Source organism: Lacisediminihabitans sp. (assembly GCF_043726815.1).
Lineage (GTDB): Bacteria > Actinomycetota > Actinomycetes > Actinomycetales > Microbacteriaceae > Lacisediminihabitans.
Genome location: NZ_JAYSJZ010000066.1, coordinates 1 through 54,260, shown reverse-complemented (window position 1 = coordinate 54,260; position 54,260 = coordinate 1). Strand labels below are relative to the sequence as shown.

55 protein-coding genes and 1 pseudogene are annotated in these 54,260 nt (G+C 69.1%); 42 read left to right on the top strand and 14 right to left on the bottom strand.

Features of this window, described 5'->3' with window-relative positions:
• From ACHZD8_RS09705 to ACHZD8_RS09685, 5 genes are all read left to right on the top strand, one after another.
• Nucleotides 1-463, top strand: a 463-nt coding sequence (locus tag ACHZD8_RS09705) for a S1 RNA-binding domain-containing protein (protein ID WP_394770122.1), incomplete at its 5' end; no start/stop codon positions are given.
• A gap of 112 nt (nt 464-575) precedes the next feature.
• Nucleotides 576-1,754 (top strand): hypothetical protein, encoded by a 1,179-nt coding sequence (locus tag ACHZD8_RS09700; protein ID WP_394770120.1) that lies wholly within the window; start codon nt 576-578, stop codon nt 1,752-1,754.
• A gap of 164 nt (nt 1,755-1,918) precedes the next feature.
• Entirely contained in the window at nt 1,919-3,043 is a 1,125-nt protein-coding gene (gene pdhA / locus ACHZD8_RS09695) for a pyruvate dehydrogenase (acetyl-transferring) E1 component subunit alpha (RefSeq protein WP_394770118.1), read from the top strand.
• Nucleotides 3,040-4,071, top strand: a complete 1,032-nt coding sequence (locus ACHZD8_RS09690) for an alpha-ketoacid dehydrogenase subunit beta (RefSeq protein ID WP_394770117.1) — start codon at nt 3,040-3,042, stop codon at nt 4,069-4,071. The genes pdhA and ACHZD8_RS09690 overlap by 4 nt, the downstream gene beginning before the upstream one ends.
• Nucleotides 4,068-5,327 (top strand): dihydrolipoamide acetyltransferase family protein, encoded by a 1,260-nt coding sequence (locus tag ACHZD8_RS09685; protein WP_394770116.1) that lies wholly within the window; start codon nt 4,068-4,070, stop codon nt 5,325-5,327. Before ACHZD8_RS09690 ends, ACHZD8_RS09685 begins: the two co-directional genes overlap by 4 nt.
• A gap of 3 nt (nt 5,328-5,330) precedes the next feature.
• Here the strand turns inward: ACHZD8_RS09685 and ACHZD8_RS09680 are convergent, their stop codons facing one another.
• Nucleotides 5,331-5,840 (bottom strand): DinB family protein, encoded by a 510-nt coding sequence (locus tag ACHZD8_RS09680; RefSeq protein ID WP_394770114.1) that lies wholly within the window; start codon nt 5,838-5,840, stop codon nt 5,331-5,333.
• 46 nt (nt 5,841-5,886) lie between these two features.
• Complete coding sequence (locus ACHZD8_RS09675; RefSeq protein ID WP_394770113.1) at nt 5,887-6,483, bottom strand: TetR/AcrR family transcriptional regulator; 597 nt, start codon at nt 6,481-6,483, stop codon at nt 5,887-5,889.
• Nucleotides 6,484-6,600: 117 nt separating this feature from the next.
• Here ACHZD8_RS09675 and ACHZD8_RS09670 point away from each other — a divergent pair, with 117 nt between their 5' ends.
• From ACHZD8_RS09670 to ACHZD8_RS09650, 5 genes are all read left to right on the top strand, one after another.
• Nucleotides 6,601-8,208: a carboxyl transferase domain-containing protein gene (locus ACHZD8_RS09670; protein WP_394770112.1), complete on the top strand. Its 1,608-nt coding sequence runs from the start codon at nt 6,601-6,603 to the stop codon at nt 8,206-8,208.
• Between the two features lie 5 nt (nt 8,209-8,213).
• Nucleotides 8,214-10,238, top strand: a complete 2,025-nt coding sequence (locus ACHZD8_RS09665) for an acetyl/propionyl/methylcrotonyl-CoA carboxylase subunit alpha (protein WP_394770110.1) — start codon at nt 8,214-8,216, stop codon at nt 10,236-10,238.
• On the top strand, nt 10,235-10,720 hold the full coding sequence (locus ACHZD8_RS09660) for a MaoC family dehydratase (RefSeq protein WP_394770108.1): 486 nt from the start codon (nt 10,235-10,237) through the stop codon (nt 10,718-10,720). The genes ACHZD8_RS09665 and ACHZD8_RS09660 overlap by 4 nt, the downstream gene beginning before the upstream one ends.
• A complete protein-coding gene (locus ACHZD8_RS09655) occupies nt 10,717-11,523 on the top strand; it encodes an HpcH/HpaI aldolase/citrate lyase family protein (RefSeq protein WP_394770106.1) in 807 nt (268 codons plus the stop codon). Before ACHZD8_RS09660 ends, ACHZD8_RS09655 begins: the two co-directional genes overlap by 4 nt.
• A 399-nt stretch (nt 11,524-11,922) precedes the next feature.
• Nucleotides 11,923-12,912 carry an aldo/keto reductase gene (locus tag ACHZD8_RS09650; protein ID WP_394770104.1) on the top strand — a complete coding sequence of 330 codons (990 nt, stop codon included), beginning with the start codon at nt 11,923-11,925 and terminating at the stop codon, nt 12,910-12,912.
• Nucleotides 12,913-12,931: 19 nt separating this feature from the next.
• Here the strand turns inward: ACHZD8_RS09650 and ACHZD8_RS09645 are convergent, their stop codons facing one another.
• Complete coding sequence (locus tag ACHZD8_RS09645) at nt 12,932-13,276, bottom strand: hypothetical protein (protein ID WP_394770103.1); 345 nt, start codon at nt 13,274-13,276, stop codon at nt 12,932-12,934.
• A gap of 95 nt (nt 13,277-13,371) precedes the next feature.
• A complete protein-coding gene (locus tag ACHZD8_RS09640) occupies nt 13,372-13,995 on the bottom strand; it encodes a TetR/AcrR family transcriptional regulator (protein WP_394770101.1) in 624 nt (207 codons plus the stop codon).
• A 313-nt stretch (nt 13,996-14,308) separates the two neighbouring features.
• Here ACHZD8_RS09640 and ACHZD8_RS09635 point away from each other — a divergent pair, with 313 nt between their 5' ends.
• On the top strand, nt 14,309-15,664 hold the full coding sequence (locus tag ACHZD8_RS09635) for a M16 family metallopeptidase (protein WP_394770100.1): 1,356 nt from the start codon (nt 14,309-14,311) through the stop codon (nt 15,662-15,664).
• Nucleotides 15,665-15,693: 29 nt separating this feature from the next.
• Nucleotides 15,694-16,296, top strand: coding sequence for a histidine phosphatase family protein (locus ACHZD8_RS09630; RefSeq protein WP_394770098.1), 603 nt, complete (start codon nt 15,694-15,696; stop codon nt 16,294-16,296).
• A 521-nt stretch (nt 16,297-16,817) separates the two neighbouring features.
• Here ACHZD8_RS09630 and ACHZD8_RS09625 read toward each other — a convergent pair.
• Nucleotides 16,818-17,306, bottom strand: coding sequence for a GNAT family N-acetyltransferase (locus ACHZD8_RS09625; RefSeq protein WP_394770097.1), 489 nt, complete (start codon nt 17,304-17,306; stop codon nt 16,818-16,820).
• Nucleotides 17,307-17,385: 79 nt separating this feature from the next.
• Between ACHZD8_RS09625 and dapB the strand changes: the two genes are divergently transcribed.
• Together dapB and ACHZD8_RS09615 are read left to right on the top strand one after the other, a co-directional pair.
• Nucleotides 17,386-18,201: a 4-hydroxy-tetrahydrodipicolinate reductase gene (gene dapB / locus ACHZD8_RS09620; RefSeq protein ID WP_394770096.1), complete on the top strand. Its 816-nt coding sequence runs from the start codon at nt 17,386-17,388 to the stop codon at nt 18,199-18,201.
• Nucleotides 18,198-18,641 carry a hypothetical protein gene (locus ACHZD8_RS09615; RefSeq protein WP_394770094.1) on the top strand — a complete coding sequence of 148 codons (444 nt, stop codon included), beginning with the start codon at nt 18,198-18,200 and terminating at the stop codon, nt 18,639-18,641. The genes dapB and ACHZD8_RS09615 overlap by 4 nt, the downstream gene beginning before the upstream one ends.
• On the opposite strand, the gene ACHZD8_RS09610 is transcribed toward ACHZD8_RS09615, so the two are convergent.
• Genes ACHZD8_RS09610 through ACHZD8_RS09595 form a run of 4 tightly spaced genes read right to left on the bottom strand, consistent with a single transcriptional unit; the run spans nt 18,616 to nt 21,092 of the window.
• Nucleotides 18,616-19,602: a TIGR01777 family oxidoreductase gene (locus ACHZD8_RS09610; RefSeq protein WP_394770093.1), complete on the bottom strand. Its 987-nt coding sequence runs from the start codon at nt 19,600-19,602 to the stop codon at nt 18,616-18,618. The genes ACHZD8_RS09615 and ACHZD8_RS09610 overlap by 26 nt on opposite strands.
• Nucleotides 19,602-20,027 carry an OsmC family peroxiredoxin gene (locus ACHZD8_RS09605; protein WP_394770092.1) on the bottom strand — a complete coding sequence of 142 codons (426 nt, stop codon included), beginning with the start codon at nt 20,025-20,027 and terminating at the stop codon, nt 19,602-19,604. Before ACHZD8_RS09605 ends, ACHZD8_RS09610 begins: the two co-directional genes overlap by 1 nt.
• A gap of 39 nt (nt 20,028-20,066) precedes the next feature.
• On the bottom strand, nt 20,067-20,618 hold the full coding sequence (locus ACHZD8_RS09600) for a DUF4395 domain-containing protein (protein ID WP_394770090.1): 552 nt from the start codon (nt 20,616-20,618) through the stop codon (nt 20,067-20,069).
• Between the two features lie 39 nt (nt 20,619-20,657).
• The gene (locus ACHZD8_RS09595) at nt 20,658-21,092 is read right to left on the bottom strand and encodes a TlpA family protein disulfide reductase (protein ID WP_394770089.1); all 435 of its coding nucleotides are present in this window, start codon (nt 21,090-21,092) and stop codon (nt 20,658-20,660) included.
• Between the two features lie 127 nt (nt 21,093-21,219).
• Here ACHZD8_RS09595 and thyX point away from each other — a divergent pair, with 127 nt between their 5' ends.
• On the top strand, nt 21,220-21,957 hold the full coding sequence (gene thyX / locus ACHZD8_RS09590) for an FAD-dependent thymidylate synthase (protein ID WP_394770088.1): 738 nt from the start codon (nt 21,220-21,222) through the stop codon (nt 21,955-21,957).
• Nucleotides 21,958-21,977: 20 nt separating this feature from the next.
• On the opposite strand, the gene ACHZD8_RS09585 is transcribed toward thyX, so the two are convergent.
• Entirely contained in the window at nt 21,978-23,675 is a 1,698-nt protein-coding gene (locus tag ACHZD8_RS09585; RefSeq protein ID WP_394770087.1) for a SulP family inorganic anion transporter, read from the bottom strand.
• Nucleotides 23,672-24,094, bottom strand: a complete 423-nt coding sequence (locus tag ACHZD8_RS09580; RefSeq protein ID WP_394770085.1) for an ArsR/SmtB family transcription factor — start codon at nt 24,092-24,094, stop codon at nt 23,672-23,674. The genes ACHZD8_RS09585 and ACHZD8_RS09580 overlap by 4 nt, the downstream gene beginning before the upstream one ends.
• A 667-nt stretch (nt 24,095-24,761) precedes the next feature.
• On the opposite strand from ACHZD8_RS09580, the gene ACHZD8_RS09575 reads away from it, so the two are divergent.
• From ACHZD8_RS09575 to dapF, 16 genes are all read left to right on the top strand, one after another.
• Entirely contained in the window at nt 24,762-25,220 is a 459-nt protein-coding gene (locus ACHZD8_RS09575; RefSeq protein ID WP_394770083.1) for a type IV toxin-antitoxin system AbiEi family antitoxin domain-containing protein, read from the top strand.
• Nucleotides 25,221-25,223: 3 nt separating this feature from the next.
• Nucleotides 25,224-26,201, top strand: coding sequence for a 4-hydroxy-tetrahydrodipicolinate synthase (gene dapA / locus ACHZD8_RS09570; protein WP_394770081.1), 978 nt, complete (start codon nt 25,224-25,226; stop codon nt 26,199-26,201).
• Between the two features lie 71 nt (nt 26,202-26,272).
• On the top strand, nt 26,273-27,949 hold the full coding sequence (locus ACHZD8_RS09565; protein WP_394770080.1) for a ribonuclease J: 1,677 nt from the start codon (nt 26,273-26,275) through the stop codon (nt 27,947-27,949).
• Nucleotides 27,950-28,047: 98 nt separating this feature from the next.
• Entirely contained in the window at nt 28,048-29,043 is a 996-nt protein-coding gene (locus ACHZD8_RS09560; protein ID WP_394770079.1) for a hypothetical protein, read from the top strand.
• Nucleotides 29,040-29,765: an ABC transporter ATP-binding protein gene (locus tag ACHZD8_RS09555; RefSeq protein ID WP_394770077.1), complete on the top strand. Its 726-nt coding sequence runs from the start codon at nt 29,040-29,042 to the stop codon at nt 29,763-29,765. The genes ACHZD8_RS09560 and ACHZD8_RS09555 overlap by 4 nt, the downstream gene beginning before the upstream one ends.
• The gene (locus tag ACHZD8_RS09550) at nt 29,762-30,997 is read left to right on the top strand and encodes an ABC transporter permease (RefSeq protein ID WP_394770076.1); all 1,236 of its coding nucleotides are present in this window, start codon (nt 29,762-29,764) and stop codon (nt 30,995-30,997) included. The genes ACHZD8_RS09555 and ACHZD8_RS09550 overlap by 4 nt, the downstream gene beginning before the upstream one ends.
• 52 nt (nt 30,998-31,049) lie before the next feature.
• Nucleotides 31,050-33,800, top strand: coding sequence for a DNA translocase FtsK (locus ACHZD8_RS09545; protein WP_394770074.1), 2,751 nt, complete (start codon nt 31,050-31,052; stop codon nt 33,798-33,800).
• 51 nt (nt 33,801-33,851) lie between these two features.
• The gene (pgsA, locus tag ACHZD8_RS09540; RefSeq protein WP_394770124.1) at nt 33,852-34,448 is read left to right on the top strand and encodes a CDP-diacylglycerol--glycerol-3-phosphate 3-phosphatidyltransferase; all 597 of its coding nucleotides are present in this window, start codon (nt 33,852-33,854) and stop codon (nt 34,446-34,448) included.
• Between the two features lie 2 nt (nt 34,449-34,450).
• Nucleotides 34,451-34,975 (top strand): CinA family protein, encoded by a 525-nt coding sequence (locus ACHZD8_RS09535; RefSeq protein WP_394770073.1) that lies wholly within the window; start codon nt 34,451-34,453, stop codon nt 34,973-34,975.
• Between the two features lie 161 nt (nt 34,976-35,136).
• Nucleotides 35,137-35,445, top strand: a complete 309-nt coding sequence (locus tag ACHZD8_RS09530) for a helix-turn-helix domain-containing protein (protein ID WP_147783118.1) — start codon at nt 35,137-35,139, stop codon at nt 35,443-35,445.
• Between the two features lie 140 nt (nt 35,446-35,585).
• Complete coding sequence (locus tag ACHZD8_RS09525) at nt 35,586-35,810, top strand: DUF3046 domain-containing protein (protein ID WP_394770072.1); 225 nt, start codon at nt 35,586-35,588, stop codon at nt 35,808-35,810.
• A 296-nt stretch (nt 35,811-36,106) separates the two neighbouring features.
• Nucleotides 36,107-37,267, top strand: a complete 1,161-nt coding sequence (gene recA, locus ACHZD8_RS09520; RefSeq protein WP_394770071.1) for a recombinase RecA — start codon at nt 36,107-36,109, stop codon at nt 37,265-37,267.
• A 3-nt stretch (nt 37,268-37,270) separates the two neighbouring features.
• Entirely contained in the window at nt 37,271-38,032 is a 762-nt protein-coding gene (locus tag ACHZD8_RS09515) for a regulatory protein RecX (protein WP_394770070.1), read from the top strand.
• Between the two features lie 67 nt (nt 38,033-38,099).
• Nucleotides 38,100-39,650, top strand: a complete 1,551-nt coding sequence (gene miaB, locus ACHZD8_RS09510; RefSeq protein WP_394770068.1) for a tRNA (N6-isopentenyl adenosine(37)-C2)-methylthiotransferase MiaB — start codon at nt 38,100-38,102, stop codon at nt 39,648-39,650.
• Nucleotides 39,637-40,566, top strand: coding sequence for a tRNA (adenosine(37)-N6)-dimethylallyltransferase MiaA (gene miaA, locus ACHZD8_RS09505; protein WP_394770066.1), 930 nt, complete (start codon nt 39,637-39,639; stop codon nt 40,564-40,566). Before miaB ends, miaA begins: the two co-directional genes overlap by 14 nt.
• A complete protein-coding gene (gene dapF, locus ACHZD8_RS09500; protein WP_394770065.1) occupies nt 40,559-41,434 on the top strand; it encodes a diaminopimelate epimerase in 876 nt (291 codons plus the stop codon). Before miaA ends, dapF begins: the two co-directional genes overlap by 8 nt.
• Nucleotides 41,435-41,450: 16 nt before the next feature.
• Here the strand turns inward: dapF and ACHZD8_RS09495 are convergent, their stop codons facing one another.
• Nucleotides 41,451-42,059, bottom strand: coding sequence for a class I SAM-dependent methyltransferase (locus ACHZD8_RS09495; RefSeq protein WP_394770063.1), 609 nt, complete (start codon nt 42,057-42,059; stop codon nt 41,451-41,453).
• 42 nt (nt 42,060-42,101) lie between these two features.
• Here ACHZD8_RS09495 and hflX point away from each other — a divergent pair, with 42 nt between their 5' ends.
• From hflX to ACHZD8_RS09475, 4 genes are all read left to right on the top strand, one after another.
• Nucleotides 42,102-43,655, top strand: coding sequence for a GTPase HflX (gene hflX, locus ACHZD8_RS09490; RefSeq protein ID WP_394770061.1), 1,554 nt, complete (start codon nt 42,102-42,104; stop codon nt 43,653-43,655).
• 188 nt (nt 43,656-43,843) lie between these two features.
• Nucleotides 43,844-44,827 carry a methylenetetrahydrofolate reductase gene (locus ACHZD8_RS09485; protein ID WP_394770059.1) on the top strand — a complete coding sequence of 328 codons (984 nt, stop codon included), beginning with the start codon at nt 43,844-43,846 and terminating at the stop codon, nt 44,825-44,827.
• Complete coding sequence (gene metE / locus ACHZD8_RS09480; RefSeq protein WP_394770057.1) at nt 44,824-47,139, top strand: 5-methyltetrahydropteroyltriglutamate--homocysteine S-methyltransferase; 2,316 nt, start codon at nt 44,824-44,826, stop codon at nt 47,137-47,139. The genes ACHZD8_RS09485 and metE overlap by 4 nt, the downstream gene beginning before the upstream one ends.
• 66 nt (nt 47,140-47,205) lie before the next feature.
• A complete protein-coding gene (locus ACHZD8_RS09475; RefSeq protein ID WP_394770056.1) occupies nt 47,206-48,000 on the top strand; it encodes a DUF4184 family protein in 795 nt (264 codons plus the stop codon).
• Here the strand turns inward: ACHZD8_RS09475 and lexA are convergent.
• Complete coding sequence (lexA, locus tag ACHZD8_RS09470) at nt 47,993-48,685, bottom strand: transcriptional repressor LexA (RefSeq protein ID WP_394770054.1); 693 nt, start codon at nt 48,683-48,685, stop codon at nt 47,993-47,995. The two genes, ACHZD8_RS09475 and lexA, sit on opposite strands and share 8 nt — an antisense overlap.
• A gap of 314 nt (nt 48,686-48,999) precedes the next feature.
• On the opposite strand from lexA, the gene ACHZD8_RS09465 reads away from it, so the two are divergent.
• From ACHZD8_RS09465 to ACHZD8_RS09440, 6 genes are all read left to right on the top strand, one after another.
• Entirely contained in the window at nt 49,000-49,374 is a 375-nt protein-coding gene (locus tag ACHZD8_RS09465) for a LysM peptidoglycan-binding domain-containing protein (RefSeq protein WP_394770052.1), read from the top strand.
• Nucleotides 49,375-49,465: 91 nt separating this feature from the next.
• Nucleotides 49,466-50,569, top strand: a complete 1,104-nt coding sequence (locus ACHZD8_RS09460; RefSeq protein WP_394770051.1) for a histidinol-phosphate transaminase — start codon at nt 49,466-49,468, stop codon at nt 50,567-50,569.
• Nucleotides 50,566-51,171 (top strand): imidazoleglycerol-phosphate dehydratase HisB, encoded by a 606-nt coding sequence (gene hisB, locus ACHZD8_RS09455; protein ID WP_394770050.1) that lies wholly within the window; start codon nt 50,566-50,568, stop codon nt 51,169-51,171. Before ACHZD8_RS09460 ends, hisB begins: the two co-directional genes overlap by 4 nt.
• 2 nt (nt 51,172-51,173) lie before the next feature.
• Entirely contained in the window at nt 51,174-51,815 is a 642-nt protein-coding gene (gene hisH, locus ACHZD8_RS09450; RefSeq protein WP_394770048.1) for an imidazole glycerol phosphate synthase subunit HisH, read from the top strand.
• Nucleotides 51,816-51,864: 49 nt separating this feature from the next.
• Nucleotides 51,865-52,614 (top strand): bifunctional 1-(5-phosphoribosyl)-5-((5-phosphoribosylamino)methylideneamino)imidazole-4-carboxamide isomerase/phosphoribosylanthranilate isomerase PriA, encoded by a 750-nt coding sequence (gene priA / locus ACHZD8_RS09445; RefSeq protein ID WP_394770047.1) that lies wholly within the window; start codon nt 51,865-51,867, stop codon nt 52,612-52,614.
• Nucleotides 52,614-53,381: an SseB family protein gene (locus tag ACHZD8_RS09440; protein WP_394770046.1), complete on the top strand. Its 768-nt coding sequence runs from the start codon at nt 52,614-52,616 to the stop codon at nt 53,379-53,381. The genes priA and ACHZD8_RS09440 overlap by 1 nt, the downstream gene beginning before the upstream one ends.
• Before the next feature lie 148 nt (nt 53,382-53,529).
• On the opposite strand, the gene ACHZD8_RS09435 is transcribed toward ACHZD8_RS09440, so the two are convergent.
• Nucleotides 53,530-53,886, bottom strand: coding sequence for a DUF1844 domain-containing protein (locus ACHZD8_RS09435; protein ID WP_394770044.1), 357 nt, complete (start codon nt 53,884-53,886; stop codon nt 53,530-53,532).
• Between the two features lie 274 nt (nt 53,887-54,160).
• Here ACHZD8_RS09435 and ACHZD8_RS09430 point away from each other — a divergent pair.
• A pseudogene (locus tag ACHZD8_RS09430) lies at nt 54,161-54,260 on the top strand (translation initiation factor IF-3); the annotation flags it as partial.

Below are 54,260 nucleotides of genomic sequence, written 5' to 3'. Positions count from 1 at the left end.
CGACAAGATCGGCGAGCTGATCGGCCCGAAGGGCAAGACGATCAACCAGATCCAGGACGACACCGGAGCCGACATCTCGATCGAGGATGACGGAACCGTGTACATCGGCGCCGTCGATGGTCCGTCCGCCGAGGCGGCTCGCGCGGCGGTCAACGCCATCGCGAACCCGCTGAACCCCGAGGTCGGCGAGCGGTTCCTCGGAACTGTCGTCAAGATCGCGACCTTCGGCGCGTTCGTCTCGCTCACCCCCGGCAAGGACGGCCTGCTGCACATCAGCGAGGTTCGCAAGCTCGCCGGTGGCAAGCGCGTCGAGAACGTCGAAGACGTGCTCGCCGTCGGCCAGAAGATCCAGGTGGAGATCACCAAGATCGACGACCGCGGAAAGCTGTCGCTCTCGCCGGTCGAGGCGGACGACGCCGAGATCGCCTCCTCCACCGAGGACGAGCCGGTTCCCGCGATCTAGTCGCACCCCACGTCGAAGCCCGTCCCGCCCACCGGCGGGGCGGGCTTTTTCGATGCACGGCGCCTCCAAAGATTTTCTCGAATTCGCCGTCGTGGGGTCTAGCGTTGGCCGCATGACCAGACGCTGGCTCGGTGCGACCTCCGCTCTCGTCGCGGCCGCCATCGCCGTGGCGGGCGCGCTGCTGACCGCGGCCCCGGCCGAGGCCGCCGGCTCGCTCACGGTCTCCGTGACGATCGCCGTGGGCTCCACTCAAACGGCAGTCTCGGCCGACCCGACCAACCCCACCAAGGTCGCGGTCGGGTCCCCGACCGAGGTCGTGACGGTGGCCAACGGCACGGCGGACACCTTCACCCTGACCGGCATCACCTCCCTCGCGCTCACCGCCTGTGACCGCACGGTGGTCGCCCCCGGGGCGAGCGCGGTGTGCACCGGGCCCGTCACGGTGGCCGCCGGCCTCGCGTCCCTGGCCTACGAGGCGACCGGATCTTTCGCCGCGGACCCCGCCGCCGTCGGCGTGCAGGCCTCCGTTCCCACCTCCCTCTTCGGGGTCGTCTACGACCTTCGGACCGTGTTCTCCGGGGATTTCCCGCCCCCTGCGGGAGGCTCGGCGCCCGCCTCCGATGCGCGCTTCCTCAGCCTGCCGCTCGGCTACTTCCTGGTCATGCACGTCGGCTTCGTCAACGCCTCGAACGTGCCCATCAGCGGGCTGACCCGCACGGGCGTCGCGACCGGCTGTGCACCCCTCCCGGCCACCCTCGCCGCCGGGGCGACCATCCCCGACTGCACGTTCACGGCGACGACCCCGGTGACCTGGCAGGACCCCTTGAGCTTCACGGTCGGGGCGACGGCGACCGGGGTGCTCGGCGACACGCTGACGAGCTCGGCGACCCTCCTGTACGGCCCGGGCGAGGACGAGTGCAACACGACAGTGCAGACTGCCGCCCAGGGCGAACGGGTCACGGTCACCTGCTTCGGATTCCTGCCGGGCATCAACGTGGCGGCGATCCTTCACAGCCCGGCCGTGCCGCTCGGGCTGAAGAACACCGGACCAACGGGGGACTTCAGGTTCATCTTCGTGGTGCCGGCGGCTCTCGAGCCGGGGTCCCACCGCGTCGAACTGTCGCTCAACGGGACGACGCTGACGATGACCGACCCGTTCACGGTGACCGCGGCTCTCGCCCCCACCGGCGCCGACGGCGGGCCGATGCTCATCAGTGCGACCGGCGCGGTACTCGTGGGCGGCAGTCTCGTGCTGCTCGCCTTCCTGCGACGTCGCCGACAGATCCGGTGAATCACGGCCCGTGGCGGTCATTGTGATTCCCAGCATTCAGCCGTAGCCTCGAAGCACTCCCGGCAATGTCGCCGGAGCGCAGGCGCCGGTCACAAGCCGATGCCTGTTGGAGAGGGATACACCAGTGGCTCACCCGCCGCGGCGCATCCAGATCGTGAGGCCCTATGTTGCGTCCATCCGCATCCAGTGACATCCGCAGTGACATCCGCAACACCGAGTTGCTCGTGCAATTGTTGAACCCCGACGGCGACCGAGTCCCCGATCCGGAATTCGACCAGTGGGTTGCCGACGTCACCGGTGAACAACTCCGCTCCCTCTACGAAGACATGCTCGTCGTGCGCCGAATCGACACCGAGGCGACGGCACTGCAGCGCCAGGGCGAGTTGGGACTATGGCCCCCACTGCTCGGGCAGGAGGCCGCGCAGATCGGCTCGGCCCGCGCACTGCGCGCCGACGACTTCGTCTTCTCCAGCTACCGCGAGAATGCCGTGGCCTACTGCCGCGGGGTGCAGGTCGGGCAGCTGCTCGCCGTCTGGCGGGGCACCGCGCTCAGCGGGTGGAACCCGTTCGACGTGGGGATGGCGACCCCGGCCGTGATCATCGGCGCGCAGACGCTGCACGCCACCGGCTACGCGCTGGGCTGCCTGCAGGACGGGGTCGACTCGGTCGCCGTCGCCTACTTCGGCGACGGGGCGACGAGCGAGGGCGACGTGAGCGAGGCGATGGTCTTCGCCGCCAGCTTCCAGGCCCCGGTGGTGTTCTTCTGCCAGAACAACCAGTGGGCGATCTCCGAGCCGGTCGCGCTCCAGGCGCACCGATCGATCGCGGACCGCGCACCCGGCTTCGGCATCCCGAGCCTGCGCGTGGACGGCAATGACGTGCTGGCGGTGATGGCCGCGACGAGGATCGCGCTCGACCGCGCCCGGAGCGGCGGCGGGCCCACCTTCATCGAGGCCGTGACCTATCGCATGGGGCCGCACACGACATCCGACGACCCCACCCGCTATCGGGATGCGGCCGAGCTCGAGCGGTGGGCGGCGAAGGATCCGATCAGCCGGCTTCGCGCGTACCTCGAGCACGAGGGCCTGCTCACCGAGGAGTTCGAGGCGTCGGTGCAGGCGAAGACGGATGAGGTGGCCCGCGAGCTGCGCGCCGCCTGCCTCGCCCTCGACCCACCGCCCGCCCTCAGCGTGTTCGACAACGTGTACACCTCGGCCCATTCGGGGCTCGAGCGGCAGAAGAGCCAGTACGCGGCCTACCTCGAGATGTTCGAGGGGGTGGCCGAGTGAGCACCACCACGACCGCCACCACCGAGCTCACCCTCGGCAAGGCGCTCAACGCCGGCCTGCGCCGCGCCGTCGCCGAGGACGATCGAGTGATGCTGCTCGGCGAGGACATCGGCAAGCTCGGGGGAGTGTTTCGGGTCACCGACGGGATGCTCGACGACTTCGGCCCGCGCCGCATCGTGGACACACCCCTGGCGGAGTCCGGCATAATCGGCACGGCGATCGGACTCGCCTTCCGCGGGTTCCGTCCGGTCTGCGAGATCCAGTTCGACGGGTTCATCTATCCGGGCTTCGACCAGATCGTGGCCCAGGTCGCCAAGCTGCACTACCGCACGGGGGGAGCGGTGAAGATGCCGATCACCATCCGCGTGCCGTTCGGCGGAGGCATCGGCGCCGTCGAGCACCACTCCGAGTCGCCGGAGGCGTACTTCGCCCACACTGCCGGGCTGCGGGTGGTGAGCTGCTCAAATCCGCAGGACGCCTACGACCTCATCCGCCTCGCGATCGCGAGCGACGACCCGGTGCTCTTCTTCGAGCCGAAACGGCGCTACTGGGCCAAGGGACCGGTCGACCAGGCGCTCGCCAACCCGCTGCCGCTCTGGAGCGCGCGAGTGGTGCGCGAGGGCACGGATGTCACCCTGGTGGCCTACGGGCCGCTCGTGATGACCGCCATCGACGCGGCGATCGCGGCCTCGGACGACGGGGTCTCGATCGAGGTCATCGACCTGCGTTCGCTCTCCCCGATCGACCACGCGACGATCGAGGCCTCGGTGCGCAAGACCGGTCGGCTCGTCGTCACGCACGAGGCCGCACAGTCCGGGGGACTCGGGGCGGAAATCACCGCGAGCGTCACCGAGCGCTGCTTCGACTTCCTTGAGGCGGCGCCCGCGCGGGTCACCGGATTCGACGTGCCGTACCCGGCCGCGTCGCTCGAAGACCACTTCCTGCCCGACCTCGACCGCATCCTCGACGCCGTCGACCGCGTGCTCGGCAGACGCAACTCCCTCAGCGGATGGAGCGCCGCAAAATGAGCGAACTCAAGGACTTCCGCCTCCCCGACCTCGGGGAGGGGCTCACCGAATCCGAGGTCGTCGCCTGGCGCGTGGCCGTCGGCGACACGGTGGAACTCAACCAGATCATCGCCGAGGTGGAGACCGCGAAGGCGCTCGTGGAACTGCCGTCGCCCTTCGCCGGGGTGATCGGCGCGCTGTATGCCGAGCCCGGGCAGGTGGTGCAGGTGGGCGCGCCGCTCGTGGGCTTCGAGGTCGAGGAGTCGGCGGAGCTGCCCGATCGACAGACCGAGGCCCCGGATGCCGCGGCTCCCGTTCTGCGGGAGGCGGTGCTCGTCGGCTACGGGCCGAAGATCGACGGGGGGAACCGTCCCCACCGCAGGGCACGCTCGGCCCGCTGGCTCGAGCGGGAGGAGCCCCACGACTCCCGGTTCGTGCGACCGGCTCCGCCCCTGCGCAAGCTCGCGAGTGACCTCGGGGTGGACCTCGACGCCGTCACCGGGTCGGGCGCTGGTGGCCTGATCACCCGGGAGGACGTGCGCAGTCACGCCGCCGCGGTTGCGCCGACGGCGGCCGCGCGCGAGACCCGCACCCCGATTCAGGGCGTGCGCAAGCTCACCGCCCAGGCCATGGTCGCCAGCGCCTTCACGGCCCCGCACGCGACCGAGTTCCTCACCATCGACGTCACGCCGTCGATGGAGCTCCTCGAGCGCCTCAAGGCGTCGAGTGTCTTCCGGGGCGAGCGGCTCACCATGCTCACGGTCGTGGCGAAGGCCGTCTGCCTGGCCGCGGCCCGCACCCCGGTGGTCAACTCGCACTGGGACGAGAGGGCCGGCGAGATCGTGCAGTTCGGCTACCTCAACCTGGGCATCGCCGCGGCGACACCGCGCGGCCTGATGGTTCCGAACATCAAGGATGCGCAGGCCCTCGACCTCCTGTCGCTCGCCCGGGCGCTCACCGCGCTCGTCGAGCGGGCCAGGGAGGGCAAGAGCACGCCGGCCGAGCTCGGTGGAGGCACGATCTCGATCACCAACATCGGCGTCTTCGGCATCGACGCCGGCACACCGATCCTCAACCCGGGGGAGGCGGCGATCCTCGCGATGGGGGCCGTGCGCCGCGCGCCGTGGGAGTACCAGGACGCCGTGGCGCTGCGGCACGTGATGACCCTCAGCCTGTCGTTCGACCATCGACTCGTCGACGGGTCGGAGGCCTCGCGATTCCTCGCCGACGTGGGCACCATCCTGTCCGACCCCGGGATGCTGCTGACGATGGTGTGACCGCTACTCGCCCACCACGCCGTCGATCGACTCCCGCAGCAGATCCGCGTGCCCGTTGTGGCGGGACGTCTCCTCGATGAGATGCACGAGGATCCAGCGGAGGCTGTACAGCTCGCCGCTGCAGGACCGCTCGACCGACAGGTCGTCGAGCCCCGCGGCGGCGGACACCGCACGGGAGCGGGCGCAGGCGGCCTCGTAGAGGGTGCGGAGGTAGCCCGGCTCGTCGTCGGGGGCGGAGTGGAACTCCCAGTCCCGGTCGTCGTCCCAGGGCGCGCTCGCCCACGGCTCGGCCGGCGGGTTGCCCAGGAACGACTCCTGCATCCAGTTGTCCTCCACGTAGGCGAGGTGCTTGAGCAGGCCCGCGAGCGTCAGCTCGGAACTCGGCAGGCGCCGCCCCAACTGCTCCCGGTCGAGGCCCTCCGTCTTGAGCAGCAGCGTGGCGCGCTGGAAGTCGAGAAACTGTTCGAGGGTGGCGCGTTCGTCCGCGATGGTGACGGGATCGGTGCGAGTCATGGCTACAGCCTCGCAGACGCGGGAATCCGCTGCTCGCCGGGGTCGATCAACCGAGCAGCGACCAGGCCATGGTTACGAGCTCGTCGTGCATGGTCGCACGGGGCAGTGACCGGCTGCCCGAGTGCGGAGTCGAGTTGAGCAGGCCGAAGGTGGCGTGGGCCCGCATCCGCAGCACCGCGGTGTCCTCCCGCGGGCTCAGCCGGGCGAGCACCCCCACCCACAGCTCGACATAGCGGCGCTGGAGGGTGCGCACGGCGTGGCTGTCCTCGTCGGCCAGGCTCTCCAGGTCGCGATCCTGCACCCGGATCACCTCGGGATTCGACAGCGCGAAGTCGGTGTGGAAGCGGATGAGCGCGCGGAGCGCGGCCGTGTCGTCTTCCGCGGCATCGACGACCGCGAGTCCGCCGGCCAGCAGGTCTTCGCTCGCGCCCACGAGCAGGGCGGCGAGCACGGACTGCTTTCCACTGAAGTGACGGTAGACCGCCGGGCCGCTGATCCCCACGGCCGAGCCGAGGTCTTCGATCGAGACGCCGTTGAAGCCGCGGGCCGCGAAGAGCCTGGCCGCCGCGGCGAGCAGCGCATCGCGTCGATCCGCCTTCGCCCGGCTGCGCTCGGTCGCCTGCTCTGCCGGAGCGTCGGCCATGAGTACCCTCTTCCGCGTGTCCCGCACAACTATAGACATTCCCAGTTAATGAACGCTAACCTGATTTGAGTTAACGCGCACTAACCGAATTCGCGGGGGCGCAGGAGGGGCAAGTCGATGAAGACCCTGAGCGACCGGCAGGACACGGCGAGTGCGACCTTCCGCCGCAACGACGCCGCGCAGCGGGCGCTCGTGGTCGACCTCCGGGAACGGCTCGCCGTCGCCGCGGCCGGGGGTCCGCAGGCCTCCCGGGATCGTCACGTGGCGCGGGGAAAGCTCCTGCCGCGCGAGCGCATCGACCGCCTCCTGGACGAGGGCAGCCCCTTTCTCGAGATAGCGCCGTTGGCCGCGAACGGCCTGTACAACGACGAGTGTCCGGCGGCCGGGGTGATCGCCGGAATCGGCCTCGTGCACGGTCGGCACGTGCTCGTGATCTGCAACGACGCCACGGTCAAGGGCGGCACCTACTACCCGATGACGGTCAAGAAGCACCTGAGGGCCCAGGAGATCGCGCTCGAGAACCGGCTGCCGTGCGTCTACCTCGTCGACTCGGGCGGTGCGTTCCTGCCGCGGCAGGACGAGGTCTTCGCCGACCGGGACCACTTCGGCCGCATCTTCTTCAACCAGGCCAGGATGTCGGCGGCCAAGATCCCGCAGATCGCCGCGGTGCTCGGCTCCTGTACAGCGGGTGGCGCCTACGTGCCGGCGATGAGCGACGAGGCGGTGATCGTTCGCGGCCAGGGCACCATCTTCCTCGGCGGCCCGCCCCTCGTGAAGGCCGCGATCGGCGAGATCGTGACCGCGGAGGATCTCGGCGGGGGAGACGTGCACGCCAGGATCTCCGGGGTCACCGACCATCTCGCCGACAACGATGCGCATGCCCTTCAGATCGTGCGCGACATCATCGAGACTCTCCCGGCGCCGTCGGCTCCCGGCTGGGCCGTGCTGCCGAGCCGTGAGCCGGTCGCGGACGTGACCGAGCTCTACGGGACGGTGCCCACCGACGTTCTCGAGCCGTACGAGGTGCGCGCCGTGATCGCGCGGCTCGTCGACGCGAGCGAGTTCCACGAGTTCAAGAGGGAGTACGGCCAGACCCTCGTCACCGGGTTCGCGCACCTGCACGGGCATCCGGTGGGCATCATCGCGAACGCGGGGGTGCTGTTCAGCGACTCCGCGCTCAAGGGCGCGCACTTCATCGAGCTGTGCGACCAGCGGGGCATTCCGATCGTCTTCCTGCAGAACATCTCCGGCTTCATGGTGGGTCGGGATGCCGAGGCCGGAGGCATCGCCAAGCACGGGGCCAAGATGGTCACCGCCGTCGCGACGGCGCGGGTCCCCAAGCTCACGGTGGTGATCGGCGGGTCATTCGGCGCCGGCAACTACTCGATGGCCGGCCGCGCGTACTCTCCCCGATTCCTCTGGATGTGGCCGGCCAGCCGGATCTCGGTCATGGGCGGGCCGCAGGCCGCATCGGTGCTGGCGACCGTGCGCCGGGAGCAGCTCGAGTCACGCGGGGAGGAGTGGTCGGCCGAGGACGAGGCCGCCTTCACCGCCCCCATCCGCGAGCAGTACGAGACGCAGGGCAGCCCGTACTTCTCCACCGCGCGGCTCTGGGACGACGGCGTGATCGACCCGGCAGACACCCGCACCGTGCTCGGCCTGGCCCTCGGGGTGTGCGCCAACGCCCCCCTCGACGAGACCGCCTTCGGCCTGTTCAGGATGTGACCCCCGTGACCACTGCGCTCGTCTTCGACACCGTGCTCGTCGCCAATCGCGGCGAGATCGCCTGCCGCATCATCGGCACCCTCCGCCGGCTCGGCATCCGCTCGGTCGCCGTCTACAGCGACGCGGACCGCGGGGCGAAGCACGTCGCGCTCGCCGATGTGGCCGTGCGGATCGGGCCCGCCTCGGTGCGAGAGAGCTACCTCAACGCCGACGCGATCCTCGCGGCCGCGGCCTCCTCCGGGGCGCGCGCCATCCATCCCGGCTACGGCTTCCTCTCGGAGAACGCGGAGTTCGCCACGGCCTGCGCGGCGGCCGGCATCGTCTTCGTCGGGCCGGCGGTCGACGCCCTCGAGATCATGGGCGACAAGATCCGGGCCAGGAGGCACGTCGCCGAGCACGGCGTCGCGGTGATCCCCGGCGTCGCGGACCCGGGGCTCAGCGACGATCAGCTCATCGCCGCCGCCGAGTCGGTCGGCTATCCGCTGCTCGTCAAGCCGTCGGCCGGTGGCGGGGGCAAGGGCATGGAGATCGTGCGGGAGGCCGACGCCCTTCCGGCGGCTCTCGCCACGGCGCGGAGGCTCGCTGGGGCCGCCTTCGGCGACGACACGCTCTTCCTCGAGCGACTCGTCTCCCCGGCCCGCCACATCGAGGTGCAGGTGCTCGCCGACGGGGCAGGAAACGTCATCCACCTGGGGGAACGGGAATGCTCGCTCCAGCGCCGCCACCAGAAGGTGATCGAGGAGGCTCCGTCCCCGCTGCTGCACCCGGATGCCCGAGCGCGCATCGGCGAGGCCGCCTGCGCGGTCGCCAGGAGCGTCGGCTACACCGGGGTGGGAACCGTCGAATTCCTCGTCGGCAACGACGACGCGGACGAGGCGTTCTTCATCGAGATGAACACCCGGCTGCAGGTGGAGCATGGCGTGACGGAGCTCGTCACCGGGGTGGACCTCGTCGAGTGGCAGCTGCGCGTCGCGGCCGGCCAGGAGCTCACGCTGGGCCAGGGCGACATCCTGCTCACCGGGCACGCAATCGAGGCCAGGGTCTACGCCGAGGATCCGGAGCGCGGCTTCCTGCCGAGTACGGGGAGCGTGCTCGCCCTGCGCGAGGCGACCGGCGCCGGTGTTCGGGTGGACAGCTCGCTGCTGCCCGGCCTGGTGGTCTCCGCCGACTATGATCCGCTGCTGGCCAAGGTCATGGTCTGGGGAGAGGATCGCGCCACCGCTCTCGCCCTGCTCGACCGGGCCCTCGCCGACACCACGGTCCTGGGCGTCGGCACGAACATCGAATACCTGCGGCTGCTCGTCGCCGACCCGCACGTGCAGGCCGGCCGCCTCGACACCGGACTGATCGATCGCCGCCTGCCCGAACTCGCCTTCCGGCAGCCCGACGACGCACTGTACGCCGCCGCCGCTCTTCTCGAGCACGCCTCCCGCTGGGACGCCGCGCCGACGGGACACGTGACGGAGCCCTGGACGCACCATGCCGGCTGGCGAATGGGTGAACCCCGCCCGAGCCGCTACAGCTTCACGGCGGCGGCGGGCACGGCCGTCGAGGTGTCCGTCGTCGGGCGGCCGGACGACGCCACCGTCACCCTCGGGGGCGTCCATCGGGCGCGCCTGCACGTGTCGGGCGACAGCCTCACCCTCGAGCTGGACGGAATCCTGCAGTCGTTCCGCTTCGCGCGGGACGGCCAGACCATCTGGCTCGGCCAGGGCGGCTTCTCCCGCGCGCTTCGCCTGCGCTCCCGCGAGGAGCAGCTCGTGGCCGCCGTCGCCGTCGACGGGCCACGCGGCCCCGAGGTGCGCACTCCCATGCCGGGCACCGTCGTCGGGGTCTCGGTGGCCAGCGGGGACACCGTCGAGGAGGGGCAGACCATTCTCGTGGTCGAGGCCATGAAGATGGAGCACCGCGTCACCGCCACCAGGAGCGGCATCGTCACGGTCACCGTTCTGCCGGGGGACGTGGTCAGATCCGACCAGGTCGTGGCCTCGGTACTGTCTGAACAGAGTGCAGGGGAGCAACCGTCATGACCGAGGAACGCCGCATCGTGGAGCAGCGCGGGCTCTACTTCGAGGAATTCGAGTTCGACGTGGTCTACCGCCACAGTCCGGGCCGCACCGTGACCGAGGCCGACAACGTGCTCTTCACGACCCTCACGATGAACACCCAGGCCCTTCACCTCGATGCGGCGTGGGCAGCCACGCAGCCGTTCGGCGAACGGCTCGTCAACTCGATGTTCACGCTCGCGACCATCGTGGGCGCCTCGGTCACCCAGCTGACCCAGGGCACGATCGTCGCCAACCTCGGCTTCGGGGAGGTCTCGTTCCCGCATCCGCTCGTTCATGGCGACACCCTGTACTCGGAGACCGTCGTCCAGGCGAAGCGGGTGTCGGCATCCCGACCCGGGCAGGGGATAGTCACGCTCGCGCACACCGGCCGCAACCAGCACGGCGTGGTCGTCGCGACGGCGCTGCGCTCGGCGCTCGTCTGGTGCGAGGGGGCCTCGCGGTGACCTTCGCGATGGGGCCCTCCCTGCTGTTCTGTCCGGCGGACCGGCCGGACCGCTTCGCCAAGGCGCAGGAGCGGTCGGATGCCGTGATCATCGACCTCGAGGACGCGGTGGCCCCGCAGAACCGGGCGGCGGCCCGCGAGGCGCTCATCGCGACACCCCTCGACCCCGAGCGCACCATAGTTCGGCTCAATCCCGCCTCCAGCCCCGACTTCCTGCTCGACCTGGAGGCGCTCGAACTCACCTCGTACCGAACGGTCATGCTCGCCAAGGCGGAGGGCGTGCGCGACCTCGACGGCCTCGCGGGCCTCGAGGTGATCGCCCTGTGCGAGACCGCTGCCGGCGTGCTCGCGGCGCCGGCCCTCGCCGCCGCCCGGGAGGTCGTGGCACTCATGTGGGGCGCCGAGGACCTGCTCGTGTCCCTGGGCGGCTCGTCGAGCCGGCGCCCCGACGGCGGCTATCGCGACGTCGCGCGCCACGCGCGTTCCGCGGTGCTTCTCGCCGCGGCGGCGTCGGGCGTCGCGGCGATCGACGCGGTGTTCCTCGACCTGCCGAACCTCGCCGGTCTGGCCGAGGAGGCCCGGGATGCCGCCGAGAGCGGCTTCGCGGCGACCGCGTGCGTGCATCCGAGTCAGGTCGCGGTGATCCGCGAGGCGTACACGCCGGGCGACGAGCAGGTGCGGTGGGCGAGAGAACTATTGGCGGTCGCGGAAGGCGAGTCCGGAGTCTTCCGATTCGACGGGCAGATGGTGGACGGGCCGATCCTCGGCCACGCCAGACGGCTCGTCCAGCGCGCCGGTCGCTGACCGAACGTTCGGGCGCCGAATTGGCGAAGGGCCGCCCGGCACCCGAAGCCGGCGGCCCTCCTGTCGCCCGTTTAAAGTCGGCGCGAGACTGTGACGAAAACGCCGCGCGCTGTGGGCGGCGGTTCCTCGGATGCGGTGCGCATCCTCACGCCTTCGAACCTAGGCAGGGGACCCTCGGTTTGCCAGTGGACTCGAGGAATCCCCGGCAGCTGCAAAGGAATCTCTCAGCATTCCCCGTCAGTGCGGCGCGAATCATAACGATTCGGGCACTTAACGCATAATTCACACGAGGTTCCACGGTTTGTCACACGCCTGTCCTATGGTCGAAATCAGATCGTTGGTTACCTGATATTGCCGGCGGTCGATAGATAACACCGGGGGGTGGAAATGACACAGGTATTGCCCGACACAGCGAAGGCAGCAGAGAGCGCATCGACGCTTGGGGACACCCAGCCGATGGTCCTGGCGCGCGCACGTCGCCGGCTCGGTCAGTCGGACCTGCGCGTCTTTCCGCTGGCCATCGGCGGTAACGTCTTCGGCTGGAAGGCCGACACGGATACCACGACAGACATTCTCGACGCCTACGCCGAGCACGGCGGCAACTTCATCGACACGGCAGACTCCTACGCGGGCGGCCGAAGCGAGATCATGATCGGCAACTGGATGCGCGACCGTCGCAACCGGGCCGAGATGGTGGTGGCGACCAAGATCGGCAAGAGCGCGGACAACCCCGGCCTGTCCGCCGGCGCGGTTCGTCGCGCAGTCGATGCCTCGCTCGAACGGCTCGGCACCGACTACATCGACCTGCTCTACCTGCACATCGACGACCACACCGTGGACTTCGAAGAGACGCTGCTCGCCGTCGACGACCTCGTGCGAGCCGGCAAGGTGCGGTTCTCCGGAGCGTCAGACCACTCGGGCAACCGGCTCATCGAGGCCCGCGTGATCGCGGCGCAACTCGGCGTGACCCCGATGGTGGCGCTGCAGAATCACTACAACCTCGTGCACCGCAGGCAATTCGAGGGCGACCTCGCTCGGGCGGCAAGCCAGCAGCGCCTCGGCGTGATGCCCCGCTTCGCTCTCGCGAGCGGCTTCCTCACCGGCAAGTACCGTACCCGGGCCGACCTGGCTCGCAACAGCCGGGGCAAGGAATCTGCCCAGTACCTCAACAAGCGCGGCCTGCGCGTGCTCGCGACCCTGGACCAGGTGGCCTGGGAGCAGCGAGTGAGCGTCGGGGCGATCGCCCTGGCCTGGCTGCTGTCGAAGCCGGACATCGTCGCTCCCGTCGCGAGCGCCACCGGCCCGGATCAGGTGCGCGAGCTCGTCGCCGCGGCGCACGTGCAATTGAGCCGCCACCAGCTGGCCGAACTCGACCGCGCCTCGGTCTGAGCCCCACCGACCGGCGTCGTCAGCCGAGACCGGGGATGTGCAGCCAGCCGGCGGCGATGAGAACGACCACCGAGTTGAGCACGAGCGCGATGAACGTGGCCGTCGACGAGCCGCGGCGGCGCTTGCCCGGCAGCACCACGAGCGCGATGAGCACGGCCTCGAGCACGAGCGAGAAGGCGAACGTGGTGAACGGCACGGGGAGCGCGACGAACAGGGAGACGAGCATGAGCCCGGCCAGCACCAGCTCCGCGACGGCGAGGACCGAGTTGCCACGCTTGCCCTGCAGCCTGACGATTCCGTCGTAGATGGCCAGGGCGGCGGCCAGAATCGTGATGATCAGCAGCCAGGTGAGCGTGACGGTCATGGGGTCCCCTCGACGAAAACGGCCGTCGGTGCGACGACCGCTCCCAGACTAACCAAGCCGGGGCCGGGCCGAGGGGGAGGGAAACTCGAGAACGCTCAGCGTCGGCTGTCGGCGAGGATTCGCTCGGCGACTCGCTGCAGGGCGGCGACGGCGGCGATCGAATCGCCGACGTAGCCTCCGGTCAGGGCGCCGTCGCGGGCGAGAACGAACTCGTCGCCGGCGTCGCCGGGCAGGGGATGCCCGATCGCCTTGAAGAGGTCGGTGATCACTCCGGCATACCAGTCGCGGTGCTCGAGCACGAGTTCGCGCACCGGGTGGCGAACGTCGGTGAACTCGATGGCCGCGTTGATGAACGCGCAACCCCGGAACCCGGGCGCCTCGATCGTCGCGACGATGTCTTCGGTGTGAGCGCGGATGGCGTCCGCCGGAGCGGGGTGGGCCTCGACGAGCGCGTTGAGGTCGGCGACGAAGCTCTGGTGGCGGGCCGTGATGTAGTCGAGGATGAGGCGGTCCTTCGACCCGTAATGCTTGTAGAAGGTGGCCTTGGTGACGCCGGACTCGCTGATCAGCCTGTCGATTCCGACGCTGCGGATGCCCTCGTCGTAGAAGAGCCGGTTGGCGGTCTCCAGGATGCGGATCTTGGCCGGGGCGGGCGGGAGCACCCGGTGGGGGGATACCCGGGCACGCTGGCCGATCGGATCAGTCTCAACAATCGGCACAGCGTGGCTCCCTCGGGCTATTCGGCTAGGTGTCCTCAAGCCGTTCGGCAGCAAGCCGGACCTCGGGGATGGTCCGACGTATTGCCCCGCAGGCATTGTGCTTGCGGTGTGTTGTATGGTTCGCTCGCCTCGGGCGGCGAGCCGTCAGAAGAACCTTCGGGTGGTTCATCTGACGCTTTACACACTAACACAACGGTGAGGACAGACAAGTCGGTTTGTCCTCTTTTTTCGGGAGGGCTGCACCCCAGTTTGGGGGACCTTCGCCGGCGTCCCCGAATCCCCTCAGCGGCGCTCGTGACGTAGGCTCTGTGCAATGACTGGTGCAGCCCCGCTTCCCCTCGATCAGGCCGAACTGACCTTCACCGCATCCGGCGACTCCCTCGTGCGACGCAGCGTTCTGCCGAGCGGCGTGCGTGTGCTGAGCGAGCAGGTTCCCGGAGCCAGAAGCGCGACTATCGGCTATTGGGTGGCGGTGGGATCCCGCGACGAGGTGGTGGCCACCTACGGCAGCACACACTTCCTCGAACACCTCCTCTTCAAGGGCACCGCCACCCGCACCGCCCTCGACATCGCGGTGAGCTTCGATGCCGTCGGCGGCGAGCACAATGCGATGACCGCGAAGGAATACACCTGCTACTACGCGAAGGTGCAGGACAAGGATCTTCCGATGGCGGTCGAGGTGCTCTCCGACATGATCACGTCGTCTGTCATCGACCCGACGGAGTTCGAGACCGAGCGCGGCGTGATCCTCGAAGAGCTCGCCATGGCGGACGACGACCCGTCGGACGTCACGAGCGAGCGGTTCTTCGAAGCGGTTCTCGGCGAGCATCCGCTGGGTCGTCCGATCGGGGGGAGCCCGGAGACCATCCAGGTCGCCACCCGCGAGTCGGTCTGGGACCACTACCGAGCCAACTACCGGGCCCGCGACCTGGTGATCACCGTGGCCGGTGCCGTGGACCACGACGAGCTCGTGGCCGCGGTCACCCGAGCGCTCACCGCGGCGGGCTGGGACCTCTCCCTCGAGGCGGCACCCGTCGAACGGCGCGACGCCAGCCACGAGGTCATCGAGCGCGGCAGCCCCCTCGTGGTGGTGCACCGCCCGATCGAACAGGCCAACATCCTGCTCGGCGTGCCCGGCATCCCGGCCGCCGACGAACGCCGGTCCACCCTCGCGGTGCTCAACTCCGTGCTCGGCGGCGGAATGTCGTCTCGTCTCTTCCAGGAGATCCGGGAGAAGCGTGGCCTCGCATACTCGGTCTACTCGTTCTCGCCGAGCTACTCGGATGCCGGTCTGTTCGGCCTCTACGCCGGCTGCTCGCCCGCCAAGGCGACCCAGGTCACCGAACTCCTGCTCTCCGAATTCCGGCGCCTCGCCAGCGGCGGAATCACCGACGACGAGATGCGTCGCGCCGTCGGGCAGTTGAGCGGGGCATCGGCGCTTGCACTCGAAGACTCCGACACGCGGATGTCGCGCCTCGGCCGCTCGGAGATCACGCTTGGCGAGTTCGCCGACCTCGACGAGTCGCTGCGCAGGTTGTCTCTCGTCACCGCCCATGATGTCAGGGAGCTCGCCGTCGAGCTCGCGGCACGACCGCTCTCGATCGCCGCTGTCGGCACGATCGACGCGTCGACGTTCGATGGGCTCGCTCTCGAGCCCATCGCCGTCTGAACCGCACACCAAGGAATTCAGGAACAACGATGTCCCACTTCATTTATCTGGTCAGACACGGCGAGCAGCAGGATGCCGAGCACGGCCTCCCGGACGGACCGCTGTCGGCGCGCGGGGCGCGCCAGGCGAAACTCGTCGCCGATCGCCTCAGCGGCGTGCCGTTCACCGGGGCATGGCACTCACCCCTGCAGCGGGCGGAGGAGACGGCGAAGATCATGACGGCGAGCATGCCGAGCCTCGACGCCCAGCCGTCCGCGCTGCTCTTCGACTGCATCCCCTCCGGTCCGACGTCCGACATGCCGCACGCCTTCGAGCCGTTCTTCGGCTCGGTCACCAAGCAGGAGATCGAGGCCGGCGAGGCGCAGATGGCGGATGCCGTGGCCGAGTGGCTGACTCCGGCGCGGGAGGACCGCCACGACCTGTTGATCACCCACAACTTCGTGATCGCCTGGTTCGTGCGCGAGGTGTTCGATGCCCCGTCCTGGCGCTGGATGGGGCTCAACCAGGCCAACTGCGGCCTCACCATCATCCGGGTGCGGTCGGCCAAGCCGCCCGTGCTCATCACGCACAACGACCTCGGGCACCTGCCGGCCGAGCTCCGCACCGGGTTGCCCGACGGGCAGCCCTTCTAGGTGTAGTGCTCAGGGACGTGGGCTCTCCCCGCCGCTGTGCGGCACTCCCTTGCCCTGGCACGGGTTGTGCAGGACGGTGCCGGTCCACGGGTGCCGGCCCCACAGACTCCAGTTGTGCAGGACGGGTTGTGCAGGACGGCTTGTGCAGGACGGCTCGGGCGGAGAGCGAGGACGAGAGGCAGAACCGACGGGAGCGTCCTGCAGACCGGGACCCGTGGGTCGCCACACCCCTGCCGTGTCCTGCACAAGCTGTCCTGCACAAGCTGTCCTGCACATGCTGTCCTGCGCCAGCGGTCCTGCGCTAGCGGTCTTGAAAAGGTGTCCTGCATATCCAGAGTCTGCGGGGTAGGCACCCAAGACTCCGGGCCCCGTCCTGCAGAACACCGCCCGACCGACGCGGCCGGCACCGCCAGAGGGCCGCCGAAGGCCACACGCGAACATCCGTAACCGTGTAGTGAGTCACAGAGCATCATGGTGGGACAGGAGGATCACCACATCGACCAGCCTGCCTGGCAGTACCTCTAGCCGAGCAGTTTCGAATACCAGTTGGTGGCGTTCGGGTTGTCGTTGTAGGCCGGGATGTCCACGAAACCGCTGGAGCGGTAGAGTCCGCCCGCGGCGGTGAGGCTCGAATTGGTGTCGAGCACCAGTTCCCGGGCGCCGAGGCCGAGCGCCCACCGCTCGAGCTCGCCGAGGAGCGCCCGGCCGAAACCACGTCCCCGGGTGGACGGGCGAAGGTAGAGGTGCTTGACCTCGAACCGGCGGCCGCTCGCTCCGGTGGCGATCTCGCGGATCCCGCCGCAGCCGACCTCCGCCGGCAGTCCGCGGTCGTCGACGTCGGCGACGACGAGGAACACTCCCCGGGGCGGAACGAACTGCTCGGCCGTGGGGAACACGGTTCGATAGGCGCCGGGGCCGCCCGGGAAGCCGGCGGCGCGGGCCTCGAAATACTCGCTGAGCAGCCGGTGCGCCGACTCGTCATCGACGGACACTTCGCGCCAGGACACCATGCCTCCAGCCTAGGCCGGGCACCGGGTGCGTCGGGGCGAGCGGCGAGGAGGCCCCGGTGCGGGTTGGTAGATTTGCCTCATGACAATCAGGGTCGCCGTTGTCGGCGCGACGGGCAGGATGGGCCGGCTCGTGTGCCGGCTCATCGAAGAATCGGCCGACCTCGAGCTCGTCGCTCGAATCGGGTCGACCGGGGATCTCGCCGAGCTCCTCACCGCCGACATCGCCGTGGACGTGACCCTTCCGGCGGTGAGCGAGGGGATCGTGGCCTTCGCCGTGGCGAACGGCGTGAGCATCCTGGTGGGCACGAGCGGCTGGTCCAGCCAGCGCATCGCGGCCCTCGAGACCAGGGTGGCCGAGCAGAATCGCACCGGGATCGATCCGGTCGGCGTGATCATCGTTCCCAACTTCTCCATCGGGTCGGTGCTCGCCACCTCATTCGCGGCCATGGCGGCCCGCTTCTACGACTCCATCGAGATCATCGAGACCCATCACGCCACCAAGGTGGACTCGCCGTCCGGCACCGCGGTGCGCACGGCCGAGCTCATCGGCGCCGCGCGCTCCGCCCTCGGCCCGGTCATCGCCCCGCACGCCGACCAGCGTGCCCGCGGACAGCAGGTGGCGAGTGTGCCCATCCACAGCCTTCGGATGCAGGGGGTCGTGGCCCGGCAGGACGTGGTGTTCGGCGGCCGGGGCGAGACCCTCACCCTCAGCCACGAGACCCTCGACCCCTCGTCGTATGAGGCGGGGATCCTGCTGGCGCTGAGTGCGCTGCCCGGCACGGAGGGCGTCGTCGTGGGGCTGGACCGGCTCATCGACCTCGCGAGGGTCGAGGCGGAGGCCGTCACGTCCGTTCCGCCGGAAGATCAACGGCCGGAAGGCGCGCAGCCAGAATGAAGGGTCGCATCGCGGCGATCGTGATGGCGGCGCTGCTCGTGCTGTACCTGGTCGTGGTGACTCAGCTCGCCATCCGGCTCATCGCCGTCGACAACGGCGTCGCGAAGGCGCTCGGCGTCGCGCTCATCGTGCTTCCCCTGATCGGCGCCTGGGCGCTCGTGGTGGAACTTCTCTTCGGCATCCGCAGTGAACGACTCGTGCGACGACTGCGGGATGCCGGGGAGTTGCCCGTCGACACCCTGCCGAAGCGCACGAGCGGGCGGCCCGAGCGCAGCGCGGCCGACGCCGAATTCCCGCGCTACAAGGCCGAGGTCGAGGCAGACCCGGGCAGCTGGCAGGCGTGGTTCCGCCTCGGACTGGCCTACGACGCGAGCGGTGACCGGCGCCGTGCCCGGCAGGCGATCCGCCGAGCGATCACGCTCGAGCGGTCGGCGAGCTGACGCTCGGCCTTGTGTCTTTCGAACGCATGACCAGGGCGTCGATCGCCTCTTCGGCGGTGCGGTGACGGAACTCGAACCCGTCGGCGAGGAGCTTCTCGGGAATCACGTTCTGGCTGCTGAGCAGCAGCTCGTGGGCGGCATCCCGAAGAACCGCCTCGAGCACCCGGGTCGGGGCGACGAAGGAGTACCAGCGGTGTAGGCGCTCGGCCACGTAGCTCGTGATGCGGTCCGAGGTGGCGGGCGTCGGCCCGACGAGGTTGACGGGGCCGCTCAGCTTCGAGGTGAGCAGATGCCGGATCGCGGCCGCCTCGTCGTAGAGGCTGATCCAGGGCCAGAAGTCGCCTCCCGTACCGAATCGCGATCCGAGGCCGACCTTGGTGAGGGCGAGGATCGGCGCCATCGATCCGCCGTTGCCGAGCACGAACCCGGTGCGGAGGGTCACGAGGCGGGTCTTCGCCGGGCGGATCTGGGCGGCCGCCTCCCACGCCTCCACGACGTCGGCCAGGAAGCCCTCGCCCCGCCGCGACTGCTCGGTGAGACGCTCGCCCGGCCGATCCCCGTAGATGCCGACCGCCGAGGCGCTGAGGAACACTGCCGGGGGCTTCGCCGCCATCGTCATCGCCTCGGCGAGGGCCTTCGTGGTCTGCAGGCGGGAGTCGAGGATCTCCTTGCGGTAGCCGGCCGTCCACGGCAGGCGGCCGAGCGAGGCTCCGGAGAGGTTGATCACCGCATCCACCGAGTCGATGAGTCCGGAGTCGAGGATGCCGGCGCTCGGCGCCCAGTTGATCTCGTTCTCGGCGCGGGGCTGCCGTCTCACGAGCACTCGCACATCGTGGCCGTCGGCGAGCAGCTGGGTGGTCAGCTCGCGGCCGATGAATCCGGACGCACCGGAGACGAGAACCTTCAGGGAACGCTTGTCGCGGAGTCGGCGGGGAACGGCGGGACGCTCGGATTCAGGCACTATGCGAGAGTAGCTTCCAGTGTGATGGGGATGCCGGATAACGCGCGCGAAACCGGGCAGTTGGCCTTCGCATCCTCGGCGATGCGCTCGAAGTCCGCCTCGCTGATGCCGTGCACGCGCGCACTCACCAGCAGGTGGCTGCCGGTTATTCCGGTGCCGGGCGCGAAGGTCACGGCCGCCGTCACCTGCAGGTCCTGGGGCGGTGTGCCGAAGGTCGCGAGCGCGCTGGCGAGTGCCATCGAGAAGCAGGCAGAGTGGGCGGCGCCCAACAGCTCCTCCGGGTTAGTCATCCCGGCGACACCCTCCGAGCGGGCGGCCCAGCTCACCGCCAGCCGGGCGGCCCCCGACGAATCGAGGGTGGTGGTGCCGGAGCCCGAGGGGAGGTCGCCGACCCACACCGTTGTCGCTTCACTGGTCACAGCCATGATGCCTCCTCCATTGGAGACTCCAGACTATGCCAGGCGCTAGGCGGCGGGCCGGGCCTTGATGACTCCGCCGCGCAGCAGAAGCAGGTAGATCTGGCAGCCGAGGCAGTAGTCGAAGACGGAGTTGAGGAACGCCGCGACGAAGGCGAGAGCCGCGAAGATCACCAGCGCGAACGGCACGCCGGCGAGGTGCAGCACCACGCCGACGAGGGTGACGAACAGGCCGACGCCCTGCGAGAAGGTGGGGGGAGCCGGGTCTTCGAGATGACTCGGCGGGCCGACCCGCGGACGAACGAGCGTCTTGTAGAGCCAGCCGTACGGATGCCGACGTACTCCGGCGAATGCGCCCCAGGCGAAGAGCGCCGTGATGAGGACGAGCAGCACGAAGGAGGGCTCGCTTGCGCGCGCGGCGATGGTCGCCGCGGGACCGGCCGCCGAGCCGAGTCCGAGCCCGATCGTCACGAGAAGCAGCACGGCGGTGATGCCGGCACCGAACCGAGGCCCGCGGGGGTCGATTCCGGGCCGGCCAGGAGCGGCGGCCAGGCCACGCTTGGAAGGGGGCAGCGTCGGCTGGCTCGACTGGGCGGTCATGGCGTCTCTTTCGTCGTGGTCGCGGTCTGCGGTTGCCGGTCAGCTGGCGGCGAGGATCCGGTCGAGTTCCGCCCGCACCTCGCCCGGGCGCGGTGCGCCGCCGATTCGGGAGCGCACGACGCCCCTCGCGTCGAGGATGAAGGTGGTGGGCGACTGGAGCAGGTTGAACCGGTTGGCGATGTCCGGCCGGTGCGTCACATCCACATCCACGTGTCGAACGGGGTCGAGCTCGGCCGCGAGCGATCTGAGCAGCGTCCTGGTGGTCTTGCACGGGGCGCAGACCTCGGTGGAGAACTGGAGCAGAGTGGCTCCGCTACCGGCCACGGCGTCCGCGGACAACTCGGAGACCGAGATCACGGTGTCGGACGACGAGACGGCACGGGCACGACCGGTCGAGGCGCGCCAGACCAGCCCGGCGGCGGTGGCCAGGGCCACGAGACCGAGCAGCGATGCAGCGATAGCGAGGGGGTTCATCGTGCTCGCAAGAATATTCCGCGCGAGGAGCGGGCGCTGCACTGTGACGTCCCGTTACGCCCACGGTGACGCGATCGGCGGAGTGGCGGTGAGGGCGATGTCCGAGGCCTTCGCTAGGGTGAAAACCGTGCCAAATGACATCGAGTTCCGCTCCGACATCACCGTCGAGCTCGTCCGTGCAAGTGCCCATGACTCCGACGTGCTCTTCGCGGCTCGAGTCTCCACCCAGGGGGAGCAGACCCTCGAGGCGGCCCAGGCATCCGAAGACACCGAGGCGGGGGACAAGCGCGCCCGCGGGCTCATCAACTACCTCATGCGCGACCGCCACGGGTCGCCGTTCGAACACAACTCGATGACCTTCTACGTGCAGGCGCCGATCTTCGTGTTCCGCGAGTTCATGCGGCACCGCATCGCCTCCTACAACGAGGAATCCGGGCGCTATCGCGAGCTCAACCCGACCTTCTATGTCCCGAACGCCGATCGCAACCTGGTCCAGGTGGGCAAGCCGGGCGCCTACGAGTTCCTGCCAGGCTCCACCGAGCAGATCTCGCTGGTCGACCACGAGACGCGGGCGCAGAGCGTCTCCGCGTTCCAGTCCTACCAGCGGATGCTGGAGGCCGGCGTGGCCCGCGAGGTCGCGCGGATCGTGCTTCCGCTGAACATCTACTCGTCGATGTACGTGACCCTCAACGCACGCTCGCTCATGAACTTCCTCTCGCTGCGCACCAAGCGGGAGGGCACGACCTTCCCGTCCTTCCCGCAGCGGGAGATCGAGATGGCCGCGGAGAAGATGGAAGACTTCTTCGCCGAGCTCATGCCGCTCACCTACGCCGCGTTCAACGGCAACGGCCGCGTAGCGCCCTAGCTGGTAGGCCGGTGACCGGGCTAGCCGTTCAGTGAGCGGCGGGCGGGCATGAGGCCGCGCGCGTAGGCGATCGCGGACGGGGTGTCGGCGAAGATGCGACCGGCCTCCCGGAGGTGCGTGCCCACGTCGAGCGCGTCGAGAACCGCCTCGTGCCCCGGTCGCACCCCGGAGACGAGCACGGCGATGCCGCGGTGCTCGAGCCGGCGGATGGCGTCGCTGAGCACCGAGGCGCCGGTCGCGTCGATCGTGCTCACGCGGGACATCCTCAGGATCACCACCGTCACGTCCGCGACCTCGGTCAGCTCGAGCAGGAAGCGGTGGGCAGCGCCGAAGAAGAGCGGACCATCCAGCCGATAGGCCACGATGTGCTCGTCCATGAGGGCACGTTCCTCCGCGCTGCGCTCTCCGTCGAGCGGCACCTCGGCATCGAGCGCCTCCTTCTGCACGCGCGCCGACCGGGCCACCGCCCGCAGCGCGAGCACTCCGGCCACTCCGAGCCCCACGGCGACGGCGGTGACCAGGTCGAGGGCCACGGTCACGCCGAGGGTCAGCAGCAGCACCGCCGCATCCGCCCTCGTCGACCGCAGGAGGGCCTTGATCGAGCTCACCTCGATCATCTGAACCGTCGTCGCCAGGAGCACCCCGGCCAGCGCGGCGAGCGGGATGCCGCCGACGAGCGGGGAGGCGACGAGCACGATCGCGGCGAGCACGAGCGAATGGGTTATCGACGCGACCCGGGAGCGGGCCCCGGCCCGCACGTTCACCGCGGTGCGGGCGATGGCCGCCGTCGCCGGCACGCCGCCGAAGAGGGGAACCACGATGTTGGCGATTCCCTGGCCGAAGAGCTCCCGATCCGGGTTGTGCCGTTCGCCGACGCTCATCGCGTCGGCGACGGTCGCGCAGAGCAGGCTCTCGAGGGCCGCCAGCGCGGCGACGACGAAGGCGGAGGGGAGCAGGGCGCCGATGCGGGAGAGATCGAAGAAGGCGAGCGTCGGTGCCGGGAACCCGGCCGGGAGCGCACCGATCATCGGCAGCGAGAGGCCGGCGAGCTGGGCGGTCACCGTCGCGACGACCACGGCGGCGAGGGAGAACGGCAACACGGGCTTCCAGCGCGCTCCGAGCAGGATCACCGCCGCGACGCCGAGCGACATCAGGAGCGCGGCGGGGTGCGGGTTCCTCGCGAAGAGCAGCACGGCATCCCAGGCGATCTGCCAGACGTGTTCTCCGGCCCCCGCCTTCACCCCGAGCATGTTCGGCACCTGCTGCAGGGCGATCACGACGGCGATGCCGGCCGTGAATCCCTCGATGAGGGACATCGGAAGGTAGCGCACCCAGCGTCCGACGCCGCTCGCGGAGAGCACGAGCAGGATGATGCCGGCCATCAGTCCGACCTGCAGAACGCCGTCGACGCCAACGCTGTGCACGACGGGGAGCAGCACGACCGTCATCGCCCCGGTCGGACCCGAGATCTGCAGGTTGCTGCCGCCGAACACCGAGGCGAGCACCCCGGCGATGATGGCGGTGATGAGGCCCGCCTGGGCGCCGAGGCCCGAGGCGACGCCGAAGGCGAGCGCGAGGGGAAGGGCCACGATCGCGACAGTGAGCCCGGCGAGGAGGTCCCGGCCGGGGGAGCGTCGAGCGGCGCGGAAGTCGTCCTTCCGTGGCAGGAGCGTCCTGGCGAACCGGAGGGCCTCCGTCGTGGCCTCGCGGGCGGTCATCGGGAGGTGCTGGCGGGGCCGGCCGGCCCGGGAGTCGCCAACTCCGCGTCGATGTCCTCGGCCTGCAGGTTGGCGAGCAGCTGCTGGGAGTCCTCGAGGGTGGTCACGAGCATCTGGCGTGCGACCGCGAGCAGCTGCGACATTCGAGGGTCGCGCAGCGAGTAGTAGATGGTGTTGCCCGATCGCCGCGTCACGAGCACGCCGCCCCGACGCAGGATTCCCAGTTGCTGGGACAGGTGGGACATTTCTATGCCGAGCGTCTCGGCAAGTTCACCGACCGGACGCTCCCCGCCCACCAGAACCTCGAGCACGCGCACCCGCACGGGGTGGGCAATGGCCTTGAAGAGCTCGGCCTTCAATTGGGCTATGGGCAATTGGGTTACCGGCAATTGGCCCACCGGTCGGTCTCCGTCTCGCATCACTCAACAATATGCCTACTTGACAATTACGTCAATTAGATCTCGCCTGGCCGCTTGCACGGCTCCACTCACCCGGCAGACTCCAGTTCTGCAGGACAGCATGTGCAGGACAAGGGTCTGCAGGACAGCGTGTGCAAGAAAGCGTCGCCGCCGCACACCTTCGTCGCCCCGACGCTGGGCACCGGCACCGGCACCGGCACCGGTACCGACACCGGCGCCGCGGCGCAGGCCTGACGGCTCCCTACCCCCACAGACTCCAGTTCTGCAGGACACTCTCTGCAGGACGCTCCGCGCGCCAGACTCGGGTGGCCCGACTCACCTGGACCAGTCGCAGCGGACCGACGGTCGCTACTCGGTTCCCGCAGGCCCTCCTCGGGACGGTCTCCCTGCTCGTCCGGCACCTGCGGCGCACCGCCCGGTGACGGCCGTGTCCTGCAGATCGCGTCCTGCAGAACTGGAGTCTGCGGAGCGGCTACGGGAGGGTCGATGCCGCGCGGATCGCGGAGGGGCTCCGGATCGCAGATCATGTCCTGCAGAACTGGAGTCTGGGGAGGGTAGCCGGCAGGCAAGGGTGCGACATCTCCTCCGACGTCGCCACGGGGAGCGTGCCGCCCACAGACCTGGTCCGTGACGACCTCGTCGCCGGGGTGCCATCCACACTCGGCACATGCAGCGTGTCCTGACAGTCATCCACGAGCTGGGGGGAATCGCCAGACTGAGCGAACTCGGCAGCCACGGCTATTCGCCCGAACTCATCGGGATGCTTGTCGACTATGGGCGCATCATCCGTGTGCGCAAGGGCTGGTACGCCACCACGGACACCGATGACGCGCTGATCCGGGCCTGGCGGGTGGGCGGGAGGCTCGCCTGCGTGAGTGCGCTCGCCCACCACGGGTTCGGCGAGCCCGATCAGCTGGCGCTGCACGTGAGTGTGCCGAGGACGGCTTCGAGGCTGCGGACGGCGCATGACTACCGACAACGGCTGGCCGAGCATCCGGATGCGGCCATCGTCGTCCATTGGACTCGCCGGCCCGTGCCGGGCGACCGCAGGGCCGTGGACGCGGAGTTCGCCCGCGAGCAGGCGGCGGTATGCCGCGCATCGGGGGCGGCGCACGATACCCTGTAGTACGTGTCTACGTCATCAAATCCGTTCGGCCAGGTTCTCGTCGCCCTCGTGACTCCCTTCACCGCCGACGGTGAGGTCGACTGGGCCGGCGTGGAGAAGCACATCGACGACGTGATCAGCGCGGGGGCGGACGGCATCGTCGTGACCGGCACGACGGGCGAGACCTCCACGCTCACCGACCCGGAGAAGCTCAAGCTCGTCGAGGTGGGAAAGTCCGTGGCCAACGGCCGCGCAAAGATCATCACCGGGGGAGGGTCGAACGAGACCGCCCACGCGATCGAGCTCTACAAGCACAGCGAGAAGGCCGGCGCTGACGCGGTCATGATCGTGACCCCCTACTACAACAAGCCGACACAGGCCGGCGTGCTCACGCACTTCCGCATGATCGCCGACGCGACCGACCTGCCGGTGATCCTCTACGACATCCCGGGGCGCACCGGCATCCCGATCAAGTACGAGACGATCCTGCGCGCGGCGCAGCACCCGAACATCCGCGCCATCAAGGACGCCAAGGGCGACTTCAGCGAGGTCAGCCGGGTGCTCAACCAGACGGACCTGCTCTACTTCTCGGGCGACGACGCGAACGTGCTTCCGCACCTGTCGATCGGCGCGACCGGCCTCATCGGGGTCACCGCCAACATCGCCGCGGCGCCCTACCGGGTGATCGTGGACGCGGTGAACGCCGGCGACCTCGCCACGGCGACGGCGGCCCACCGGCAGCTCGAGCCGCTCGTGCGAGCCGTGATGACACACGTGCCAGGCACCGTGGCCGCCAAGTACATCCTGCACGGGCTCGGCCGCATCGGCAGTCCGCGAGTGCGCCTGCCGCTCGTCGGCCCCGAGGACAACGAGGCCGCCCAGATCGAAGACGAACTCGCCATCGTGGGGGAGATCCCCGGTGTCGATCTCAGCAACTTCCGACCCGATCGCAACGCGGCGGCGGGCGGCGCCCTGCCCAAGGTCGCCGGCACGACCCGCTGACCAACGAACTTTAACCGGGGGCTAGAGACCCCACACAACCGGCCACACCGGCCACACACCAAATGGATTCCATGAACTCACCTGTCTTCGACCCACGCCCACTCGCTCCGGGAACGCTCCGCGTCATCCCGATCGGCGGCCTCGGCGAAATCGGTCGCAACATGACCTCCTTCGAGATCGACGGCAAGATCCTCATCGTCGACTGCGGCGTTCTCTTCCCCGAGGAGAACCAGCCAGGCGTCGACCTGATCCTGCCCGACTTCAGTCCCATCAAGGACCGCCTCGACGACGTGATCGGCGTCGTGCTCACCCACGGCCACGAGGACCACATCGGGGCGGTGCCGTACCTGCTGAGGCTCCGCCAGGACATCCCGCTGATCGGCTCGACGCTCACGCTCGCCCTCGTCGAGGCGAAGCTCAAGGAACACCGCATCAACCCGTACACGCTCACCGTGCGCGAGGGCCAGCACGAGAAGCTCGGCCCGTTCGACCTCGAGTTCATCGCGGTCAACCACTCGATTCCGGATGCCCTCGCCGTGGCCATCAAGACGAGCGCCGGCGTCGTGCTGCACACCGGCGACTTCAAGATGGACCAGCTACCCCTCGACGACCGGATCACCGACCTGCGCGCCTTCGCACGGCTCGGCGAGATCGGCGTCGACCTGTTCCTGCCGGACTCCACGAACGCCGACGTGCCGGGGTTCACCGCCCCGGAGCGCGACATCGGGCCCGTGCTCGAGTCCGTGATCTCCAAGGCGCCGCGCCGGGTGATCGTGGCGAGCTTCTCGAGCCACGTGCATCGTGTTCAGCAGGTGCTGGATGCCGCCCACGCCAACGGCCGCCGCGTCGCCTTCATGGGGCGCTCCATGGTGCGCAACATGACGATCGCGGCCGACCTCGGCTACCTCAAGGTGCCGGCCGGCGTGCTCATCGACGCCAAGAAGGCCGCCGACCTGCCGGACAACAAGATCGTCTACATGTCGACCGGCTCGCAGGGCGAGCCGATGGCCGTGCTCGCGCGCATGGCCAACCTCGAACACCAGATCGAGGTGGGCAAGGGCGACACCGTCATTCTGGCCTCGAGCCTCATCCCGGGCAACGAGAACGCGGTCTACCGCGTGATCAATGGTCTCACCAAGCTCGGCGCGAACGTCGTGCACAAGGGCAACGCCAAGGTGCACGTCTCCGGGCACGCCTCCGCGGGCGAGCTGCTCTACGTCTACAACATCCTGCGCCCGAAGAACGTGCTCCCCGTGCACGGCGAGTACCGGCACCTCGTGGCCAACCAGCGCCTCGCGATGGACACCGGCATCCCCGAGAGCAACACGATCATCGGTGAGGACGGCACGGTCATCGACCTCAAGGACGGCGTCGCCGAAGTGGTCGGGCTGCTCGACCTCGGCTACGTGTACGTCGACGGGTCGACGGTCGGCGAGATCACGGATGCCGACCTCAAGGACCGCCGGATCCTCGCCGAGGAGGGCTTCGTCTCGATCTTCGTGGCGATCGACGCCCAGACCGGTCGCGTCATCGTCGGGCCGGAGATCCAGGCGCGCGGCTTCGCCGAAGACGAGGCCGTGTTCGACGCGGTCAAGCCGCTCATCATCCGCGCCCTGACCGACGCGGCCGCGAACGGCACGCGCGACACGCACGCCTTCAGCCAGGTGATCCGCCGCACGGTGGGTCGCTGGGTGAACTCGTCCCATCGACGTCGTCCGATGATCGTGCCGGTCGTGATCGAGGCGTAGCGCTCCGTCCCTGGAGCATCATCCGCAAGGGTGATGTTTGCTCACGATAACTCCGCTAGGGTGGCCGAAGGTCGTGGTCACCAAAGTCGGGGGTTGTCGTGGGCATTGCGCGCAAATGGGTCTTTCCGATCATCCGGATGGTGATCTTCGCGGCCATCGCCGTGGCGCTCGTCAAGGTCGCCTTCTTCTCCGGGGCGACCCAATCGGCCGACCCGACGATGGCCACCGGCCACATCATTGAGCCGCAGAGCACCGTCGCGACGGGCACCATCACCAATGACGTGACCCTCAAGGGCTCGATTTCGGCGGATGCCGCGGTGCCGATCAAGGCGACCCTCGCCGGCGAGGTCAAGAAGGTGCTGGTGACCCAGGGCCAGGCGGTGGACGCGAAGACCGCCATCCTCACCGTGCGCTCGGAGACGGCGTCGCCAGACGGCACTCTGCTCGCCAAGACCGTCACCGTGCTGGCGGGCTCCGCCGGCACCCTGTCGTCGTTCCCGGTGATCGTCGGCCAGATCGTCGCCGTGGGTGACGCGGTCGGTCAGGTCGCGCCGCCGACCTTCAGCGTCACGGGATCGCTCTCGCCCGAGCAGCAGTACCGGCTCCTCAACCAGCCGACCGAGGCCACGGTCGCCATCACGGGCGGCCCGGCGCCGTTCGCCTGCACCGGACTGACGATCTCCACTGCCGTCGCCGGGGCGGCTGCCGACCCGACCGTCGGCGATGCCGGGGGCGCGGCCGGCGGAACCTCGGTGCGCTGTGCGGTGCCGGCGGGGGTGAAGGTCTTCGGCGGCCTCTCCGCCACGCTCACCATCTCCGGCGGGGTCGCCGACAAGGTGCTCATCGTGCCGGTGACTGCCGTCGAGGGCAGTGCGGGCACCGGAACCGTCTACACGCAGAAGGGCGACGGGTCCACCGAGAAGCACGCGGTGGGCCTCGGCCTCACCGACGGCAGCAACGTGGAGATCACGACCGGTCTCAAGGCCGGCGACAAGGTCCTGCAGTTCGTGCCGGGGGCCGTCGCCGCGCCTGACGTGAACGGCTGCGTCATCACACCAGAGGGCGGAAACATCTGCCAGGGCTCGTCGCAGTGACCCTGCTTCGCCTCGAGGGCGTCACGCGGTCGGTCATCCTGCCGGACGAGGAAGTGCTCGAGATCCTCCGGGGAGTCGACCTCGCGGTGGACGTCGGCGACCACGTCTCGATCGTCGGCCGGAGCGGATCGGGCAAGTCGACCCTCCTCAATCTCCTCGGCCTCCTCGACACCCCCACGGCCGGGAGCATCTTCTTCGACGATCGACTCACCAGCTCGCTCTCGGCCAACGAGCGGGATCGCTCCCGCGGCGCGGACATCGGCTTCATCTTCCAGCAGTTCAACCTGCTCGGCGGGCGCACCGCGCTCGAGAACGTCATGACGCCCCTGCTCTACGCGACCGGGCGGATGTTCTGGCGGCGCAGACAGGTCGCCATGGAGATGCTCGACCGCGTGGGCCTCGCCTCGCGGGCCCAGTCGATCCCCGAGAAGCTCTCCGGCGGGGAACAGCAGCGGGTGGCGATCGCCAGGGCGCTCGTGCGCGGCCCGCGCCTGATCCTCGCCGACGAGCCGACCGGGGCGCTCGACATCGAGACCGGGGTCAGCGTGATGGGCCTTCTCGACGACGTCGCGGAGAGCTCGGGCGCCGCCCTCATCACCATCACCCACGACGCCAACGTCGCCGCGCTGGCCAGGCGGCACTATCGGCTCGATCGGGGAGTGCTCACCCCGGTGGACGTCGGCCGGGTGCTCGCCCTCGCCGCTCCCGAGGTCACGCTGTGAGGGCGCGCGGCTCCCGGCAGTCGCCGGCCGTGGCGTTCGTCGGAGCCTTCAGCGAGGCGTGGGCGGAGGTGCGCATCCACCGCACCCGCGTTCTCCTGAGCCTGATCGGGGTGGCGGTGGCGGTGACCGCGATCACCTCGGTGGTCGGCCTCGGGAGCGTGGCCGAGCAGTCCCTGCGCGAGTCCAACGAGCGTAACGGCGGACGTCCGGCCAGCATTCAGGCCTACGTCAGCTCGCGGGACGGTTCCCCCGTCGAGTCCGGTGCCGTCGCCGCGGCCTTCCAGACCACGATGGAGCGCTACGGCATCGAGTACCACTCCCGTCGCACCGAGGCGAGCCTGCGCATCCAATTCGCCAACGGGGCGGCGGACGTGAGCGCGACGGCGATCGATGTGCCATTCGGCACGATGCGCCGGGTGCCGATCGCCCACGGATCGTGGTTCGCCGACTCTGACGCCACGAGGCTGGCACCCGCGATCGTGGTGAACGGCACATTCTGGAGTCAACTCGGCTCTCCCGACCTGCGCACCCATCCCACCGCGGCCGTGCTCGGGCAGCATCCGACCACGGCCGTCGTGATCGGCGTGACCAAGTCCAACCCGCTCGACCCTCCCACGATGTACCTCCTCACCGACGCCTACAGGGCGCTGGCCGACACCTCGGCGCAGCAGGGGCCGATGCCCGGCTTCGAGGCCTGGGTTCCGACCGCGATCTCGACGGAGCTGATCCCGCTCCTCAAGCGCGATCTCGCGGCATCGGCGCCCGTGGGCAGCACGGTGGAGGTGAACCGCAGCGACTACGCGGCCTATGGCGGGGCCGACCCCCTGCTCCCCTTCAAGATCGTGGTCGGCGGCGTCGCCGGACTCGTGCTCTTCCTCGGCGCGCTCGGACTCGTGAACATCTCCCTCGTCACCGTTCGCCAGCGCATTCGCGAGATCGGCATCCGGCGCAGCTTCGGCGCGACGGCGGGGCGGGTGTTCTTCGCCGTGATGATGGAGAGCGTTGTGGCGACTCTCGCGGCGGGAGTCGTCGGCGTGGCCGCCGCGATCGCCATCGTGGAGAACCCCTGGCTGCAGGCCCAGATCTCCCAGGGGGTGGTCGACCTTCCGCCGTTCCCGATCGAGGCGGCGATCGTCGGACTCGTCGCGGCGACCGCCGTCGGCGCCCTCGCCGGGCTCCTGCCCGCGATCGTGGCCGTGCGCGTGAAGGTGATCGACGCGATCCGGTACTGACACGCGCCCCGACGCTACGGGGTCTGACGGACCTCCGCGTTACCGTTGACGCATGGCTACGAGTACCAGGTCGACCCCGCGTGCGCGCGCCACGCCGTCGCGCGCGCCGAGCCGAGCCACCGGGAAGGGCACCACCCGCAAGCTCCCGGCGGCCAAGGCCGTGCCGGTGGAGAAGCCCGGCCTGCTCACCGTAGCCTGGCTCGGACTCGCCCACGTGGTCGGCGGTGCGGCGCGGGTTCTCGGCAAGGAGACCCTCGCCAAGGACGAGCGCCGCGACGGCGTGCCGTTCTTCGTCTTCGTGCTCGCGGTGATCGGCGCCGTCGTCGAATGGTTCAACCCGACGGACCCGGTGGCCATCGCCCTCGACGGCTACACCTTCGGCGGACTGTTCGGCCGGGTGGCCTTCGCCCTCCCGGTGATCATGCTGCTCTTCGCGGTCTGGCTCTTCCGGCATCCGTCGTCCGTGCACGACAACGGCCGCATCGGAATCGGCCTCGCCGTGCTCCTCACCACGGTGAGCGCGCTCTGCCACATCTTCGGCGGTCAGCCGCAGCCCTCCGACGGCATGGAGGTGCTGGCCAGGGCGGGCGGCATCGCCGGCTGGGTGCTCGCCGCCCCGCTTCTCGCGGTGGGCACGGCGTGGCTCGCGGTTCCCCTCGTCTCGCTCCTGCTGCTCCTCTCCCTCTTCATCCTCACCAAGACCCCGCCGAACCACCTCGGCGCGCGGCTGCGGGAGCTGTACTCCTACCTCTTCGGCGCCCAGTTGCCGGATGTCGACGAGCGCTCCGCCAAGAAGGCCGACAGCGTGTCGTTCGGCGACCTCGATGACCTCGGCATCGACGCGGAGGACACCGCCTCGCTGCCCTGGTGGCGCCGCAACAAGACGCAGCGCGAGGACGACCCGGCCTTCGACAGCCCGGTGCTGACGCACGACAAGAAGGGCCGTGACGTCAACGCCACCGAGGTGATCGACCACACGCGCCACGACGACGAGGAGTTCGGGGTGGAGCTGCTCGAGGAGCTCGTGAACGCCGAGAACGCCGTCAAGCGCTTCACGGGGGAGGTGGCACCGGTCACCGGGATCACGGACGACGGCGGACCCCTCATCGCCGAGCTTCTTCCCGGGTTCTCGGACAAGGCATCCACCAAGGGCGGCCTGGGGGAATTCGACGACGCCGCGGTCGCCCGGCGTGACGCGCAGCCGACCGCGCCGTACCGCCTGCCCGCCGCCGCCACCCTCCAGCCGGGCACCCCGCCCAAGTCGCGCTCGGAGGCGAACGACGTCATCGTCGCCTCGATCACCGAGGTGCTCACCCAGTTCCAGGTGGACGCGCGCGTCACCGGCTTCAGCCGCGGCCCGACGGTCACCCGCTACGAGATCGAGCTCGGGCCCGGGGTCAAGGTGGAGCGAGTCACTGCCCTCACCAAGAACCTCTCGTACGCCGTCGCCTCGAACGAGGTGCGCATCCTCTCCCCGATCCCGGGCAAGAGCGCCATCGGCGTCGAGATCCCCAATGCCGACCGCGAGATCGTCTCCCTCGGCGACGTGCTGCGGTCGAAGGCATCAACCTCGAGCCAGCACCCCATGACGATCGGACTCGGCAAGGATGTCGAGGGCGGTTTCGTCGTCGCCAACCTGGCCAAGATGCCCCATCTTCTCGTCGCCGGGTCCACCGGCTCGGGCAAGTCGAGCTTCGTCAACTCCATGATCACCTCGCTCCTGATGCGGGCGAAGCCCTCCGAGGTGCGCATGGTGCTCATCGACCCCAAGCGCGTCGAACTCGCGCCGTACGCCGGAATCCCGCACCTCATCACGCCCATCATCACGAACCCAAAGAAGGCCGCGGAAGCGCTCGCCTGGGTCGTGAAGGAGATGGACATGCGGTACGACGACCTCGCGAGCTTCGGCTACCGCCACATCGACGATTTCAACGCGGCCGTCGTGGCCGACGAGATCGTGCTCCCGGCCGGCAGCGAGCGATCGCTCAAGCCATACCCGTACCTGCTCGTGGTGGTGGACGAGCTCGCCGACCTCATGATGGTCGCCCCGCGCGACGTCGAGGACTCGATCGTGCGCATCACCCAGCTCGCCCGGGCATCCGGCATCCACCTGGTACTGGCCACCCAGCGCCCGAGCGTGGACGTCGTGACGGGACTCATCAAGGCCAACGTGCCGTCGCGGCTCGCCTTCGCGGTGTCGAGCATGACCGACTCGCGCGTGATCCTCGACCAGCCGGGAGCGGACAAGCTCATCGGGCAGGGCGACGCGCTCTTCCTGCCGATGGGGGCGTCGAAGGCGATCCGCGTGCAGGGCGCGTGGGTCACCGAGAGCGAGGTCGCGGCCGTCGTGCAGCACGTCACGCGCCAGGCTCGCCCCGACTACCGCCAGGACGTGGCCGTGTCGGCCGAGAAGAAGAACATCGACGGCGACATCGGCGACGACCTCGAGCTCCTGCTCGCCGCCGCCGAGCTCGTCGTGAGCACGCAGTTCGGGTCCACCTCGATGTTGCAGCGCAAGCTCCGGGTCGGCTTCGCGAAGGCGGGTCGGCTCATGGACCTCATGGAGTCCCGCGAGATCGTCGGGCCGTCGGAGGGGTCCAAGGCGAGGGACGTGCTGGTGGCGCCGGAGCAACTCGCCGGTGTGCTCGCTCGCCTGCGCGGCGACGACGGGCCGAGCGTGTCGGAGGTCGCGTCGGCAGACCGGTACTCGGCCGACCCCGTCGGGGACATGACGAGCGGTTACGATGAGGTGGACGGGTCGTCGGACGACGAAGACGCCTGGAAGCTGACCGGCAGGGAGTAACTCGTGGCGCTGCCAGCACCGCAAGAGCCACCGGCGAAACGACCGAACCCCATGCGGGGGCGGGTCGCACGCAACGGCGACACCCCGGCGAGCACCGGCAACGTGGCGAACATCGTCACGGTCGTTCGCATCTTCATGGCCCCGGTCTTCATCTGGCTGCTGCTCGCCGACAAGGGCCAACTCGGTGCGCTGCGCTGGGTGGCCGCCGTGATCTTCGTCGTGGCGATCGTCACGGATACGGTGGACGGCATCCTGGCGCGGCGGCAGAACCTGGTCACCGACTTCGGTAAGATCCTCGACCCGATCGCAGACAAGGTGCTCACCGGTGGCGCCCTCGTCGCCCTCTCGATCCTCGGCGAACTGTGGTGGTGGGTCACGATCGTTATTCTCATCCGCGAATTCGGCATCACCATCTTCCGCTTCGCCGTGATCCGCACGCGGGTGATCCCCGCCGTCGCGAGCGGAAAGCTGAAGACGGTGCTGCAGGCGGTGGGCATCTCACTGCTGCTCTTCCCGTTCTGGACCATCGTGGGCGTCTGGGCGCTGTGGCTCGGCTGGGTCGTGATGGGCGTCGCGCTCGCCCTCACGGTGATTTCCGGCATCGACTTCTTCGTGAAGTACCGTCAGCAAAACCGACAGCAGGCCTGACCGTGTCTGCCTCCCCGACCGGTGAGCAGGCGGTGACGGCGGCCGCCGTGATCGCGGCCCTGGTCGACAGGCGGCTCACGGTCGCCGTGGCGGAGTCCCTCACGGGCGGCCTCCTGATCGCCGAACTGATCGGAGTTCCCGGCGCGTCCGCCGCGGTGCTCGGCGGAGTCGTGGCCTACAGCACGGAGCTCAAGTCCACGGTGCTCGGCGTGGACGCCGACCTGCTCGCCGAGCACGGCCCGGTGCATCCAGAGGTCGCCAGGCAGATGGCAGATCGGGTGAGGGCGGTTCTCGCCGTGGGGGGAGTGCCGGCAGACATCGGGCTGTCGACGACCGGCGTGGCCGGACCGGATCCCCAGGGCGGCCAGCAACCCGGGGTGGTCTTCATCGGAATCGCCTTCGGGCCGACGGTGACCGCGTTACGCCTCGACCTGTCGGGAGACCGCCAGGCAATCCGAACCGGGGTCGTCTCCGAATCCCTCGCACGGCTCCACGAAATGCTCGATGAAATGCCGACCGGGGCCTGAGATGTCAGGCGGGAATCTTTCGCGTTTCAATCTCGTTACATACCAGTGATTCACAAGCGTCACACAGTCGCGGCTGGTTAGAGTTTGCATAACGGAGGTTGTAGTGTTACACAACCATCGGCAAGGTCGATCCACAGGTCGCGTCATAGGAGGAGGGTCCAATGGTTCTAGTTCGTCAAGAAATCGGTGACGTGCTCCGGGACTTCCGCCTGCAGAAGGGTCGTACTCTTCGTCAGGTCGCGAGCAAGGCAAGCGTTGCTCTCGGCTACCTCAGCGAGGTGGAGCGTGGCCAGAAGGAGGCCAGCTCCGAGATTCTCGCTTCGGTTGCGGATGCACTCGAAACACCGATTTCAGTCATCATGCGTGAGGTGGGAGACCGCCTCGCCGTAATCGAGGGAATCAACGTGATTCCCGACACGGTTCCCGACGACCTCGTCGCGGACTTCGACGCGGGTCTGGTTGCCCGCTAAAGGACTTTGAGCCGATCCGGGACGGTGTGCCCGGGTCGTGAACGAGGGGATGCCCGGCTCGCGAGAGCCGGGCATCCTCGCGTTAAGCCGCGCGGGCGTCGTCGACGTGCCGTGCCCGATCCACCGGTTAGGTTGTACGAATGCGTTTGAGCGAGTTGTGGACCGCCGTGGGCGATGAGTTCGGCGAGGCCTATGGCCGCACGCTCGTGCACGACCTCTCGCTCGACGAGCTGGGCGGCCTCACCGCCGAGCAGGCGATCGCCAAGGGACTCGATGCCCGGGCGATCTGGCTCGCCCTCTGCCGCGCCGCCGATGTGCCGGAGAACCGCTGGTACGGGGTAGGTCAGCGCACGCCCAAGGCCTGACCCGGGTCAGTGCACTCGACGATCCTGCTTCGAATACGCGCGACACGCCGGGAAGAAACATTCGAACATCTCTTCGGACGCGCGTAGGCTCCTGCACAGCGGATCATGCGATCGAGTTCTGCACCTCGCACCCGGCCCCAGGAGCAATGTCCCCGGCCGCGCGTAGTGTCGGATTTGTTGGAGAAGCCGCCAACACCAGCCTTGTCGCAGGTCGGTAGAGCCTTGCAGGATCGGTTCTCCCGACGAAACGGCAGCCTATAGGCGCACCGATACGAGTCATAAAAGGAGCACGCACAATGCCATCAGCAGCCGATCGCGAAAAGTCTTTGGAAACCGCCCTCGCCCAGATCGACCGACAGTTCGGCAAGGGCTCGGTGATGCGCCTGGGCAGCGACGAGCGTGCCCCCGTCGCGGTGATCCCCACCGGCTCGATCGCCCTGGATGTCGCGCTCGGCATCGGTGGTCTGCCCCGTGGTCGCATCGTGGAGATCTACGGGCCGGAGTCCTCGGGTAAGACCACTCTCACCCTTCACGCCATCGCCAACGCCCAGGCCGCGGGCGGCATCGCGGCGTTCATCGACGCGGAGCACGCGCTCGACCCCGAGTACGCGAAGGCGCTCGGCGTTGACATCGATGCCCTCCTCGTCTCCCAGCCCGACACGGGGGAGCAGGCGCTCGAGATCGCCGACATGCTCATCCGCTCCGGCTCGATCGACCTCGTGGTGATCGACTCCGTCGCTGCTCTCGTCCCGCGTGCGGAGATCGAGGGCGAGATGGGCGACTCGCATGTCGGCCTCCAGGCCCGACTCATGTCGCAGGCGCTGCGCAAGCTCACCGGCGGGCTCAGCCAGACCAACACGACAATGATCTTCATCAACCAGCTCCGCGAGAAGATCGGTGTCTTCTTCGGCAGCCCGGAGACCACGGCCGGCGGCAAGGCGCTCAAGTTCTACGCGTCGGTGCGGCTGGACATCCGTCGCATCGAGACCCTCAAGGAGGGCACGGACGCCGTCGGTAACCGCACGCGGGTGAAGGTCGTCAAGAACAAGATGGCTCCGCCGTTCAAGCAGGCGGAGTTCGACATCCTCTACGGCACCGGAATCTCGCGTGAGGGCAGCCTCATCGACTTCGGAGTCGAGCACGAGATCGTGCGCAAGTCCGGCGCCTGGTACACCTATGACGGCGACCAGCTCGGGCAGGGCAAGGAGAACTCGCGCAAGTACCTCATGGCGAATGCCGCGGTCGCGAACGAGATCGAGCAGAAGATCAAGGCGAAACTCGGAATTCTGGGCGACGCCAAGGCCGCGGCCGCTGCCGCTGCGCTCGAGGTCAAGGCGGCGGCCGGAGCCGAGGCCGCCAGCGCCAAGGCCGCGAAGAGTCTCGCGGTGAGCGCGGGCGACCGGGAGGTCGCACCCCTGTCGACCGCCGCGTCCAAGCGCACCGCGGTCGGGGCGTAGGCCATGGTTTCCGGTGAGGGCGGCGCAGACGAGAAGCTGGCCAGGGTGACCTACCTGCCGGGCGTCGTGCCGCCGTCGCCGGACGCCGAAACGGCTGGCGCCAAAACGGCTGGCGCCGACGAGTCCCGCGGTCGTGAGACCGCCCTTCCCGATTTCGCCACCTTCTTCGGTGAGGACCCTTCCGAGAGTGCGGCCGAGGGTGCCGGGGAACGGCCGGAGTCCGAGGCCGAACTGCCCGAGAAGGGCGGCCGCGGCACCCGGGAGGTGCGGGTGGAGGAGGTGCGGGTGGAGAGAGTGAGCATGCACGCGCTCACCCGGCGGGGAATGTCCCGGTGGGAGCTCGAGAAGACCCTCCTCTCTCGCGAGATCGACGAGCAGACCGTCGCCACCGAGCTCGACCGCCTCGAGGGAGTCGGGTTGCTCGACGACGCGGCGCTTGCCGAGACTCTCGTGCGCACCCGGAACGAACGCAAGGGACTCGGTCGCGGAGCGCTCACGGCGGAACTGCGCCGGCGGCACATCGACCAGGAGCACATCGACGCCGCGCTCGAACAGGTGGACGACAACGACGAGCAGTCGCGAGCAACCGAACTCGCGGTCAAACGCGCCTCCCAGCTCAGCTCGTACGATCTCGAGACGGCCAAGCGGCGCCTCACCGCGTTTCTCATGCGCAAGGGCTACTCGTCGTCCGTCGTGCGGGCGGCCACCGACGAGGCGCTGTTGTCGCGCTCCGGCGGGCCGCGGTCCGGCGTTCGATTCCGTTAGGCCGGTTGCGGCGAGCGGAGTCCGACCAGTGAGGCCGGGACATCACCGGCGTTAGGCTGGATCAATCATGACCATGACCGCTCCCGTGCGCCCCGACCTCGAGGCGAAGGCACGCACCTACGAGGTGCGCACCTTCGGCTGCCAGATGAATGTCCACGACTCCGAGCGCCTCAGCGGCTCGCTCGAGGCCGCCGGCTACGTGAAGGCGAACGGCGAGCAGGCCGACGTGGTGGTCATCAACACCTGCGCGGTGCGGGAGAACGCCGACAACAAGCTCTACGGCAACCTCGGCTACCTGGCCTCGGTCAAGCAGAAGCACGAGGGCATGCAGATCGCCGTCGGTGGCTGCCTGGCCCAGAAGGACAAGAACGTCATCCTCGAGAAGGCGCCGTGGGTGGATGTGGTCTTCGGCACCCACAACATGGGCTCGCTCCCGACCCTGCTCGAGCGGGCGAGGCACAACGGCGAGGCGCAGCTCGAGATTCTCGAGTCGCTCGACGTCTTTCCGTCCACCCTCCCGACGAGGCGCGAGTCGACCTACAGCGGGTGGGTGTCGATCTCCGTCGGCTGCAACAACACCTGCACATTCTGCATAGTGCCGGCGCTCCGCGGCAAGGAGAAGGACCGCCGCCCCGGCGACATCCTGGCGGAGATCCAGGCGATCGTCGACGACGGCGCGATCGAGGTCACGCTGCTCGGCCAGAACGTCAACTCCTACGGCGTCGAGTTCGGTGACCGGCAGGCCTTCGGCAAGCTGCTCCGCGCGGCCGGTCAGATCGAGGGCCTCGAGCGCATCCGTTTCACGAGCCCGCACCCCGCGGCCTTCACGGACGATGTGATCGACGCGATGGCCGAGACACCCTCGGTGATGCCGCAACTCCACATGCCGCTGCAGTCGGGATCCGACGCCGTGCTGAAGGCCATGCGCCGCAGCTATCGGTCCGAGAAGTTCCTCGGGATTCTCGACCGCGTGCGCGCCCGCATTCCGCACGCCGCGATCTCGACCGACATCATCGTCGGGTTCCCTGGCGAGACCGAGGAGGACTTCCAGGACACCCTGCGCGTGGTCGAGCAGGCGAGATTCGCCACCGCCTTCACGTTCCAGTATTCGATCCGGGAGGGGACACCGGCCGCGACCATGGACGACCAGGTGCCCAAGGCGGTGGTGCAGGAGCGCTACGAGCGACTCGTCGCGCTGCAGGACCGCATCTCCTGGGAGGAGAACCAGAAGCTCGTCGGCACCGAGGTCAACGTGCTCGTCGGAGCCGAGGGGTCGAAGGATGCGGACACACATCGGCTGTCCGGTCGCGCCGAGGACAGCAGGCTCATTCACTTCGAGGTGACCCCGCACAGCGGGATCCCGCGGCCGGGCGACGTGGTCACGGTGCGCATCTCCGACGCGAAGCCCTTCTACCTGTTGGCCGACTCACTCGACGGAGCGCCGTTGAGCATCCGCCGCACCACGGCCGGTGACGCCTGGGACCGCGCGGACGCGGAGTCCTGTGGCGTGCCGGCTCCCGCCGGTGCCGCGAGCGCACCGGGTCGGGTCTCCCTGGGGCTTCCCGGCCTGCGGGCGGCGACGATCCCGATCTACGACGTCACCGATGGGCAGCGCTAGCGGCCTGCTCGTGGCCGTGGTCGGGGCAACGGGCACCGGCAAGTCGGCCCTCTCCCTCGACCTCGCGGAGGGGATCGCGGCCCTCGGGATGCCGGCGGAGATCGTCAACGCCGACGCGATGCAGCTCTACCGGTGCATGGACATCGGCACCGCGAAGCTGCCGGTGGAGGAGCGGCGCGGTATCGCCCACCACATGCTCGACGTGCTGGAGCCGAGCGACGAGGCGAACGTCGCCGCCTACCAGTCCGATGCCCGCGCCGCGATCGAGGAGGTGCGGGGCCGGGGCGCCATCCCGATCCTCGTCGGCGGGTCGGGCCTGTACGTCTCGTCCGTCGTCTACGACTTCCGTTTTCCGGGCACCGACCCGGTGATCCGGGGGCGGCTCGAGGGCGAGCTCGTCGAGTCCGGGCCCGGCCTGTTGCACGCACGGCTGCGAGAACTCGACCCGGAGGCGGCGGCCGCGATCGGCCCGCACAACGGTCGGCGGATCGTGCGCGCCCTCGAGGTGATCGAACTGACCGGCGAGCCATTCGGCGCGGGTCTCGGCGCGGAGGCCCGCCCGTGGACCCCCACCGTGTCGATTGGGGTGTCAGCGCCCCGGGCCGAGCTCGTGGCCCGGCTCGACGATCGAGTGCGGCGAATGTGGGAGCACGGCCTCGTGGAGGAGGCCGCGGCCCTCGTGGACCGCGGAATCGGGGTGACGGCGTCGCGCGCGATCGGCTACGCCCAGGCCATCGCCGAGGTGCGGGGCGAGCTGACGGAGAGCGAGGCGATCGAGCTGACGGCCGCGCTCACCCGCAAGTACGCCCGCCGGCAGGTCGGCTGGTTCACTCGCGACCCGAACACCACCTGGCTCGCCCACGACGACCCGGAACGGGTGGCCAGCGCCCTGCAACTAGTCTTGAGCAATGCCTGAACTGCTTTTCACCAAGGGCCACGGAACCGGCAACGACTTCGTATTGTTCGCCGATCCCGATGGCCTCATCGACCTCTCGCCGGAGCAGCTCGCGGCGATCGCCGACCGGCACTTCGGCGTCGGCGGCGACGGGATCATCCGGGCGGTGCGGTCGAGGAGCCTCCCAGACGGGGCCGCGGCCCTAGCGGAGGACGAGTCGGCCGAGTGGTTCATGGACTACCACAACGCCGACGGCTCCCCGTCGGAGATGTGCGGCAACGGCATCCGTGTCTACGCGCGCTTTCTTGTGGACAACGGGCTGGTCGAACTCGGAGCGGGGCAGACGATCGCGATCGGTACCCGGGGTGGCGTGCGCGACGTGCAGGGCAACGCCAACGGCTTCCAGGTGGACCTCGGTCGGTGGTCGCTCGACGGTGGCGAACCGCTCGTGCGCGCCAAGAACCTCCAGGTGGCGCGGCCGGGGCTCGGCATCAATGTCGGCAACCCGCACGTCGTCGTGGCGCTGTCGAGTGATGCCGAACTCGATTCGGCCGACCTGAGCTTCATCCCGGTGCTCGAACCGGACGCGCCGGAGGGGGCGAACGTGGAGTTCGTCGTTCCGCTCGAGCCGCTGGTGAAGGACGGCGTGGGGCGCATCCGCATGCGGGTGCACGAGCGGGGGAGCGGCGAGACGCTCTCCTGTGGCACCGGCGCCGCGGCCGCGGCGCTCGCCACGCGTCACTGGGCCGGGCCGGGGGCTCCGAACCAGTGGAAGGTCGAGGTGCCCGGCGGCACGCTCGGGGTGAGGATGTGGGCGGCGGAGGACGGCGAACACGTGTCGCTCAGCGGGCCGGCCGACCTCGTCTTCGAGGGCACCCTGCAGATCTGAGCCTGCGGAGTTCGAGCTAGCGGCGGCGCACCCTCAGCACGCGGTAGCCCTTGTTGGTCGCGGCGCGCACGACGGAGAACTCCGCGGGCAACGTGCCCTCGAGCCAGCGGTGCAGCGAATCCGACCCGAGGTTGCGCTGCACGACGAGCCAGGCATCCGATTCCGGCTCGAGGCGCGGGAGCCACATCTCGAGCATGCTGTGCAGCTCGTCCTTGCCGACCCGAATGGGCGGATTCGAGCGGATGGTCGTGAACTGCACGTCGGCGGGAACATCCGCGGGCTTGCAGGCGTTGATGTTGGTGATGCCCAACTTCTCCGCGTTCAGCCGCACGAGTTGGAGGGCGCGTTCGTTCACGTCCACGGCCCAGACCGTGGCGCGAGGAGATTCGAGCGCGAGAGTGAGCGCGATCGGTCCCCAGCCGCAGCCGAGGTCGAGCAGGTTGCCGCCGGGCGGCGCCGGCGGGGTGTTGGCGAGCAGCACACTCGTGCCCACGTCGATGCGCTCCGGGCTGAAGATGCCGTTCGAGGTGGTGAGATCACGCATTTCGCCGGCGAGCGGAACCCGGATTTGCCGAAAGATGAGTTCACTCTCTGGAGTTTCCGAGAAGTAATGCTCATTGGCCATGGAGAGAAACCTATCGAAATACGAGGAGCTAGGGTTAACCAGATGAGTGAGAGTGAAGGCGTGGAGCCGAACGAGGTCGCAACGGACGGTGCGGACGTGCTCGATCCGATCGATCGCGTGCTAGCGCGGGCGGCATCGTGTTCCGCCGGATTCACGCTGTTCTCGAGCGGCGGGGCACAGGCGCTCCAGACCGAGGCGCTCGGCCACGAGTCCTCGAGCGACGGCGACCAGTTCGACCGGGAAGACCGACAGGCCCTGCGACGGGTCGCCGGACTCTCGACCGAGCTCGAGGATGTCACCGAGGTCGAGTATCGACAGTTGCGCATCGAGCGTGTCGTGCTGATCGGCATCTATGGCCAGGGCAACGCCGCCGAGGCCGAGAATTCCATGCGTGAGCTCTTCGCGCTTGCCGAGACCGCGGGCGCCATCGTGCTCGATGGCCTCCTCCAGCGTCGGGCGACGCCGGACCCCAGCACCTATTTCGGCAAGGGCAAGGCCCTCGAGCTGCGGGATGTCGTGGCGAGCGTGGGCGCCGACACGGTCATCGTGGACAGCGAGCTCGCCCCCAGCCAGCGGCGCGCGCTCGAGGATGTGGTGCGGGTCAAGGTGATCGACCGCACTGCCGTGATCCTCGACATCTTCAGCCAGCACGCCAAGAGCCGGGAGGGCAAGGCCCAGGTCGAGCTCGCCCAGCTCGAATACCTGTTGCCGCGACTGCGCGGCTGGGGCGAGTCGATGTCCCGCCAGGCCGGTGGCCAGGTCGGGGCCGGGAACGGAATGGGAAGCCGCGGACCGGGTGAGACGAAGATCGAACTCGACCGCCGCCGCATCCACACCAGGATGTCCCGCCTGCGCAAGCAGATCCTCGGCTTCAAGCCGGCCCGCGAGGCCAAGCGCGCCAACCGCAACCGCAACTCGGTGCCGTCGGTGGCGATCGCCGGCTACACGAACGCCGGAAAGTCGTCGCTGCTCAACCGCATCACGAGGGCGGGCGCGCTCGTGGAGAACGCGCTGTTCGCCACGCTCGACACGGCTGTGCGCAAGAACGTCACCGAGGACGGCCGCGGCTACACCTTCACCGACACCGTCGGCTTCGTGCGCAACCTGCCTCACCAGCTCGTGGAGGCGTTCCGCTCCACGTTCGAGGAGATCGCGGACTCCGACGTGATTCTGCACGTGGTCGACGCCTCGCATCCGGATCCCGCGAGCCAGCTCGCCACCGTGCGCGACGTGATCGGCGAGGTCGAGGCCCGGCACATCCCCGAGATCGTGGTGTTCAACAAGAGCGATCTCATCGACGACGACCAGCGGCTCGTGCTGCGCGGCCTCGAGCCGAACGCGATCTTCGCGTCCGCCCGCACCGGCGAGGGAATCGATGAGCTGCTGACGGCGATCGACGCGGTGTTGCCCGCGCCCTCGATCGAGCTCGAACTGCTCATCCCGTACGACCGGGGCGATCTCGTCTCCTCGCTGCACGACTACGGCAGGATCCTCGAGACGACGTACGAGGAGAGCGGAACGCGGGTGGCTGTGCTCGTCACCGAGGAGCACGCCGCGGCGCTCCGGCCGTTCTCCGTCGCCCGGGTGCCCGCGTAACACTCGGCAACAGACGCCCCGTCTTGCTAGGCTCGTTTACCACTCGTCCGGGCGTTCCCGGCGAGGGTGCGACAGCCGAGCCCGGCACCCGCCCACAGGAGGCCCTAGGCCTCGCATTTCTGAAAAGAGATGCCCTGTGGGCCCCGGATGCGGGCCCCAGGACATCCACGATGGATTGGATCTGAGGCGTGACGAACACGGAGGCGCACGAACTGGGGCGGGTTCCGTTCTCGTTCGAGCTCTTCCCCCCGCGTTCGGACGCCGCGGAACACAACCTGTGGCACACCATCCAGCAGCTCGCGGCGGCGGGGCCGGACTTCATCTCGGTGACCTACGGGGCCAATGGATCCTCGCGCCAGAGTTCGCTGCACGTGTTGCGGTACATCCTCGAGAACACCTCGGTGAGCCCGCTCGCGCACCTCACCTGTGTCGGCTCCTCTCATTTCGAGGCCAACCGGCTCGTGCGGGAGTTCCTCGATGCCGGCGTGACGAGCTTTCTCGCGCTGCGCGGCGATCCGCCCCGCGGCGCCGTGGAGGGCGACCACTTCCTCGGTGACCTCGGCAGTGCGTCGGAGCTGGTGCAGCTCATCCACCGAGTGCAGACGGAGCGCGCTCAGTACGCGACGCTGCGATCCAGGAGCGCGGGCGGAATCGGCCAGATACCGACGAGCCGCGCCAAGGTGCGGGTTGCCGTCGCGGCCTTCCCGAACGGGCATCCGCGGTCCGTGCGCTCGAACCAGGACATCGACACCCTGCTCGCCAAGCAGGTCTCCGGCGCGACCATGGCCATCACCCAACTGTTCTTCCACGCCGACGACTACCTCCGGTTCGTGGCCGACGCTGTCGCCGCGGGCGTCACGATCCCGATCCTGCCGGGCATCATGCCCGCCACCAACCCGGTTCGACTGTCGCGAATCCTCGAACTCACGGGGGAGCGGCGGCCGGAGAGCCTCGCGAGCCGCCTCGAGTCGACCGAGTCCGTTGAGGAGCAGCACGCGATCGGCGTGGAGCACGCGATCGGGCTCGCCGCCGAGGTTCTCGAGGGCGGGGCGCCTGGGCTCCACCTCTACCCCTTCAACCAGCATCAGGCGGTGTTGTCCGTGCTCGAAGGGGTCGGACTCACCACCGTGACACCATCCACCGCTCGAGCGAACATCAAGGAATCAGCATGACTGCGCCCTCATTCCCCACCGGCAGCATCCTCGGATACCCGAGGATCGGCCGCCGCCGCGAACTCAAGAAGGCCGTCGAGGCCTTCTGGGCCGGCAGCATCACCGCCGAGGAGCTGGAGTCGCGCGCGGCCGAGCTCCGCCGCGTCACCCGCGAACGGCTGGTGTCCCTCGGCCTCGGCGCCACGGACTCCTCGATTCCCGAGGCGTTTTCCTTCTACGACCAGGTTCTGGATGCCGCGGTCACGGTGGGCGCCATCCCCACCCGCTTCGAGTCGCTCGTGGCGACCGACGGCACCATCGACCTGGCCGGTTACTTCACGATCGCCCGCGGCGAGGGCAACAACACCCCGGCCGAGATGACTAAGTGGTTCGACTCCAACTACCACTACCTCGTTCCCGAGATCGGACCGGAGACCGGGTTCCACCTCGCCTCCGACCGGCTGATCCGCGAGGTCGCCGAGGCGACCACCTCCGGCTTCCGCACGCGTCCCGTGATCGTGGGCCCGGTCACGTTCCTCCTGCTCAGCAAGGCGAGCGAGGGTGCCCCGGAGGGGTACCAGCCGCTCGACCGCCTCGACGACCTCCTGCCCGTGTACGCGGAGCTGCTCGCCGCCCTCACCGCGGTGGGCGCAGAGTGGGTGCAGCTCGACGAGCCGGCCCTGGTGAGCGAGAGCATCGAGGTGCCGCGCGACCAGGTGCTTGCGGCCACGAAGCGGGCGTACGACGCCCTCGGCGCCGTGCCGGTGCGACCGCAGATCTTTGTCGCGGCCCCGTACGGCAGCCTCGACGATGCCCTTCCCGTGCTCGGCGAGACCCCGGTCGAGGCGATCGGACTCGACCTCGTGCGCGGTTCGCTGCCCACGGGATTCCGCACAGACAAGACGCTCGTCGGCGGCGTGATCGACGGCCACAACATCTGGCGCGGTGACCTGTCCGCCGCGTTCGACTCGCTCGAGGCGCTCCGTCAGCTCTCGCCGAGCGTCGCCGTCACCTCGTCCACCAGCCTGTTCCACACCCCGCACGACGTCGCCGACGAGCCCCTGCTCGACGAGCGACTGAAGAGCTGGCTCGCGTTCGCCGACCAGAAGGTCGCCCAGATCGCCACGCTCGCGACCGGTCTCGCCGAGGGCAGGGACGCCATCCGGGGGGAGCTGGATGCGGCATCCGCGGCCCTCGCGGACCGCCGGGTCGCCCCGGGCGTGCGCGACGGCGACGTGCGTGCGCGTGCCGCGGCGCTCACCGAGGCCGACTTCGCGCGCGGCGACTACGCCGAACGGCTCGCCGCCCAGGATGCCGCGCTTCACCTGCCCTTCCTGCCGACGACCACGATCGGGTCCTTCCCCCAGACCGGTGGCATCCGCAAGGCCCGGGCGGCCAACGCCCGGGGCGAGATCAGCGAGAACGAGTACATCGAGTTCCTCAAGTCCGAGATCAAGAGCGTCGTCGAGCTGCAGGAGCGGATCGGCATCGACGTGATCGTGCACGGCGAGCCCGAGCGCAACGACATGGTGCAGTACTTTGCCGAGCACCTCGACGGCTTCGCGGTGACCCAGAACGGCTGGGTGCAGTCCTACGGCAGCCGCTGTACGCGCCCGTCGATCCTCTGGGGTGACGTCGCCCGCGACGCGCCGATCACGGTGGAGTGGTCGGCCTACACCCAGAGCCTCACGGACAAGCCGGTCAAGGGGATGCTCACCGGCCCGGTCACGATCCTGGCCTGGAGCTTCGTGCGCGACGACCAGCCGCTCGGCGAGACCGCGAACCAGGTGGCGCTCGCGCTCCGCGACGAGATCGAAGACCTCGAGGCGGCCGGCATCGGCATCATCCAGGTGGACGAGCCGGCGCTGCGGGAGCTGCTGCCGCTCAAGAAGGCCGACCAGCCCACCTATCTCGACTGGTCTGTGCGGTCGTTCCGGCTCGCGACCTCGGGGGTCGCGCCGAAGACGCAGATCCACACCCACCTCTGCTACTCCGAGTTCGGCGTGGTGATCGACGCGATCAACAAGCTCGACGCCGATGTGACGTCGATCGAGGCGGCCCGCTCCAAGATGGAGGTCGTGCCGGACATCCAGCACAGCGGATTCGGCCGCGGCATCGGGCCGGGCGTCTACGACATCCACTCGCCGCGGGTGCCGTCGATCGAGGAGGTCACCGATCTCATCGAGATCGCTCTCGGCTCGATCCCGGAACGCCAGGTCTGGGTCAACCCGGACTGCGGGCTCAAGACCCGGGGTTACGACGAGACCGTCGCCTCACTCACCAACGTGGTCGCGGCGACGCGCGCCGTGCGCGAGAGGGTGCACGCGCACTAGCCGACCGCCCACGCCCGTCGGCTGCGACGTAGTGACGTCGTAGCCGACCGGCCGTAGGGTGGGCGGGTGCCCTTCACGCCGAGCCACATCGCCGCGGTGCTGCCGTTCGTGCGCGTGCCGTTCGCGTCGGCCGCACTCGTGCTCGGCAGCATGGCGCCCGACCTCCCGTTCTTCGTCCCGCTCGGGCTGCATCGCGAACAGACGCATGCCCTCGCGGGAATCGTTCCGTTCGACGTTCCGCTCGCGCTCGGCTGCCTGCTGGTCTGGATTCTCGTCGTGCGCGCACCGCTACTCGACTTCGCGCCGGCCTGGCTGAGACGCCGGATGCCGTCGCCGAGCGCCCTTCCGTCGCACTGGCCGGGCAGGCTGAGGGCGGCGGTCGTCGTTCTGGTGTCTGTGCTGGTCGGCATCGTCACCCATCTGATCTGGGACTCCTTCACCCACGCGGATGGCTGGGCCGTGCTGCGCATCGCGCTGCTTCGCGAGCCGGTCGGGCCCTTCGCGGTCTACCGCTGGGGCCAATACGCCAGCAGCCTCGTGGGACTCGCGATAGTCGCCGCGTGGGCCGCACGCTGGGCGCGCGTGACGCCACCGCACGCGCTGCCGGCGTCACGGCTCTCCGACCGCTGGCGGGTGACGGCCTGGGTCGTCGTCGCCGCGGTCGTCGCCACGATCGCGTTGGGCATCCTGGTCGGCGGCGCCGTCTCCGGCGCCGGTCCGTTCGACCGCACCGTGCTGTACTGGTCGGCGACGCGCTCCCTGTCGGTGGGCGGACTGATCGTGGCGCTCGTCTGCCTGGCCTGGCGGCTGCTTCGCCGCGAGGCGCGCCCGGCCACCGAATCCGGCGAGAGCGTCAGATAGAGCGCAGTACAGCCACGACCTTGCCGAGCAGCTCGGCGTAGTCGCCGAGGATCGGGGCGAACGCGGAGTTGCGCGGCAGCAGCCAGGTGTGGCCGTCACGCTGCTGGAAGACCTTGACAGTCGCCTCTTCGTCGAGCATTGCTGCCACGATGTCGCCGTTCTCGGCGGTCTTCTGCTGGCGCACAACGATCCAGTCGCCGTCGCAGATCGCCGCGTCGATCATCGAGTCGCCCGAGACCTTGAGCATGAAGAGCTCGCCCTTGCCCACGAGCTGGCGGGGCAGGGGGAAGACCTCGTCGATCTGCTGCTCGGCGGTGATCGGGATTCCGGCGGCGATGCGACCGACGAGGGGCACCATCGCCGCGTCTCCGATCGGTGTCGGGTTGTCTGAGACGACCCCGCCCTCCTCCTGCTGGAGGTCGATGAGCACCTCGAGCGCCCGCGGGCGATTCGGGTCGCGGCGAAGGTAGCCGCTCAGTTCGAGCTGGTTGAGCTGGTGGGTGACGCTCGAAAGGGAGGAGAGGCCGACCGCGTCTCCGATCTCGCGCATGCTCGGCGGATAGCCCCTGGTCGCCACGGCGCGCTGGATGAAGTCGAGGATCGCGAGCTGCTTGTCGCTCAGGCTCTTGCGCCGCCGGGTGCCCGGCTTCTCCTGCTGCGGGCCAGCCTCGCGTGGTTCGCTCACGTCGTCCTCCAGGTCGTGTGCGGCGCAGCCGCGGGGCCTCGCCACCCTCAATGTCGGTGGTGTCTGGTTGATTCAGTCCAGACAATCGAAACTGTATCCACCATTTGACCGATAAACAAACATCTGTTCGAGTGTGTCGCAGGTTCTCGGTGTATTGGTCTCGAAGATTGGGGTTGATTATGGCAAGAATCGAAGGTATGTTCGGAACAAAGCTTCGTATCCGGTACTCCCGGCCGAGTGCCGGATACGAAAACCCCGTGATGGGCCCAGTGGGCTCGAACAGTTCAACCGACGGAGCAAGGGAAGGCAGAACGATGAGCACGATCGCAATGAACCAGATGGCATTCGGCACGACGGCACGCGCCGACCGCGCTCCTGCCGTCCACCTGCGGCTCACGCGTCGTGGCCGCGTCGTTCTCACGTCGCTTGCCGCCGTCCCGCTCGTCATCGGCGCTCTGGTCTTCGCCATCAATGGCGGCAGCGCGGTCGCGACCGGGCAGGTCGCCTCCACGTCATTCGACTATGTGACGGTGGAGCCTGGGCAGTCGCTCTGGCAGCTCGCGGAAACCGTCGCTCCGTCGGCCGACATCCGAGACGTCGTAGCCGACATCGTGCACCTCAACCGGCTCGAGAGCACCAACCTGCAGCCGGGGCAGAAGATCGCCATCCCCACGCAGTACTCGCACTAGGCGTAGCACTCGGCCCAGCGCAGCAGCCGGCGGCGCGAGCCGCAGAAGAGCCCCGAACGTCACAGATCCGCTGCGCCCCTAGCATTGACTGGTGGCTTCACTCAGCGATCTCCCCATTCGAGACGACCTTCGCGGTCTCACCCCGTACGGCGCCCCGCAGAAGAAGGTGCGGATAGCGCTCAACGTGAACGAGAACACGCATCCCATCCCCGAGGCGGTCGCCACCGACATCGTCAAGGCCCTCGCCGAGGCCGTGCTCGGAGTCAACCGCTACCCGGACCGCGAGTTCACGACCCTGCGCCACAGCCTTGCCGGCTACCTCGGGCACGGGCTGACGGCAGAGAACATCTGGGCCGCGAACGGCTCGAACGAGGTTCTGCAGCAGATCCTCCAGGCCTTCGGCGGGCCCGGACGCAGCGTGCTCGGATTCCCGCCCACCTACTCCATGCACTCGATCATCGCGGCCGGCACCGGCACGCGCTGGGTGGCGGGGGAGCGTGACGAGGGATTCGAGATCTCTCCGCAGACCGCCGTGCAGTGGATCGAGCGAACCACCCCCGACCTCGTCTTCTTCTGCTCGCCGAACAACCCGACCGGCACCCCGCTCTCGCTCGAGACGATCGCGGCGGCGTACGACGCGACGGACGGCATCGTCGTCGTGGACGAGGCGTACGCGGAGTTCGCGCCCTCGGAGCTGCCGACCGCCCTGACCCTGCTCGAGGGCCGCGAGCGTCTCATCGTCTCCCGCACCATGAGCAAGGCGTTCGCGTTCGCCGGTGCCAGACTCGGATACCTCGCCGCGGACCCGGCCGTTGCCGACGCCCTGCGGCTGGTGCGCCTTCCGTACCACCTCTCGGCCCTCACCCAGGCGGCCGCCGTCGCCGCCCTCGCGCACAGCGGCGAGATGCTGGCGATGGTCGACGACATCAAGGCGCAGCGAGACCGACTCCTGGTCGAACTGCCGAAGCTCGGTTACCCGGCCTGGCCGAGCTGGTCGAACTTCGTGCTCTTCGGCGGTGTGGCCGACCCGCACGCGGTGTTCGAGGAGCTGCTCGACCACGAGATCATCATCCGTGACCTGTCGATTCCCCACCACCTGCGCGTGACGGCGGGCACGGAGGCCGAGACCACCGCCTTCCTCGAGGCGATGGCCGGACTCGGGCCGATCGGCGCCATCGATAGGATTGGGGCATGACCAACCAGCGTGTGGCTCACCTCCGGCGTGAGACGAGCGAGTCGACCATCGAGCTCTCGATCAACCTCGACGGCACAGGGGTCTCGACGATCCACACCACGGTTCCCTTCTTCGATCACATGCTGACCGCGTTCTCCAAGCACTCGCTCATCGACCTCGAGGTGACGGCGAGCGGCGACACGGAGATCGACGTTCACCACACCGTGGAGGACATCGGCATCGTGCTCGGGTCGGCTATTCGGGAGGCCCTGGGCGACAAGGCGGGGATCGCGCGCTTCGGCGACGCGCTCGTGCCGCTCGACGAGGCCCTGGTGCAGGCGGTCGTCGACGTCTCCGGGCGCCCGTTCCTCGTGCACACCGGCGAGCCTGCCGGCTTCGAGTTCCACCTCATCGGCGGCCACTTCACCGGGTCGATGGTGCGGCACGTCTTCGAGGCGATCACCTTCAACGCCGGACTCACCGTGCACATCACCGTTCTGGGCGGTCGGGACCCGCACCACATCGCCGAGGCCGAATTCAAGGCGTTCGCGAGGGCGCTGCGCCAGGCGGTGGCACCGGATGCGCGAGTGAGCGGCATCCCGTCGACCAAGGGTGCCCTTTAATCGTGAGCCAGCCATCCGTCGTCGTGCTCGACTACGGCAGCGGCAACGTCCACTCGGCCGCCAAGGCTCTGGAGGTTGCCGGTGCCCGAGTCGAGCTCACCGCCGACCGCGGCCGGGTGATGGCCGCCGACGGCCTGGTGGTTCCGGGCGTCGGGGCGTTCTCCGCCGTGATGGAGGCCCTCACCGCCGTGCGCGGTGCCGAGCTGATCGACCGCCGACTCGCCGGCGGTCTGCCGGTGCTGGGCATCTGTGTGGGAATGCAGGTGCTCTTCGAGCGCGGGGTCGAGCGGGGTGTGGAGACCGAGGGGCTCGGCGAGTGGCCGGGCGTCGTCACGGAACTGCGCGCGCCGATCCTGCCGCACATGGGCTGGAACACGGTGGAGGCGCCGGGCGACTCGGTGCTCTTCGACGGAATCGCCGACGAGCGCTTCTACTTCGTGCACTCCTACGCGGCCCAGGAGTGGACGCTGGAGACCTCGCCGCCCTTCCCCGGCCCGCGCCTCACCTGGGCGGAACACGGCTCCCGTTTCCTTGCCGCGGTGGAGAACGGCCCGCTCTCGGCAACCCAGTTCCACCCGGAGAAGTCGGGGGAGCCGGGCATCCGGCTCCTCTCCAACTGGGTCTCCTCCCTGCGCATCCACTGACCTCCACAAGCGGCGAGACCGTCGTGCCACCGAAACCCAGAAAGTCACCATGAGCGACCCGACCGATACCCCGCGACTCATCCTGCTGCCCGCCGTCGACGTGGCCGACGGCCAGGCCGTGCGTCTCACCCAGGGGGAGGCGGGCAGCGAGACCGGTTATGGCAGTCCACTCGACGCCGCCGTCGACTGGGTGTCCCAGGGGGCGGAGTGGATCCACCTCGTCGACCTGGACGCCGCGTTCGGGCGCGGCGACAACCGCGACGTGATCCGCGACGTGATCGACAACGTGCGCAGCGGAGTGCAGATCGAACTGTCCGGCGGCATCCGCGACGACGCGAGCCTGGAGGCCGCTCTCGCAACGGGAGCCCGGCGCATCAACCTCGGAACCGCGGCCCTCGAGAACCCGGAGTGGGCGGCGGAGGTCATCGGCCGGTTCGGCGACGCGATCGCGGTCGGACTGGACGTGCGAGGCACCACGCTCGCCGCCCGCGGCTGGACGAAGGATGGCGGGGACCTCTTCGAGGTTCTCGACCGCCTCGAGGCCGCCGGCTGCGCACGCTACGTCGTGACCGACGTCACCAAGGACGGCACGCTTCAGGGACCCAACCTCGAGCTGCTCCGCACGGTCGCGGAGCGCACCGAGAAGCCGGTGGTCGCCTCCGGGGGGATCTCGAGCCTCGACGACCTCGTGGCCCTGCGCGCGCTCGTGCCGCACGGCATCGAGGGGGCCATCGTCGGCAAGGCCCTCTACGCCAAGAAGTTCACCCTCGTCGAGGCGCTGGATGTCGCCGGTCGCTGATGACCGCTGACCCGCGCCCCGCAGACTCCGCCGGCACTCCCTGGGAGGGTCGGCACTTCGATCACAACGCCTTCACCGGCGACGATGGGTCCGCCCCGGGGGTGCTCGTCGACGCGATCGGTCGTTTCCGCGCCGGGCAGGCCGGCGAGGTCGAGGTGATCGAGGCCTTCCGCGCTTCGCGGCTGCTCATCCCGTTGGTCTCCCACCTCGCCGAGGCCGGGGTCGGCGAGCACGGCCTCACCGTCGACAAGAGCGCCGAGCTCGCCATCGTGACGGTGGCCGGGCCCGACGGTCGAGACGTGCTCCCGGTGTTCAGCTCGGTCGAGACCATGCGCCGCTGGAACCCGGTCGCGCGCCCCGTGCCGGCCGATGCTGTGCGGGTGGCCCTGGCCGCGGCCAGCGAGGGAACGGGGCTCGTGGTCCTCGACCCGGCGTCTGACACCGAGTTCGCCATCCGTCGGCCCGCCCTGTGGGCCATCGCGCAGTCGCAGCCATGGCTGCCGAGCTATCTCGACCCCGAGGTGCTGTCCGCGTTCCTCGCCTCGGCGGAGCCCGAGGAGTCGGTCGCCTCGATCCTGCTCGACTCCGGCGATCCCGGCGCCCGGCTCGCCGGCACGGAGCTGCTGGTGCGGCTCGGGCTCCGGCCGGGACTCGACCGCGAGACCCTGGACGCGCTGCTCGCGCGGCTGCAGCAGCGCTGGTCGGAGAGCCAGATCATCGCGGGCCGGGTCGACTCCCTGCGCCTGCAGCTCGCCACCGCCGACTGACCGCCGCCGCCGTCGAACCGCCGCCCGCCCCTTCCGAAATCCATGCAATCCTGGCAACACGCCGCTCAGGTGTGCGCGACACGCGACGTTCCCGCCGAAATGCATGGATTTCGGAAGGCGGAGGGGGCGAGCGGATGCAGCGGGCCGGCTAGTTGACCGGGCCGGTCCACTTCTCGCCGGCGCCCTGCCCGGGTGCGTCCGGAATGGCGGATGCCTCGCGGAACGCGAGCTGAACCGACCGCAGGCCGTCCCGAAGGGCCCTGGCGTGCTGGTCGCCGAGGTCCGGGGCGCTCGCGGTGACGAGGCCGGCGAGGGCGTTGATCAGCTTGCGCGCCTCGTCGAGGTCGAGCTGGGACTCCGGATCGTCGGCGAGACCGCACTTCACGGCCGCGGCGCTGAGCAGGTGGACCGCCACGGTGTTGATGACCTCGATCGCCGGCACGTCCGCGATGTCGCGCGCCGCGTCGTTCTCGGTGAAAGCATGGCTGTGCTGGGTATCGCTCATGGGGAATTCCTCTGTTATGCTGAACGCTGGCTCCGCGGCCTCTACGGCCTCGGAACGAAAGTGGAGATTCTCCCACCCGCGCTTGACCGCTTCTTCAAGGTTACCGGGTTGTTGGTACCCCCTCTGTGTGGTTGGAATCCGGATCGAAAGATCCGGGCGAAGGCCTGCGGAGAGTCCAGGGTGCTGTGCCTGGTGACCGAATCGGGCGCCGGGGCACAAATTTCCTCCTTCGTCGTGAGTCCGACATCCCGTCGAACGGCTCTGGCCGACAGAACTGACTAAGGAGTTACGCATCAGCGATCCCCGTACCAATGACCGAATCCGCGTGCCGGAGGTCCGACTTGTTGGCCCCAACGGCGAGCAGGTCGGTGTAG

Bases quoted from the DNA above. Each gene is read 5' to 3' on its own strand.
- ACHZD8_RS09630 (WP_394770098.1), top strand. From the start codon at position 15,694: ATGTCCCACTTCATTTATCTGGTCAGACACGGCGAGCAGCAGGATGCC.
- hisB (WP_394770050.1), top strand. From the start codon at position 50,566: ATGACCAACCAGCGTGTGGCTCACCTCCGGCGTGAGACGAGCGAGTCG.
- ACHZD8_RS09525 (WP_394770072.1), top strand. From the start codon at position 35,586: ATGCGTTTGAGCGAGTTGTGGACCGCCGTGGGCGATGAGTTCGGCGAG.
- ACHZD8_RS09435 (WP_394770044.1), bottom strand. From the start codon at position 53,886: ATGAGCGATACCCAGCACAGCCATGCTTTCACCGAGAACGACGCGGCG.
- pdhA (WP_394770118.1), top strand. From the start codon at position 1,919: ATGTTGCGTCCATCCGCATCCAGTGACATCCGCAGTGACATCCGCAAC.
- ACHZD8_RS09565 (WP_394770080.1), top strand. From the start codon at position 26,273: ATGAACTCACCTGTCTTCGACCCACGCCCACTCGCTCCGGGAACGCTC.
- ACHZD8_RS09440 (WP_394770046.1), top strand. From the start codon at position 52,614: ATGACCGCTGACCCGCGCCCCGCAGACTCCGCCGGCACTCCCTGGGAG.
- ACHZD8_RS09495 (WP_394770063.1), bottom strand. From the start codon at position 42,059: ATGGCCAATGAGCATTACTTCTCGGAAACTCCAGAGAGTGAACTCATC.
- recA (WP_394770071.1), top strand. From the start codon at position 36,107: ATGCCATCAGCAGCCGATCGCGAAAAGTCTTTGGAAACCGCCCTCGCC.
- ACHZD8_RS09465 (WP_394770052.1), top strand. From the start codon at position 49,000: ATGAGCACGATCGCAATGAACCAGATGGCATTCGGCACGACGGCACGC.
- ACHZD8_RS09670 (WP_394770112.1), top strand. From the start codon at position 6,601: ATGAAGACCCTGAGCGACCGGCAGGACACGGCGAGTGCGACCTTCCGC.
- miaA (WP_394770066.1), top strand. From the start codon at position 39,637: ATGGGCAGCGCTAGCGGCCTGCTCGTGGCCGTGGTCGGGGCAACGGGC.
- dapF (WP_394770065.1), top strand. From the start codon at position 40,559: ATGCCTGAACTGCTTTTCACCAAGGGCCACGGAACCGGCAACGACTTC.
- ACHZD8_RS09605 (WP_394770092.1), bottom strand. From the start codon at position 20,027: ATGGCTGTGACCAGTGAAGCGACAACGGTGTGGGTCGGCGACCTCCCC.
- ACHZD8_RS09615 (WP_394770094.1), top strand. From the start codon at position 18,198: ATGAAGGGTCGCATCGCGGCGATCGTGATGGCGGCGCTGCTCGTGCTG.
- ACHZD8_RS09600 (WP_394770090.1), bottom strand. From the start codon at position 20,618: ATGACCGCCCAGTCGAGCCAGCCGACGCTGCCCCCTTCCAAGCGTGGC.
- ACHZD8_RS09700 (WP_394770120.1), top strand. From the start codon at position 576: ATGACCAGACGCTGGCTCGGTGCGACCTCCGCTCTCGTCGCGGCCGCC.
- ACHZD8_RS09585 (WP_394770087.1), bottom strand. From the start codon at position 23,675: ATGACCGCCCGCGAGGCCACGACGGAGGCCCTCCGGTTCGCCAGGACG.
- metE (WP_394770057.1), top strand. From the start codon at position 44,824: ATGACTGCGCCCTCATTCCCCACCGGCAGCATCCTCGGATACCCGAGG.
- ACHZD8_RS09680 (WP_394770114.1), bottom strand. From the start codon at position 5,840: ATGACTCGCACCGATCCCGTCACCATCGCGGACGAACGCGCCACCCTC.
- ACHZD8_RS09625 (WP_394770097.1), bottom strand. From the start codon at position 17,306: ATGGTGTCCTGGCGCGAAGTGTCCGTCGATGACGAGTCGGCGCACCGG.
- ACHZD8_RS09580 (WP_394770085.1), bottom strand. From the start codon at position 24,094: ATGCGAGACGGAGACCGACCGGTGGGCCAATTGCCGGTAACCCAATTG.
- ACHZD8_RS09595 (WP_394770089.1), bottom strand. From the start codon at position 21,092: ATGAACCCCCTCGCTATCGCTGCATCGCTGCTCGGTCTCGTGGCCCTG.
- ACHZD8_RS09675 (WP_394770113.1), bottom strand. From the start codon at position 6,483: ATGGCCGACGCTCCGGCAGAGCAGGCGACCGAGCGCAGCCGGGCGAAG.
- ACHZD8_RS09530 (WP_147783118.1), top strand. From the start codon at position 35,137: ATGGTTCTAGTTCGTCAAGAAATCGGTGACGTGCTCCGGGACTTCCGC.
- dapB (WP_394770096.1), top strand. From the start codon at position 17,386: ATGACAATCAGGGTCGCCGTTGTCGGCGCGACGGGCAGGATGGGCCGG.
- pgsA (WP_394770124.1), top strand. From the start codon at position 33,852: ATGCGGGGGCGGGTCGCACGCAACGGCGACACCCCGGCGAGCACCGGC.
- ACHZD8_RS09545 (WP_394770074.1), top strand. From the start codon at position 31,050: ATGGCTACGAGTACCAGGTCGACCCCGCGTGCGCGCGCCACGCCGTCG.
- ACHZD8_RS09645 (WP_394770103.1), bottom strand. From the start codon at position 13,276: ATGACCGTCACGCTCACCTGGCTGCTGATCATCACGATTCTGGCCGCC.
- hflX (WP_394770061.1), top strand. From the start codon at position 42,102: ATGAGTGAGAGTGAAGGCGTGGAGCCGAACGAGGTCGCAACGGACGGT.
- ACHZD8_RS09685 (WP_394770116.1), top strand. From the start codon at position 4,068: ATGAGCGAACTCAAGGACTTCCGCCTCCCCGACCTCGGGGAGGGGCTC.
- ACHZD8_RS09635 (WP_394770100.1), top strand. From the start codon at position 14,309: ATGACTGGTGCAGCCCCGCTTCCCCTCGATCAGGCCGAACTGACCTTC.
- priA (WP_394770047.1), top strand. From the start codon at position 51,865: ATGAGCGACCCGACCGATACCCCGCGACTCATCCTGCTGCCCGCCGTC.
- ACHZD8_RS09660 (WP_394770108.1), top strand. From the start codon at position 10,235: ATGACCGAGGAACGCCGCATCGTGGAGCAGCGCGGGCTCTACTTCGAG.
- miaB (WP_394770068.1), top strand. From the start codon at position 38,100: ATGACCATGACCGCTCCCGTGCGCCCCGACCTCGAGGCGAAGGCACGC.
- ACHZD8_RS09575 (WP_394770083.1), top strand. From the start codon at position 24,762: ATGCAGCGTGTCCTGACAGTCATCCACGAGCTGGGGGGAATCGCCAGA.
- ACHZD8_RS09515 (WP_394770070.1), top strand. From the start codon at position 37,271: ATGGTTTCCGGTGAGGGCGGCGCAGACGAGAAGCTGGCCAGGGTGACC.